We start from the raw sequence: 57,671 nt of genomic DNA, 5'->3' as shown, positions 1-57,671 counted from the left end.
CGATCACGACGGAATAGATCAACCCAAGGAGAGAACGATGCTGTTTGCCTTCCTCTGCACCGACAAGCCCGGCCATCTCAACGTCCGGATGGAAACCCGTCCGGTCCATCTCGAACATCTCAACAAGCTGAATGCCGACGGCACGCTGAAGTTTGCCGGTCCTTTCCTGGACGATGAAGGCAAGCCGAATGGCAGCCTGGTCGTGGTTGAAGCCGCCGATATGGCGGCTGCCCGCACGCTTGCCGAGGCCGATCCCTATTACCTCGCCGGCCTGTTCGAGACGGTCGATGTGAAGCCGTGGAACTGGACGATCAACAAGCCTGCGGAGTGAGATAACCATGGCCTATTGGCTCTATAAATCCGAACCGGATGTCTGGTCTTGGGAGCAGCAGAAGGCCAAGGGAAAAGCTGGCGAGGAATGGACCGGCGTGCGCAACTATCAGGCCCGCAACAACATGCGGGCCATGAAGATTGGCGACAAGGGGTTCTTCTATCACTCGAACGAGGGGCTGGAGATCGTCGGCATCGTCGAAGTCTGCGCGCTGTCGCATCCGGATTCCTCGGCCAAGGGCGATCCGAAGTGGGACTGCGTCGATATTCGCGCCGTCGAGGACGTGCCGAAGCCGATCACACTGAAGGATATCAAAGCCAATCCGCAGTTCGAAAAGATGGCGCTGGTCACCTCGATGCGGCTTTCGGTGCAGCCGGTGACGGAAGAGGAATATCTCGAGATCTGCCGGTTGGGTGGTGTCAAGAACCCGCCCCGCTCGCCGGACTGACGCGTCCTTGAAAACCGACCCTGCGACCTTCATCCTCGCCAACACGGATGTGACCGCGCCGCCGCATGTTCCGGAGATCCGGCTTCATCTGGCGACCGAGGCGCATGACCTCTGGCTGAAGACCGAGGAAGAGTTGCAGGCAATCGGTCTGCCGCCGCCGTTCTGGGCCTTTGCCTGGGCCGGCGGGCAGGGGCTCGCCCGCTATATTCTCGATCATCCCGATACAGTTGCCGGCAAGCGGGTGCTGGATTTCGCATCGGGATCCGGGCTGGTGGCGATTGCGGCAAAACAGGCTGCTGCAGCCCACGTGCTCGCCGCCGATATCGATCCCTGGACGGAAGCGGCGGTGAGGCTCAACGCTGCAGAGAACGACGTCTCTATATCCTTCACGTCGCAAGATCTGATCGGGCGAGAGATCGAGGCGGATGTGCTGCTCGCCGGCGACGTGTTCTACGATCGCGGCATGGCCGATCTGTTGATACCGTGGTTTACCCGGTTATCGGAAGCGGGAAAGGTCGTTCTGGTCGGTGATCCCGGCAGGAGCTACTGCCCCAAGGATCGGCTTACCGAGATGGCCGTCTACCAGGTACCCGTCACCCGGGCACTTGAAGACAGCGAGGTCAAAAAGACGACCGTGTGGCAGTTCGCCTGAGACGACTATCGGCCGCCGCGAATGACGCAGACGCCGGCTTCAAACGAGCAGGATTTGTTCGAGGCCACCGCGTTGCCGCCCATCTCCTGCGCCACATCGATCACCTTGGCTTTCGGGGCGAGTGCCACACTGCGGCGTTCCTGCTGCGGCCAGTAGATATCGTCGCGCACAAGATAGGTCCCATTGCCCGGGACCGAGTATGCCTGGATCGAACCTGCATAAGTATCAATCCCGCGCGTGAAGGATGACGAGCCCCGATCAAAGCGACCCGATGCGTAAGTACGGGTCATCCGGTTGATCTCGGCAGGACGGTTGCGTCGTCCGTCACCCTGGCGATCCCAGCGATTGTTTTCGACGAACTGGTGGCGATGGCCTCTGTCGTATCCACGGTCGGCATAGCCCTGATGGTGATGCCTGCGATCTGCCGCAGAAGCGACCGATGCGAAGGCTACGAGCGCTGCTGCGGCGATGACAAGGGGCTTGATCCGGTGACTGATCATGACGAACTCCGCGACACACAGGTTAACGAAACATTAACATGGAGCGAAAGCGGGTTTCTGGCAAGAAACCAATTGTTCGGGTTTGCCAGATATCGTGCCGCGATCTGGAAAACCCGAGACCTTGAGAAAAACACAATCGATTAAATTCTCGATCGTTTAGAATTGTTCTTGTCGTTGGGGAATTCCAAGATTAAACCACGCGAATGATGCAATGCACATTTTCTCGGCAGCGTGCATTGCCAAGGGCTCCCGCTCTTTGACGCATTACGACGCCGCGAGGTTCTGATGGCGAATGTGACTAACAACCGGCCTCTGTCGCCGCATCTCTCAATCTACAAGCCAATCCCCACAATGGTCATGTCGATCGTTCACCGTATCACCGGTGGCGCTCTGTATTTCGGCACGATCCTTGTCGCGTGGTGGCTGATCGCTGCAGCAAGCGGCCCGGCTTACTACGACTGGGCCAACTGGGCGCTCGGCAGCATTCCCGGCAAGCTGGTTCTTCTCGGCTATACATGGGCGCTGATCCACCACATGCTCGGCGGCTTCCGCCACTTCATGTGGGACTTGGGCCGTGGCTTCGAGAAGGAATTTTCGACCAAGCTCGCCATCGCCAACATCATCGCATCGCTCTGTCTGACCGTGCTGGTCTGGGTGGTCGGCTTCATCGTTCGCTAAGGAACAGCTTCCATGGATATGCGCACCCCGCTCGGTAAGGTCCGCGGACTGGGCTCCGCCAAAGACGGTACCGAACATTTCTGGCGCCAGCGGATGACCGCCGTCGCCAACGTGCCGTTGATGACCTTTTTCGTGATCTTCATGATCATTTATGCCGGCAAGCCGTTTGCCGAAGTGGTCGAGGCGCTGTCGAACCCGTTCGTCGCTGTTGTCATGGGCCTTGTCGTGATCTCGGGCATCATCCACATGAAGCTCGGCATGCAGGTCATCATCGAGGACTACGTGCACAGCGAGTTCGCGAAGGTCCTGTTCGTCATGCTCAACACATTCTTCTCGATCCTGATCGCCGGGCTTTGTCTGTTCGCCGTTCTGAAGATCGCTTTCGTAGGATAATCCGTCATGGCATCCGTCACCCCCATCGCTCCAGGCGCCTCTCAGACCGGCAAGGCCTATACCTATGTCGACCATTCCTACGACGTGATCGTCGTGGGTGCCGGCGGTGCAGGATTGCGCGCCACGCTCGGCATGGCCGAACAGGGCTTCAAGACGGCCTGCATCACCAAGGTCTTCCCGACCCGTTCGCACACGGTCGCAGCGCAGGGCGGCATTGCCGCCTCGCTGCAGAACATGACACCCGATTCGTGGCAGTGGCATCTCTATGACACCGTCAAGGGTTCCGACTGGCTTGGCGACGTTGACGCCATGCAGTACATGGTCATGGAAGCACCCAAGGCCGTTTACGAACTCGAACATTACGGCGTGCCTTTCTCGCGCAACGAAGAAGGCAAGATCTACCAGCGCCCGTTCGGCGGCCACATGCAGAACTTCGGTGCAGGCCCGCCGGTGCAGCGCACCTGCGCTGCCGCTGACCGCACCGGCCACGCCATCCTGCACACGCTCTACGGCCAGTCGCTGAAGCACAACGCGGAATTCTTCATCGAGTATTTCGCGCTCGACCTGATCATGTCGGATGATGGTCGCTGCACAGGCGTCGTTGCCTGGAACCTCGACGACGGCACGATCCATCGCTTTACCGCCAAGATGGTGGTTCTGGCGACCGGCGGTTACGGCCGCGCCTATTTCTCGGCAACCTCCGCCCATACCTGCACCGGCGACGGCGGCGGCATGGTGGCGCGTGCCGGCATGCCTCTTCAGGACATGGAATTCGTCCAGTTCCACCCGACCGGCATCTATGGTTCGGGCTGTCTCATCACCGAGGGTGCACGCGGCGAAGGCGGCTACCTCGTGAATTCCGAGGGCGAGCGCTTCATGGAGCGCTATGCGCCCTCCGCGAAGGATCTGGCCTCGCGTGACGTGGTCTCGCGTTGCATGACGCTTGAAATCCGCGAAGGTCGCGGCGTCGGCAAGAACAAGGATCACATCTTCCTGCATCTCGACCATCTCGATCCGGCCGTGCTGCACGAACGCCTTCCCGGCATTTCAGAAAGCGCCAAGATCTTTGCGGGCGTCGACGTGACGCGCGAGCCGATCCCGGTTCTGCCGACGGTGCATTACAACATGGGCGGCATCCCGACCAATTACTGGGGCGAGGTGCTGAATGCCGACAGCAACAACCCGGAACGCATCCTGCCCGGCCTTATGGCCGTCGGTGAAGCGGGTTGCGCCTCGGTGCACGGTGCCAACCGTCTCGGCTCCAACTCGCTGATCGATCTCGTCGTGTTCGGCCGTGCTGCCGCCATCCGCGCCGGCCAGGTGATCGACCGCGTCGGACCAATCCCGGCATTGAACACGGCCGCCTGCGACAAGATCATGGACCGCTTCGACAGCCTGCGCCACGCCAGCGGCTCCACGCCGACGGCGATCCTGCGCGACAAGATGCAGCGCACCATGCAGGATGATGCCGCCGTGTTCCGCACACAGGAGTCGCTGGAATCCGGTTGCAAGCGCATGTCGGCAATTTGGGGCGAAATGCGCGACGTGAAGGTCACCGACCATTCGATGATCTGGAACTCGGATCTCGTCGAAACGCTCGAACTGCATAACCTGATGGCGAACGCGATCACCACGGTCTACGGCGCCGAAGCGCGCAAGGAAAGCCGCGGTTCTCACGCACGCGAGGACTATACGGACGGCGCGTTTTCCGGCCGCGACGACGTGACCTGGCGCAAGCATACGCTTGCCTGGGTCAACGACGCGGGCGACGTGAAGCTCGACTATCGCCCGGTCCACACGGACCTGATCGCCGACGGCATCGATCCTTACAAGATCGAGCCGAAAGCGCGCGTGTATTGATCTGAGGAAACTGGAACATGGTTGAACTCGCTCTGCCCAAGAATTCCCAGATGACCGAAGGCAAGGTCTGGCCGAAGCCGGATGGTGCCACGAACGTCCGGGAATACCGCGTCTACCGCTGGAGCCCGGATGACGGCCAGAACCCGCGCATCGATACGTTCTACATCGATATCGACGACTGCGGCCCGATGGTTCTCGATGGTCTTCTCTACATCAAGAACAATATCGACCCGACGCTGACACTGCGCCGTTCGTGCCGCGAAGGCATTTGCGGTTCCTGCGCCATGAACATCGACGGCACCAACACGCTTGCCTGCACCAAGGGCATGGACGACGTGAAGGGAACGGTCAAAGTCTATCCGCTGCCGCATATGCCTGTGGTCAAGGACCTGGTTCCGGATCTCACGAACTTCTACGCCCAGCACCGCTCGATCGAGCCCTGGCTGAAGACCGTCTCGCCGACGCCTGCCAAGGAGTGGAAGCAGAGCCACGACGACCGCCAGAAGCTCGACGGTCTCTACGAGTGCATTCTCTGCGCCTGCTGCTCGGCATCCTGTCCCAGCTACTGGTGGAACGGCGACCGCTATCTCGGTCCGGCTGTTCTGCTTCAGGCCTATCGCTGGCTGATCGACTCCAGAGACGAAGCCAAGGGCGAACGCCTCGACAATCTCGAGGATCCGTTCCGGCTCTATCGCTGCCACACGATCATGAACTGCGCGCAGACCTGCCCGAAGGGTCTGAACCCTGCCAAGGCGATTGCCGAAATCAAGAAGATGATGGTCGAGCGCCGCGTCTAGTAAAACCTTACAGTATCCCGACCCTGCAGACGCACGGTCGGGATTTTTCGATTAAAACAGCTCGCGTAATCGTGACAGTTGTCGTGCCTTCGCCAAATAGCGCCGGTATGACTTGATTAACTAAGTCCTTTTACGGTAATTCCGTCTCAATTGAATGGATCAGTTCCATGCAGAGATGCGGCTGAAAGCAGGAGTTTTGTGATGCAGTTCAGATATGTGGCGACAGGCGTTGTTCTTGCGCTGGCTCTTGCCGGTTGCCAGCGGACGTCCAATACCTCCTCTTATGCTGATCTGCCAGCACAGCCCTCCCGGCCCGCGCCGCTTCAGGCACAGCCTGTTCAGGGTGTGCAGGGCGGCCAGCTTCCACCTCCGGGTGGTGCAGCCCAATATCCGACGGCGCCTCAGGGTGGCCAGCAGATGGCATCCGTCGATCCGAATGCTGCGGCGCCTGCCAATGCTCTCGATATTACCAAGCAGCAGATGGTCGGCAACTGGCGCGTTGCCAATGGCGGCTCGTCCTGCGACATGTTCCTGACGCTCACCAATCTCGGCAGCGGATCGCGCGGCGGCACCCGTGGCTGCTCCGGCGAACTGACGACGATGGGTTCGTGGGAAGTGTCGGGCAAGATGGTTCAGTTCAAGAACCGCGCCGGCGACGTCATCGGCCGCGTCTACAAGAGCGGCGATACCCGTTTCGACGGCACCACCAATTCGGGCCAGCCTCTCGGTCTCAGCCGGTAAACGGTCTGCGGAGGCGGCAGGGTGGAGCCGATCCCGGACTACACATCGAGCGTCGGTGAAGAGCTGAAGGCACTGGCGGCGTCCGGGGTGCTGACTCCGGACACTGCGCAGATGCAGGTGGCCGCCAAGCTCGACCACATTCTCAAATGCTTCAGAGACACGAAGCCAGCCAAGAAGACGAGTGCTCTCGGCTGGCTGTTTGCCCGCGGTGGCGGCAAGCCGCGGGAAATCCGCGGGCTCTATGTGCATGGCAGCGTCGGTCGCGGCAAGACCATGCTGATGGACATGTTCTTCAAGAAGGCATCCATCGCAAAAAAGCGGCGTCTGCACTTTCACGAATTCATGGCCGACGTGCATGGACGTATCCACGAGCACCGTCAAAAGCTGAAACGCGGCGAGACGAAACAGGCAGATCCGGTGCCGCCGATCGCTGCGGCCCTATTCGCAGAAGCGGAACTTCTCTGCTTTGACGAATTCTCGGTGACCGATATCACCGATGCGATGATCCTTGCACGTCTGTTCACGGAATTGTTCGGCCTTGGATGCGTTCTCGTCGCGACATCGAACGTAGCCCCCGACGATCTCTACAGGGATGGCCTCAACCGCGGTCTGTTCACGCCGTTCATCGCGCTGCTCGGCCGCTACGTGGATGTCGTCACGCTGGACTCGCCAACCGACTACCGGATGCAGAAGCTGGCGAGCCTGCCCGTCTATGTGACGCCTCTCAGCCCCCAAGCGGATCTGGCGATCGAGAACACCTGGCATCAGGTGATCGACGGCGAGAAGGCGAGCCCCGTCGAGTTGCCGATGAAAGGTCGCACCATCAAGGTGCCGCTGGCGTCCGGCCGGGCTGCACGGTTCAGCTTCTCGGACTTGTGTGAAAAACCGCTAGGCGCGTCGGACTATCTGGCGATCGCCGATCGCTTTGACGCTGTCTTCATCGAGCACGTCCCGCAGCTCGGACCCGAAAAGCGCAACGCAACCAAGCGCTTCATCAATCTCGTCGATGCGTTCTACGACCATTCGGTCAGACTCTACGTCTCGGCCGCGAGCGAACCGGATCAGCTTTTGTTGGAGAAGCGCGGCACCGAGGGGTTCGAGTTCGATCGAACAATTTCCCGTCTCTGGGAGATGCGGAGCGCCGATTACCTCGCTCTGCACAACGCAAAGCGTCAAGAAGCCTGACACTTTCATGACAGAAGTTCTTACGTTTACGTAAGGTAATTGGTATCTAACCGATTGAAAAATATCACTCCGAAATAATCGATTGCGATTTTTCCGATATGGCGCTATCGGTGGCGCCGCACGTGAACCTGCTATGACTTGACGCAGGTAAAGTCTTGAGAGGAAGCTTTTCGATGGCGCGCAAGAAAATTGCACTTATTGGTTCGGGCATGATCGGTGGCACGCTGGCACATCTTGCCAGCCTGAAGGAGCTGGGCGACATCGTCCTCTTCGACATTGCTGACGGCATCCCGCAGGGCAAGGGCCTCGATATTGCCCAGTCCGGTCCCGTCGAAGGCTTCAACGCCAAGCTTTCCGGTGCCAGCAACTATTCCGCCATCGAAGGCGCTGATGTCTGCATCGTCACTGCCGGCGTTGCCCGCAAGCCCGGCATGAGCCGCGACGATCTGCTCGGCATCAACCTGAAGGTGATGGAACAGGTCGGCGCCGGTATCAAGAAATACGCCCCGAACGCATTCGTCATCTGCATCACCAACCCGCTCGACGCGATGGTCTGGGCGCTGCAGAAGTTCTCCGGCCTGCCGAAGAACATGGTCGTCGGCATGGCCGGCGTGCTCGACTCGGCTCGTTTCCGCCTGTTCCTGTCGGAAGAGTTCAACGTTTCCGTCCAGGACGTCACGGCCTTCGTTCTCGGCGGCCACGGCGACACGATGGTGCCGCTCGCCCGCTACTCGACCGTTGGCGGCGTTCCGCTCACCGATCTCGTCAAGATGGGCTGGGTCACTGCCGAGCGTCTCGAAGAAATCATCCAGCGCACCCGTGACGGTGGCGCTGAAATCGTCGGCCTGCTGAAGACCGGTTCTGCCTACTACGCTCCGGCTGCTTCGGCGATCGAGATGGCCGAATCCTTCCTCAAGGACAAGAAGCGCGTTCTGCCTGCCGCTGCTTACCTGTCCGGCCAGTACGGCGTGAAGGACATGTATGTCGGCGTTCCCACGATCATCGGTGCCGGTGGTATCGAGCGGATCATCGAAGTCGAATTCAACAAAGACGAAGAAGCTGCCTTCGCGAAGTCGGTCGGCGCTGTTTCGGCTCTCTGCGAAGCCTGCATCAATATCGCGCCTGCGCTGAAGTAATCGCCTTCGGGCGCACGGATTTAAGGATACGTCGATGAACATTCATGAATATCAGGCCAAGGCCCTCCTGAAGGGTTATGGCGCACCGGTTGCGGAAGGTGTTGCAATCTTCTCCGCAGAAGAAGCCGAAGCTGCTGCAAAGCAGCTGCCGGGTCCGCTTTACGTGGTCAAGAGCCAGATCCACGCAGGTGGCCGCGGCAAGGGCAAGTTCAAGGAACTCGGACCGGAAGCCAAGGGCGGCGTTCGCCTGGCTTTCTCGATCGATGAAGCTAAGAGCCATGCCAAGGAAATGTTCGGCAACACGCTGGTAACTGCGCAGACCGGTGATGCCGGCAAGCAGGTCAACCGCCTCTATATCGAAGATGGCGCAGACATTGCCCGCGAACTCTATTGCTCGCTGCTCGTCGACCGCTCGGTCGGCCGCGTTGCCTTCGTCGTTTCGACCGAAGGCGGCATGGACATCGAAGCTGTCGCTCACGACACGCCCGAGAAGATCCACACGATCGCGATCGATCCGGAAGCCGGCGTGACTGAAGCAGACATCGCTGCGATCTCTTCGGCGCTTGAACTGTCGGGTGCTGCTGCGGAAGATGCAAAGTCGCTGTTCCCGCTGCTCTACAAGGCCTTCAACGAGAAGGACATGGCGCTCCTCGAGATCAACCCGCTGATCGTCATGAAGGACGATCACCTGCGCGTTCTCGATGCCAAGATGTCCTTCGACGGCAACGCGATCTTCCGCCATGACGACGTCAAGGCGCTGCGCGACGAGTCGGAAGAAGACGCCAAGGAAATCGAAGCCTCCAAGTGGGACCTCGCTTACGTGGCGCTCGACGGCAACATCGGCTGCATGGTCAACGGTGCCGGTCTCGCCATGGCGACCATGGACATCATCAAGCTTTACGGCAAAGAGCCTGCAAACTTCTGCGACGTTGGCGGTGGCGCCGGCAAGGAGAAGGTCGCTGCAGCCTTCAAGATCATCACGGCTGACCCGAAGGTCGAGGGCATCCTCGTCAACATCTTCGGCGGCATCATGAAGTGCGACGTCATCGCCGAAGGCGTTGTCGCAGCGGTTCAGGAAGTCGGCCTCAAGGTTCCGCTCGTCGTGCGCCTCGAAGGCACCAATGTCGAGCTGGGCAAGAAGATCCTCAACGAATCGGGTCTTGCGATCACGGCTGCTGACGATCTCGACGATGCTGCCAAGAAGATCGTCGCGGCGATCAAAGCCTAATTTGGGGACCTGATAATGTCTATTCTCGTTAACAAGAATACCAAGGTCCTGGTTCAGGGCCTGACCGGCAAGACCGGAACGTTCCACACCGAACAGGCGCTTGCCTACTACGGCACGCAGATGGTCGGCGGTATCCATCCGAAGAAGGGTGGCGAAACCTGGACCGGTTCGAAGGGCGAAAGCCTGCCGATCTATGCGACCGTCGCCGAAGCCAAGGAAAAGACCGGCGCCGATGCGTCCGTGATCTACGTTCCGCCGGCCGGTGCAGCTGACGCGATCATCGAGGCGATCGAAGCCGAGATCCCGTTCATCACCTGCATCACCGAAGGCATTCCGGTCATGGACATGGTTCGCGTCAAGGCTCGCCTCGACCGTTCCAACTCGCGCCTGCTCGGCCCGAACTGCCCGGGCGTTCTCACGCCGGAAGAATGCAAGATCGGCATCATGCCGGGCTCGATCTTCCGCAAGGGTTCGGTCGGTATCGTCTCGCGCTCCGGCACGCTGACTTACGAAGCCGTGTTCCAGACGTCCAACGAAGGCCTCGGTCAGACGACGGCTGTCGGCATCGGCGGCGATCCGGTCAAGGGCACCGAGTTCATCGACATCCTGGAAATGTTCCTCGCAGACGAAGCCACGCAGTCGATCATCATGATCGGCGAAATCGGCGGCTCGGCTGAAGAAGAAGCGGCACAGTTCCTGATCGACGAAGCCAAGAAGGGCCGCAAGAAGCCGATGGCAGGCTTCATCGCCGGCCGGACCGCTCCGAAGGGCCGCACCATGGGCCATGCCGGTGCTGTCGTTTCCGGCGGCAAGGGCGATGCGGAATCCAAGATCGCTGCCATGGAAGCAGCCGGTATCAAGGTTTCGCCTTCGCCGGCACGTCTCGGCACGACGCTGGTTGAAGTCCTCAAGGGCTAACGCCACATAAAGGTCACCCATCGCCGATAGATAGACGGCGATGGACCAGACATCAAATGACCCGCGGGTTGCTGCATGCGACCTGCGGGTAAGTCGCTCCAGGGTAGGTCTACCCGAGGTAGGTTTACTAAAGAGCGGCGCCGCTCGCAGCGGTATCGAGCCATACGTCAGAGAATGCGGTTTCCGGTCAATTCATCCGGTGCCGATCAGGTCAGGAGGCGGGCGCGGCGCCCGCGGGAAGCAATGGCACGGCAAGAAGCCAACGAACAGTTCCTCATCACGTCTTTCCTCGATGGTGCGAACGCTGCCTATATCGAGCAGCTCTATGGGCGCTACGAAAGTGATCCAACGTCGCTTTCCGAGGAATGGCAGGCCTTCTTCAAGGCGCTGGCAGACAGCCCCGAAGATGTCAGGAAGGCCGCGCAGGGCGCCTCCTGGAAACGTTCGAACTGGCCGATCCCCGCCAATGGCGATCTGATCTCGGCACTCGACGGCAACTGGCCGATCGTCGAAAAGGCGATCGAGACCAAGGTCAAGGCGAAGGCGGAAGCATCCGCTGCAGTGACCGGCCAGCCGGTGCAGCAGACCGACGTTCTGCAGGCGACCCGCGACAGCGTTCGCGCCATCATGATGATCCGTGCCTACCGCATGCGCGGCCATCTGCACGCCAAGCTCGATCCGCTCGGGATCGCGAGCCCGGTCGACGATTACAACGAGCTGTCGCCGAAGTCCTACGGCTTCGAAGAGAGCGATTACGATCGCAAGATCTTCATCGACAACGTTCTCGGCCTTGAATACGCGTCCGTTCGCGAAATGATCGAGATCCTCGAGCGCACCTATTGCTCGACCATCGGCGTCGAATTCATGCACATGTCCAACCCCGAGGAAAAGGGCTGGATCCAGGAGCGTATCGAAGGTCCCGCCAAGGGCGTCACGTTCACGCCTGAAGGCAAGAAGGCGATCCTTTCGAAGCTGGTCGAAGCCGAAGGCTACGAGCAGTTCCTCGACGTGCGCTTCAAGGGCACCAAGCGTTTCGGCCTGGATGGCGGTGAATCGCTCATCCCGGCGCTGGAGCAGATCATCAAGCGCGGGGGTCAGGAAGGCCTCGAGGAAGTCATCCTCGGCATGGCCCACCGCGGTCGTCTGAACGTCTTGACCAACGTCCTCGGCAAGCCGCATCGCGCCGTGTTCCACGAGTTCAAGGGCGGTTCGTTCAAGCCCGACGAAGTCGAGGGTTCGGGCGACGTGAAATACCATCTGGGTGCCTCGTCGGACCGCGAGTTCGACGGCAACAAGGTTCACCTGTCGCTGACCGCCAACCCGTCTCACCTGGAAATCGTCAACCCTGTCGTCATGGGCAAGGCCCGCGCCAAGCAGGACATGCTGACCAAGGTCTGGGACAAGGACAACATCATTCCGCTGTCCGAGCGCGCCAAGGTTCTGCCGCTGCTGCTGCACGGCGATGCAGCCTTTGCCGGCCAGGGCGTGACGGCTGAAATTCTCGGCCTGTCGGGTCTGCGCGGCCACCGCGTGGCCGGCACGATGCATGTCATCATCAACAACCAGATCGGCTTTACCACCAATCCTGGCTTCTCGCGTTCGTCGCCTTATCCGTCTGATGTTGCCAAGATGATCGAGGCGCCGATCTTCCACGTCAACGGTGACGATCCGGAAGCGGTCGTTTACGCGGCCAAGATCGCCATCGAATACCGGATGAAGTTCCACAAGCCGGTCGTGGTCGACATGTTCTGCTACCGCCGCTTCGGCCATAACGAAGGCGACGAGCCTGCGTTCACGCAGCCGAAGATGTACAAGGTCATCCGCGCGCACAAGGCCGTGGCGGAGATCTATGCCGAACGTCTGATCGGCGAAGGTGTCATCACCGAAGGCGAATTCGAGAAGATGAAGGCCGACTGGCGCGCCAATCTCGAAACAGAGTTCGAGGCCGGCCAGAGCTACAAGCCCAACAAGGCCGACTGGCTTGACGGCCAGTGGTCGGGTCTTCGCTCCGCCGACAATGCGGACGAGCAGCGCCGCGGCAAGACCGCGATGCCGATCAAGGATCTGAGAGAGATCGGCCGCAAGCTGTCGACCATTCCGGAAGGCTTCAACGCCCACCGTACGATCAAGCGTTTCATGGATAACCGTGCGCAGATGATCGAGACCGGTGAAGGGATCGACTGGGCCATGGCGGAAGCGCTGGCGTTTGGATCGCTCACCGTCGAAGGGACGAAGATCCGTCTTTCGGGTCAGGATTGCGAACGCGGCACGTTCTCCCAGCGTCACTCGGTTCTATACGATCAGGAAACCGAAGAGCGCTACATCCCGCTTTCCAACCTTCAGGCTGGCCAGGGCAAGTACGAAGTCATCAACTCGATGCTGTCGGAAGAAGCGGTGCTCGGGTTCGAATACGGCTACTCGCTGGCGCGTCCAAACGCGCTGACGCTCTGGGAAGCCCAGTTCGGTGACTTCGCCAACGGCGCGCAGGTCGTGTTCGACCAGTTCATTTCATCGGGCGAACGCAAGTGGCTGCGCATGTCGGGTCTCGTCTGCCTTCTGCCGCACGGCTACGAAGGGCAGGGTCCGGAGCACTCCTCCGCTCGCCTGGAACGCTGGCTGCAGATGTGCGCCGAAGACAACATGCAGGTCGCAAACGTCACGACGCCATCAAACTACTTCCACATCCTGCGCCGTCAGGTGAAGCGCGACTTCCGCAAGCCGCTGATCCTGATGACGCCGAAGTCGCTGCTGCGCCACAAGCGCGCAACCTCGACGCTGGCGGAAATGGCGGGCGAAAGCTCGTTCCACCGCCTGCTGTGGGACGACGCGGAGATGATCAAGGACGGTCCGATCAAGCTGCAGAAGGATGCGAAGATCCGTCGCGTCGTGATGTGTTCGGGCAAGGTCTATTACGATCTGCTGGAAGAGCGCGAAAAGCGCGGCATCGACGACATCTATCTGCTGCGCATCGAACAGCTCTATCCGTTCCCGGCCAAGGCGCTCATCAACGAGCTCAGCCGCTTCCGCAATGCGGAAATGGTCTGGTGCCAGGAAGAGCCGAAGAACATGGGTTCGTGGTCGTTCATCGATCCGTATCTCGAATGGGTTCTGGCGCATATCGATGCCAAGTATCAGCGCGTCCGGTATACCGGCCGTCCGGCGGCAGCATCGCCTGCAACCGGCCTGATGTCCAAGCATCTGGCACAGCTGGAAGCCTTCCTCGAAGACGCTCTCGGCGGCTGATTTATCAGCCGTCTCCACCAATTGCTCCGAAACGATATCTGACAAACACGGAAAATAGATCATGGCCACCGAAATCCGCGTCCCTACCCTCGGCGAGTCCGTTAGCGAGGCAACCGTCGGCACCTGGTTCAAGAAGGTCGGCGACACGGTCAAGGCCGATGAGCCGCTGGTCGAACTGGAAACCGACAAGGTTACTGTCGAAGTCCCAGCTCCAGCCTCCGGCGTTCTGACAGAGATCGTCGCCCAGAACGGCGAGACCGTCGGCCTCGACGCACTGCTCGGCCAGATCTCGGCCGGCGGTGCTGGTGCCGGCACTGCCGCACCGGCTGCACAGCCGGCGGAAGCCGCTCCGGCAAAGGCTGCCGAACCCGCAGCTGCTGCCCCGGCACCTGCTGCCGCCGCAGCGCCTGCCGGTGGCTCGTCCATGCCGCCAGCACCGGCTGCCGCCAAGGTTGCTGCCGACAACAACATCTCCACCTCGGATGTCGACGGTTCCGGCAAGCGCGGTCAGGTGCTCAAGGGCGATGTGATCGCTGCCATTTCCAAGGGCCCGGCTGCTCCGGCTTCGGTTCCGGCAGCTCCGCGCCCGGTTTCGTCGGCTGACGATGCATCGCGCGAAGAGCGCGTGAAGATGACGCGTCTGCGCCAGACGATCGCCAAGCGCCTCAAGGATGCGCAGAACACCGCCGCCATGCTCACCACCTATAACGAGGTGGACATGAAGGCTGTGATGGACCTTCGCAACCGATACAAGGACGTTTTCGAGAAGAAGCACGGCGTGAAGCTGGGCTTCATGGGCTTCTTCACCAAGGCGGTCACGCACGCGCTGAAGGAACTGCCGGCCGTCAACGCCGAGATCGACGGCACTGACCTGATCTACAAGAACTACTGCCACGTCGGCATGGCCGTCGGCACCGACAAGGGCCTCGTCGTTCCTGTCATCCGCGATGCCGACCAGCGCTCGATCGCCGGTGTCGAAAAGGAACTCGGCCGTCTCGCCAAGGCCGCCCGCGATGGTACGCTGTCGATGGCAGACATGCAGGGCGGTACGTTCACCATCACCAATGGCGGCGTTTACGGTTCGCTGATGTCGTCGCCGATCCTCAACGCGCCGCAGTCGGGTATCCTCGGCATGCACAAGATCCAGGAGCGTCCGGTTGCGATCGGCGGCCAGGTCGTGATCCGTCCGATGATGTATCTGGCACTGTCCTACGATCACCGTATCGTCGATGGCAAGGAAGCGGTCACCTTCCTGGTTCGCGTCAAGGAAAGCCTGGAAGATCCGGAACGTCTGGTTCTCGATCTGTAATTTGCGGAGAGCATAATGGACGCCGCTTCAGCCAATGCGACCTATCTTCTGGTACTTCTGTGCCTGAGCGTCGTCCTGCTTCTCGTGCATATTCTGCTGCAGGGAAATTTCGCCACCAAGGATCGCGGCACGGCATGGAATGCCGGTCCGCGTGACGGCGACAACGAACCCAAGAGCGTGATGGCCGGTCGTACGGCCCGCGCTTCGCGAAACTACCAGGAAACCTATCCTGCCTTTGTCGGACTTCTCCTGGCGATGATCCTCACGGGTGACTCGTCGGGCTTCGGTCTGTTCGGGGCTGCGGTCTGGCTGGTGGCGCGGATCGTCTACATTCCACTTTATCTCAAGGGCATTCCGTATGTCCGCTCGCTTGTATGGCTGGTCAGCCTCGTCGGCCTCGCGCTGATGATGATCGCACTGTTCGTGTGACCGCCTCCTGCTCAATCAAAAGGATAGTCTGATGGCTTATGATGTTGTCGTAATCGGATCCGGCCCGGGCGGCTATGTCTGCGCAATCAAGGCGGCGCAGCTCGGCCTCAAGGTCGCTGTCGTCGAAAAGCGCTCCACCTACGGCGGTACCTGCCTCAACATCGGCTGCATTCCCTCCAAGGCGCTGCTGCATGCTTCGGAAATGTTTGCGCATGTGGCGCATGGCGTGGAAGAACTCGGCGTCGAGGTCCCTGCACCCACGCTGAACCTTTCGAAGATGATGGCCCACAAGGATGCGACGGTAAAGTCGAACACCGACGGCGTTGCCTTCCTGTTCAAGAAGAACAAGATCGACGGCTTCATCGGCACCGGCAAGATCGTCTCGGCCGGCAAGGTTTCGGTCACCGGTGAAGACGGCAAGATCCAGGAAATCGAGACGAAGAACATCGTCATCGCCACCGGCTCCGACATCGCCGGCATCCCGGGCGTCAATGTCGACATCGACGAGAAGGTCATCGTCTCCTCGACGGGCGGTCTTACGCTCGACAAGGTCCCGGCCAACATGATCGTTGTCGGCGGCGGTGTCATCGGCATGGAGCTCGGTTCGGTCTGGTCGCGTCTCGGCGCCAAGGTCACCGTGATCGAATATCTCGACAAGCTGCTCGGCTCGATGGACGCGGACGTTTCCAAGCAGTTCCAGCGCATGATGGCCAAGCAGGGCATGGACATCCGCACCGAAGCCAAGGTTACCGGCGTCGAGAAGACTGAAACCGGCGCCAAGGTCACCTATGAGCCGGTCAAGGGTGGCGATGCCGTCAGCCTCGAAGCCGATGTCGTGCTGATCTCCACCGGCCGCAAGCCATACACAGCAGGCCTTGGCCTCGAAGAAGCAGGCGTTGCGCTCGACAATCGCGGTCGCGTCGAAATCGACGGCGGCTACAAGACCAATGTTGCCGGCATTTACGCGATCGGCGACGTGGTGAAGGGCCCGATGCTGGCCCACAAGGCTGAAGACGAGGGCGTCGCTCTCGCAGAAATCCTCTCCGGCCAGCACGGTCACGTGAACTACGACGTCATTCCGTCTGTCGTTTACACCCAGCCGGAAGTGGCATCGGTCGGCCGCACGGAAGAAGAGTTGAAGGCTGCAGGCATCGCCTACAAGGTCGGCAAGTTCCCGTTCACGGCGAACGGTCGCGCCCGCGCGATGCTCGCCACCGACGGCTTCGTCAAGATCCTCGCCGACAAGGAAACCGATCGCGTTCTCGGCGGCCACATCGTCAGCTTCGGCGCCGGCGACATGATCCACGAGATTGCCGTACTGATGGAATTCAGCGGTTCGTCCGAAGATCTCGGCCGCACCTGCCACGCTCACCCGACCCTGTCGGAAGCCGTGAAGGAAGCCGCACTCGCGACCTTTGCCAAGCCGATCCATATGTGATCGGCGACAATATCGCATCGGAAAACCGGCCCCGTAACAGGGCCGGTTTTTTTGTGTCCGGTTGACGGGTGTACGTCCCTCGCCAGAGGGCTCAGTTCACAGCGGTGACTGTAAAACCCTGCTTGCGCAACAGCTCGACGAGACCGTCAACGCCCGGCAGGTGCAGTGCGCCGACGGCGATGAAGGTGCTGCCTTCGTTAAGGATAGGGGATGCGCGCTCGGCCATCAGCAGGTTGCGCTTGCGCACCACCAGTTCCTCGAATTCGGCATAGCCGCTATCATCGTCCTCGCCCTCAGGCACGACGGTCTTCAGGAAGGGGATGGTCATGCCCATGTCGCCGGACAGATAGAGCCCGGTCATCGTCTCGAACACGTCGTCCAGCTTGGGACCGAGCTTGATCGCCTCGATCAGCGACTTCATGTGGATATCGACCGGAATGGCAGCCAACGTCGAAAGCTGCTCGGCAAAGGTCTCAAGCCCCTTCACCGACTTGCCGGCTTTCGCCGCATCCAGCGCCAGCTGCTTGTCGAGGAAAGGGGTGTTCTGGGTCTTGCGGGCCATCTCGCAGGCGGGCATCGAGACGAGGCCCATCAGCAGCCAGGGCTTCATTCTTGAGACGGCAGCGAGCGGCACGCCGCGCTGTTTCAGGGCATCGCTGAGAAGTGCGAGATCATCCTTCGTCAGCAGGCTCTCGATCGAGGTGCCATCGGTAAACATCGTCAGCTCCGGCTTGGACAGCATGCCGGCCATTGCCTTCTGCTCGTCGAGCACTTCGTCCGACTCGACGACGATAGTCTTTGCATCCGCGCGCGCGGCATCTGCGCCCTCAGGCATTTTCAGAACGCGTGGATCGGTCACATGCATGGTGCCGAGAAGGTAGGACGGGGGGAGGCCGGCTTTCTCGATTTTCCAGAAGATGCCGCGGCCGTTGGGGATTTTTTCGCCCTCTGCGACAACCTGCCGATAGGCGGCCGGATCGTTGGCCTTCATCTCCGCGATCAGGTCCCGCCCGGTGCAGGCCGCCGTTTCTGCGCGGGCGGCAAGCGATGTGATCACGAGACAGACCGAGGCCAGCAGCAGAACGTGCAGGGCGGCAAGCAACCAAAGCGCCGCCGTCTGGGCGCGTTGAAGGATTGTGCCGGCGAAAATGCTGCGGATCATGTCATCAGTCCCAATTGTTGGGATCACCCTAGCGGCACGGCTCGAACAGCTGCTTAACCGATGTGGTTAAGGATGGGTTCATGCCCTTGGGTGGGCGCGGTCGTAGACTTCGAGCAGTCTCGACGTATCGACGCCCGTATAGACCTGCGTGGTGGAAAGGCTGGCATGTCCCAGCAGTTCCTGGATCGTGCGCAGATCGCCGCCTCCGGCGAGAAGATGGGTCGCAAACGAATGGCGCAGCGCATGCGGCGTGGCGCTGTCCGGCAGGTTGAACGCGCTTCTGAGCTTCTGCATCTCGCGCTGGATGATCGCCGGCTGAAGCGTCTTGCCGCGCGCACCGCGGAACATCGGGGCATCGGCGGCGAGGTGGTAGGGGCAGAGTTTCCTATAGGTCTCGACCGCTTCGAGGATGACCGGAAGCAGCGGCACGATGCGCATTTTGCCGCCTTTGCCGAGAATGCGAAGGGAGGTTGCGCCTGCGTCGACATCGGCGGGCGTCAGGCCCAGCGCTTCGGAAATGCGCAGGCCGCAGCCGTAGAGCAGCGTCAGGATGGCTGCATCCCGTGCCGCGATCCACGGCTCCTCGTGTAGTTGCGCCTCTGAGGTGACGATGTTCAGAGCCTGGGTGTCAGTCAGCGGCTTTGGCAGCGATTTCGGCTGGCGCGGGGCACGGATGGCACCGGCTGCTGCGGCGTTCACCAGTCCCTTGCGCTCCAGATACCGCAGGAACGACCGCAGTCCCGCGAGGTGACGGCCGAGCGAACGCGCACCGGAGCCTTCGCGGCGACGTGCAGCCAGAAAACTTCTCAAGTCTGCCGGACGCAGCGTATGGATATCGGCAATCGTCGGCGGTCCGGCGAGGTGCGTGGTCAGAAAAGTCAGGAATTGCCGCGTGTCGCGCTCATAGGCGTCGAGCGTGTTGGGCGAGAGCCGGCGCTCGCCACTCAGGCTTTCCAGCCATTCGCGGCGCCTCTCGAGGAGATCGGGGGCAGCGATAATGAGCAGTTCGTTCATGAGGGCGACGTTGATTTCCGTGGCATGCCGCCCCAGATTGCTCCCAGCAACGTTACGGAATCCCTAAAGGCGCAGTAACTCTGCCATTGTAATATCATGCGGGCCTGCTTCAGTGGGGACCCGCTTCAAGGAGTTTTAATGGACCGCCGTGATTCCATGACGAGCTTCGGCCAGGTCGCCGAAGCCATCGCACGCGTATCTCAAGGGCGTCCGGGCCACATCGTCGATACGCTCATCGCCGAGCGGGGCAAGCGGATCGTCGGCAGTCCGTTCTGGCCGGTCATGCGTCCGTTTCTCTACACGCTGCTGCGCTACGGCCGGGCGATCGAGTTCGCCGACGACATTGCGCCGAAGTCCGGCTACCAGTGTTTCGAATATCTGAGCGCGCATCTGAAGCTGAAGCTTTCGGTCAAAAACGAGGAGCGGATCCCCGAAAAGGGCGGTTTCATCCTCGTCAGCAACCATCCGACCGGCATTGCCGACGGCGTCGCCGTGTTCGACCTGTTGAAGTCGCGCCGTCCGGACCTGATGGTGTTTGCCAACCGCGATGCGGTGCGGGTCAATCCGCGTTTTGCCGAAATGATCATTCCCGTCGAATGGCGCGACGATCACAAGAGCAAGCTCAAGACCCGCGAGACGCTGGTTCTCACCAACAAGGCGGTCGAGGAGGGCAAGGTGATGATCCTGTTCCCATCCGGGCGCATCGCCTATTGGGAAAATGGTCGGCTGAACGAGCGTCCGTGGAAGACCTCGGCCGTCGGACTTGCTCGCAAATACAATCTGCCGATCCTGCCTGTCCACATGACGGCACGCAATTCCGGGCTGTTCTACTGGCTTGCCAAATGGTCGACCGAGCTGCGCGACATGACGGTGTTCCATGAGCTCCTCAACAAGAAGGGCAACCAGTTCGATTTCACCATCGGGCACATGATCCAACCGGACCAGCTGGAGGGTGACGTCGTCGAGGTCACCAAGGCGCTGGAGCGGCATACGGTTTTCGGTCTCGCAGCCGACGGCGATGCGCAGTTTGTGCCACAATCAGTAGTCCTCGAGGAAGCGCTCCAGGCCCCGGTTCAGGCGTAGATACTGCTGGCGATCGAGCTCTTTGATCGCCCGCTCTTCGGTCGCAGACACTGCCGATGTCGCAGGCTGTTGCCTCGGCCGCGCGGGCGCCGTCGGCGTCATCTTCTGCGGCTTCGGTTTTTGTCTCAGTTTCTCTTTCTCTTTCTCTTCCTCTTCCGTCAGCGTCGGCATGGAGAGTGCAAACAGCAGCCGGTGCTTGTGGATGCGCGACGCGGAATTCGTCATGTGACCTGAGCCCCTGACCTTCCTCCAGATTTTGGTAGAGTCCGTCACATCAAGGAGACGGACGAATGAAGCGTTCACGGTTCACGGAAGAACAGATCATCGGGATATTGAAGGAGCAGGAGGCGGGCGCGAAGACGGCGGACGTCTGCCGCAAGCACGGCATCTCGGACGCAACCTTCTACAAATACAAGGCGAAGTATGGCGGCATGGACGTGTCCGATGCGCGCAAGCTGAAGGCGCTTGAGGACGAGAATGCCAAGCTGAAGAAACTGCTCGCCGAAGCCATGCTGGACAATGCGATCCTGAAGGATGTCGCTGCAAAAAAATGGTGACGCCCGATGTGAAGCGGGATGCGGTGGCTCATGTCTGTGCGCAGCATGGGGTGAGCCAGCGTCGGGCGTGCGAGGTTCTGTCGGTGGATCGGTCGAGCATGCGATATCGCAGCGTGCGGCCTGACGATGCGGCCATTCGTGAGGCGATGAAGAAGGTGGCATCTGAACGACGCCGCTTCGGTTATCGCCGTATCCACGTCATGCTCGACCGGCAGGGGATCGTCATGAACCTGAAGAAGCTTCGGCGTCTTTATCGGGAGGAGAAGCTGACGGTGCGCAAGCGCGGCGGCCGGAAGCGAGCCTTGGGGACAAGGCGTCCTCTGGCTCTGCCCTCGCGTCCCAATGAGCGCTGGAGCCTGGACTTCGTCAGCGATGCCTTCACCGACGGTCGCCGCTTTCGGGTCCTGGCCGTCGTTGACGACTTCACCCGCGAATGCCTATGCCTGGTCGCCGATACATCCCTGTCAGGCGCAAGGCTTGCCCGTGAACTGGATAGTCTCATCGCCAGACGCGGAAAACCGAGGACGATTGTCTCGGACAACGGGACGGAGATGACCAGCATGGCCATCCTCAAATGGTGCCAGGAGAGCAAGGTCGAATGGCATTACATCGCCCCCGGCAAGCCGATGCAAAACGGCTTCGTCGAAAGCTTCAACGGCAGCTTCCGCGACGAGTGCCTGAACGAGACGCTGTTCTCGTCGCTCGCTCAGGCCCGCGCCGCAATCACTGCATGGAAGGAGGATTACAACAGAAACAGACCGCACTCGTCGCTGGGCAATATCACCCCCAGCGAATTCGCAATGAAAATGGCCATGGAAAAACAGGCCGCATGAGGCCAGATTAAAAATCCAAGACTCTCCCGAAAACTGGAGGGAGATTGGGTCTCAGGTCACATGCCGAGGCTCGATATCGTGACACCGGAGGTCACCGGGTTGAGCTCGATCTTCGGATCGATATTTCCCTTCAGCGTGGTCGAGAATTCCAGCGTATCGGCCATGGTGATCACGTCGGTGCCGCTCGGGGCTTTGAGATTGCCTTTCTCGTTGAGCCATACGAATGTCTCGAGCGTTTCCTTCAAGCCGATCCGTCCGACGATCGGGTAGATGAGGTTGCCGCTTCTCGCTTTCGGGGCACAGTATAGGTCGTTGACCTCAGTCGCCAGCTTCGCGAATTCATCGGTGACACGAAAGCTGCGGTTGTTCTGGCGGGACAGATCGACGCTGCTGCCCAGTCCGAGACTGCGGGTGCCGTTCGAGAACGGGTTGAGCAGGCCCAACGAAAACCCGTGGCTGTCCATTTCCGTCATGTTGAGCTGAAAGTCGTACGCGATGAACGACTTGGCATAGCGGTCGAAATAGAGACTGATGTCCGGGCTGTAGCGGCGTGTGAAAGCATCGGCATAGGTTACCGTCCCGGCTAGAAGCTCTGCAGAGAGCTGCTTCTCCGCCGGGGATCCGTATTCGCACAGTAGCTCCGTGGCGATCTCGCGGATGGCATCGCGCGCCTCGCAGCGCACCTTGGCGACAATCTGGTAGGTCGTATCCGGCTTGGAGAAATCCTCTGGCAGAGGATGAATATTGCAGCCGGCCAGCAGAATAGCAGGCACGACAAGCGTCGTCATCGACTTGCAGAACATCCGTAGCCCCCACTCCGGTTAGGACTCTACCTATAGTTAATTTTTATTTACGATACAACCTAAATTTCACGCCGCGATGTGTGTCGTCAACGGCGGGAGCGCCAAACAGCGGTTCCCTTTCGTTCCGGTTTTGGGCATGGTCCCGCCATGGACACAGATTCGTCCGACCTGTTCGGTCCGCTCCTCGATAAGCCCGTCGCGGCCGTCGTGCCGGTCCTGGTGCCTTTGCCGGTGCCGGGTCCGTATAGCTATGCCGTGCCCGAGGGACTGACTGTTGTGCCCGGTTCGGTCGTGCAGGTGCCGGTCGGCCCACGCCAGATGATCGGCGTCGTGTGGGATGGCGCAGACGACAGCACGCTCGACCCGAAGAAGCTTCGACCGATCACGCTCGCTTTCGATTGCCCGCCGCTCTCCAAGGAGATGCGCGATTTCGTCGACTGGGTCTCGGCCTACACGCTGTCGCCGCCGGGTTTCGTGGCCCGCATGGCGATCCGGGCGCCGGCAGCGCTCGATCCGGAACCAATGGTGGAGGGTCTGCGCTTTGTGGGCGGCGAGCCGGCGCGATTGACACCGGCCAGAACCCGGGTGCTGGACCTTGCGAAAGAGCAGGAAGCGCCCTGGACCCGCAGCGGCCTTGCGCATGCGGCCGGCGTTTCCCTGAGCGTCGTTGACGGATTGATCAAGCAGGGTGTGTTCGACACGATTTTCCTGCCGCCGCCGCCTGTCGTGGCACGGCCTGACCCGGATTATACTGCGCCCCGCATCGAGGGACCTCAAAAGGGAGCGGCCGAAGAGATCGTCGCTTCGGTTAGCGCCGGCGGGTTTGCCGCCTCGCTGATCGATGGCGTCACCGGGTCCGGCAAGACGGAAGTCTATTTCGAGGCGATTGCCCAGGCGGTCCGACAAGACAAGCAGGTTCTGATCCTGTTGCCGGAAATCGCACTCACGTCGAGCTTTCTCGATCGGTTCGAGCAGCGGTTCGGGGCAAAGCCTGCCGAATGGCATTCGGATCTTTCCCCCCGTATCCGCGAAAAGGTCTGGCGCGGCGTCGTGACGGGCGAGGTGAGGGTTGTTGCCGGGGCCCGTTCGGCTCTGTTCCTACCATTCGAGGACTTGGGACTGATCGTCATCGACGAAGAACACGACCCTGCCTACAAGCAGGAGGACCGCGTCTTCTACAATGCCCGCGACATGGCGGTGGTCCGGGCTCGCATCGGCGATTTCCCGATCGTGCTTGTGTCGGCAACGCCATCCGTGGAAAGCCAGGTCAACGGGTTGTCTGGGCGCTATACTACGGTCCACCTGCCGACCCGCTTTGGCGATGCGGCGCTGCCGGACCTGCATCTGGTGGACATGCGCCGGCATCCGCCGGAACGCGGCGGGTTCCTCTCGCCGATTCTCCTGCGCGGTATGAAGAAGGCGCTTGAGCGCGGCGAGCAGTCGCTGCTGTTTCTCAACCGTCGCGGCTATGCGCCGCTGACGCTCTGCCGGGTCTGCGGCCATCGCTTCCAGTGCCCGCAATGTTCGAGCTGGCTGGTGGAGCATCGCTTCAGAAACCAGATCCAGTGCCATCAGTGCGGCTATCACGAACATACGCCAGAAGCCTGCCCGGAATGCGGAACGTTCGATCACCTCGTCGCCTGCGGGCCGGGCGTGGAGCGTATCGCGGAAGAGGTGGAGAAGCATTTCCCGGAAGCGCGCACGATTGTCATGTCGTCGGACCTGCTCGGCGGCGTCAAGCGGCTGCGGATGGAGCTCGATGCGATCGCCAAGGGCGATGTGGATATCGTGATCGGCACTCAGCTGGTGGCGAAGGGTCATAACTTTCCGCTGATGACGCTGGTCGGCATCGTAGATGCGGATCTCGGCCTGTCGAACGGCGACCCGCGGGCGGCCGAGAGGACGTTCCAGTTGCTCAGCCAGGTAACGGGCCGCGCCGGGCGAACAGGGTTGAAGAGCCATGGCCTGATCCAGACGTTCCAGCCGCAGCATCCCGTCATGCAGGCAATCGTCTCAGGCGATGCGGGCGCGTTCTACGAGCGTGAGATCGCAGAGCGCGAAAAGGCGATCCTGCCGCCGTTCGGGCGGCTTGCGTCGCTGATCGTCTCGGCCGATACGCGCGCCGATGCGGAAACCCATGCACGGGGATTGCGCGCGGCCGCACCAAGGGTGACCGGGATTTCCGTGCTTGGTCCAGCTGAAGCGCCGCTCGCGCTGGTACGCGGCCGCCATCGATTCCGGCTTTTGGTGCACGGACGGCGCAATTCCGACATGCAGGCTTTCCTGAAGGCGATGATGTCTGCCGGCCCGAAGGTCCGTGGTACGGTGCAGATCCAGCTCGATATCGATCCTCAGAGTTTTCTCTGATCCTATCTTTGCGAGTTGTTTACCGCTTTCGATAAAATCGCCGCACAAGAACGATTCGAGGATTCCATGGAACTGTATTTCCCCACCGAGACCGGCGAGCAGCTGGCGTTTGTCTGCGCTGCCGCGACGGCTCTCATCGGGCTCCTCATCCTCCTGTTTCCCGGCCCCTGCCTGCGGCTTTCGGCGTTCCGTGTCGGCGATGTCCGGCCGGAGGGTTACGGATCGGTGCGGGCCGCCGGCGCTCAGTATGTCGGCCTCGGCGTCGTGCCGATCATCTTTGCCCAGGACTGGTTCTATATGGTGCTCGGCATCGTGCTTGGTCTGGGGGCATTCGGAAGGCTGGTCTCGTTTGCTTTCGATCGTGGCGCAACTGTGAAAAACACGCTGATTTTCCTACTACAAGTTGTCCTTTCAGCCGGCCCGCTCGCCTATGTCTTCGGCTATCTCTGAGCTTTCCAATCAAGAGCGTTCATCTCAGACGCGGTCAATTCCAGCGGTGTCCGACATAAAAACGACTCAAGCTCTAGTCCCAGGGGCGTTTTCCCGCCTCTCCCGTGTTGCGAGTCCCTACATCCTATGCTAGACGGACCGCGAAAGTCGGAAAGGGTGGGGTGGAGGCCCCGCTGGTTCTGATTAAAAATCAAATATTTTCAAGGTCTTGCTGATCCTCTAAAAAAGGGCGCAGCGCTTGGATGGCAATTCAGGGAAACTGTGCCCGTGGCTGACACGTCCCCGCTTATTTCCGGTGTCGCAGAGCGTTACGCTTCTTCGCTTTTTGAGCTCGCGCTCGAAACCGGTTCCATCGATAAAGTCAGCGCCGATCTCGATCGGTTTCAGGCGTTGCTGGATGAGAGCGAAGACCTTCGGCGTCTGGTTGCAAGCCCGGTGTTTTCCGCCCACGATCAGCAGAACGCGGTGACAGCCGTTGCCGAAAAGGCTGGCATCACAGGTGCTGTTCTCAACTTCATCAAGGTCGTTGCCGGCAACCGCCGTCTGTTTGCTCTGCCGGGCATGATCCGTAGCTTCCGTCAAATCGCTGCCGAGCATCGTGGCGAGGTTACCGCAGAGGTAACGTCTGCCCACGCGCTCACCCCAGCGCAGGAAACTGAACTTAAGTCGGCGCTGAAGGGCGTCACCGGCAAGGATGTGACAATCGCCGTTACGATCGATCCGTCGATCCTCGGTGGCCTGATCGTCAAGGTCGGGTCGCGTCAGATCGATACGTCCCTTCGCACCAAACTTTCCACCCTTAAGCTTGCATTGAAAGAGGTCGGCTGATGGATATCCGTGCAGCGGAAATTTCCGCAATTCTCAAGGACCAGATCAAGAACTTCGGCCAGGAAGCCGAAGTCTCTGAAGTCGGCCAGGTTCTGTCCGTCGGTGACGGTATCGCTCGCGTTTACGGCCTCGACAATGTCCAGGCTGGTGAAATGGTCGAGTTCCCGGGCGGTGTCCGCGGTATGGCGCTGAACCTCGAATCCGACAATGTCGGCGTGGTTATCTTCGGCTCCGACCGTAACATCAAGGAAGGCGACACCGTCAAGCGGACCGGCGCCATCGTTGACGTTCCTGTCGGTCCGGAACTGCTCGGCCGCGTCGTTGACGCGCTCGGCAACCCGATCGACGGCAAGGGCCCGATCAACGCGACCCGCCGTTCGCGCGTCGACGTCAAGGCTCCAGGCATCATTCCACGCAAGTCGGTTCATGAGCCGATGTCGACCGGCCTCAAGGCCATCGATGCTCTGATCCCGGTTGGCCGCGGCCAGCGCGAGCTCGTCATCGGCGACCGTCAGACCGGCAAGACCGCGATCATTCTCGACGCGTTCCTGAACCAGAAGGCCATTCACGAGAACGGCCCGGAAAACGACAAGCTGTTCTGCGTGTACGTGGCCATCGGCCAGAAGCGCTCGACGGTTGCCCAGTTCGTCAAGGTTCTTGAAGAACGCGGCGCACTGCCTTACTCGATCATCGTCGCTGCGACGGCATCCGACGCTGCACCGATGCAGTATCTTGCTCCGTTCGCCGGTTGCGCGATGGGCGAGTACTTCCGCGACAACGGTCAGCACGCGCTGATCGCTTATGACGACCTTTCCAAGCAGGCCGTTGCATATCGTCAGATGTCCCTGTTGCTGCGTCGTCCTCCGGGCCGCGAAGCTTACCCCGGCGACGTCTTCTATCTGCACTCGCGTCTTCTCGAGCGCGCTGCCAAGCTCTCCGACGAGCGTGGCGCCGGTTCGCTGACGGCTCTGCCTGTCATCGAAACCCAGGGTAACGACGTTTCGGCGTTTATTCCGACCAACGTGATCTCGATCACCGATGGCCAGATCTTCCTTGAAACCGACCTGTTCTACCAGGGTATCCGTCCGGCCGTGAACGTCGGTCTGTCGGTGTCCCGCGTTGGCTCGGCCGCGCAGATCAAGGCGATGAAGCAGGTTGCTGGCTCGATCAAGGGCGAGCTTGCCCAGTATCGTGAAATGGCTGCGTTCGCGCAGTTCGGCTCCGACCTCGACGCCTCGACCCAGCGCCTGCTGAACCGCGGTGCACGCCTGACCGAACTTCTGAAGCAGCCGCAGTTCTCGCCGCTGAAGACCGAAGAACAGGTTGCGGTGATCTTTGCGGGCGTCAACGGCTACCTCGACAAGATCGCGGTTTCCGATGTCGGCAAGTTCGAGCAGGGTCTGCTTTCCTACCTTCGTTCCGAAGGCAAGGCGGTTCTCGAAACGATCCGCAGCGAGAAGCAGGTTTCCGACGACACGAAGGCAAAGCTCAAGGCAGCTCTCGACAGCTACGCCAAGTCTTTCGCCTAAAACGGATCTAGATCGAGGACCGATAACGGATGCCTTCACTTAAGGATCTGAAAAACCGGATCGCCTCCGTCAAGGCGACGCAGAAGATCACCAGGGCGATGAAAATGGTCGCCGCTGCGAAACTGCGCCGTGCACAGGAGGCGGCCGAGGCTGCCCGTCCTTATGCGGAGCGTATGACCAAGGTATTGGCCAGCCTCACGGCTGCCAATGCCGGCAATGCCGAAGCACCGCTTCTCTTGTCCGGGACAGGCAAGGATCAGGTTCATCTCCTGATCGTTGCGACCGGCGAGCGTGGTCTGGCGGGGGGCTTCAACTCCTCGATCGTCCGTCTGGCACGCGAGCATGCACTGAAGCTGATTGCACAGGGCAAGACGGTCAAGATCCTGACCGTCGGCCGCAAGGGCAACGACGTGCTTCGCCGTACGTTCAAGGACAACATCGTCCACTACGTGACCTTCCGCGAAGTCAAGCAGCTTGGTTTCGTCCAGGCCGACGAAGTGGCCCACAAGGTGCTCGAGCTGTTCAACGCCGGCGAATTCGACGTTGCGACGCTTTTCTTTGCGCGCTTCCAGTCGGTTATCGCGCAGGTGGCAACTGCCCAGCAGATCATCCCCGCAAAGTTCGACGTCAGGGATGCAGCACAGCCGGATGCCGGTTCTGCCGCACTTTACGAATACGAGCCGAGCGAACAGGAAATCCTGGAAGACCTGCTGCCGAAGAACATCGCAGTGCAGATCTTCCGTGCACTTCTTGAAAACAACGCTTCCTTCTATGGCGCGCAGATGTCTGCAATGGACAACGCGACGCGCAATGCCGGTGACATGATCAACAAGCTGACGCTCTCCTACAACCGTCAGCGCCAGGCACAGATCACCAAGGAACTCATCGAAATCATTTCGGGCGCGGAAGCGCTCTGAGGTAAAGAAAGAGGGTAATAATCATGGCTACCGCAACGGGCACGTCCCTCGGCAAAGTGACCCAGGTTATCGGCGCTGTCGTCGACGTGGCGTTCGACGGCGAACTGCCGGCGATCCTCAACGCGCTTGAAACAGAGAACAACGGCAACCGCCTCGTTCTCGAAGTCGCGCAGCATCTTGGTGAAAACCAGGTTCGCACCATCGCCATGGACTCGACCGAAGGTCTTGTTCGCGGTCAGCGCGTTACCGATACCGGCGCTCCGATCACCGTTCCGGTTGGTCCTGAGACGCTCGGCCGCATCATGAACGTCATCGGCGAGCCGGTCGACGAAGCTGGTCCGCTGATCACGTCGGGCAAGCGCTCCATCCACCAGGAAGCACCGTCCTACGTCGAGCAGTCGACCGAAGGCCAGATCCTGGTAACCGGCATCAAGGTCGTCGATCTGCTGGCTCCCTATTCCAAGGGCGGTAAGGTCGGCCTGTTCGGCGGCGCCGGCGTTGGCAAGACCGTTCTCATCATGGAACTGATCAACAACGTCGCCAAGGCGCACGGTGGTTACTCGGTATTTGCTGGCGTGGGTGAACGTACCCGCGAAGGCAACGACCTTTACCACGAAATGATCGAATCCGGCGTGAACAAGCATGGCGGCGGCGAAGGCTCGAAGGCAGCTCTCGTTTACGGCCAGATGAACGAACCTCCGGGTGCGCGCGCTCGCGTCGCTCTGACGGGTCTGACCATCGCTGAAGACTTCCGCGACAAAGGCCAGGACGTTCTGTTCTTCGTGGACAACATCTTCCGCTTTACCCAGGCAGGTTCCGAAGTGTCGGCTCTTCTCGGCCGTATTCCTTCGGCCGTTGGTTATCAGCCGACGCTTGCGACCGACATGGGTCAGATGCAGGAACGCATCACCACCACGACCAAGGGTTCGATCACCTCGGTTCAGGCCATCTACGTTCCCGCCGACGACTTGACCGACCCGGCTCCTGCAACCTCGTTCGCCCACTTGGACGCAACGACGGTTCTGTCGCGCTCTATCGCTGAAAAGGGTATCTACCCGGCTGTGGATCCGCTCGACTCGACCTCGCGCATGCTCGACCCGCTGGTTGTCGGCGAAGAGCACTACGAGATCGCTCGTAAGGTTCAGACGACGCTTCAGCGCTACAAGGCTCTGCAGGACATCATCGCCATCCTCGGCATGGACGAACTGTCCGAAGAGGACAAGATGACCGTTCAGCGCGCCCGCAAGATCGAGCGCTTCCTGTCGCAGCCATTCTTCGTCGCCGAAGTCTTCACCGGTGCGCCGGGCAAGCTGGTTGCTCTCGAAGACACGATCAAGGGCTTCAAGGGCCTCGTTGCCGGCGAATACGATCACCTGCCGGAAGCTGCCTTCTACATGGTCGGCTCGATCGAAGAAGCGATTGAAAAGGCCAAGAAGCTTTCCGAAGCTGCTTGATCCTATAAGACGGCGCGCGGGACATGATCCGGCGCGCCATTCCTGCTTGAAACACTCGAGGGAAGTGGACCTTAATGGCCGACGCTTTCAAATTTGAACTGGTATCGCCCGAGCGCCTGCTCGTTTCGGAGAATGTCTCCGAAGTGGTGATCCCGGCAACGCTTGGCGAAATGACGGTGCTTGCCAACCATGCGCCGACGATGACGACGATCAAGCCGGGCGTCGTGTCCGTGAAGCTTGCCTCGGGTCAGGTCACCAAATACGTCGTTTTCGGTGGCTTTGCCGATATCGTTCAGGACAGCTGTACGCTGCTCGCGGAATCCGCTGTGCCGGTCACCGAACTGAACCAGGACACGCTGCAGAAGCGCATCGATGCCACGCAGGCTGCCATCGACAACGCCAACAGCGACGAGCACAAGACCAAGCTCGAACAGTTCCTCTCCGAACTGACGCATCTGAACGGTATCGTCGTTCCGGCCTGATTTTTCAGAGTTCGATATAATTTACGAAGGGCGGTCCATCGGGCCGCCTTTCGCGTTTTAGCGCTTTCGGTGCCTATGGGTTTCCGAGCAGGTGCTGGTGGAGACGTGCGGCGCCCGGGGTGAGCGAGCGGTAGCGCGGCATGCCGAGATAGTAGCCATAGCCCGTATCGAGCTGGGCCGTGCCAAGTTCCACCAGTGTTCCGGACGCGAGCTCCTCGGCAATCAATCCTCTGCTGCCAAGCGTTACGCCCTCGCCGCGCAGGGCGGCATCTATCGCCAGTGAGTAGGTTGAGAAGGACAGGCGCGGCTTGATCGCAGCCTTCGGTGGCTTCGGCAACCGCGCGAACCATTGCCTTAGCGAAATCCAGTGGGCGTTGGCCCGCTCGTAATCGATCAGGTCCAACTGGGTCATGGCGTCTGCTGTCAGCGAGGCTGCATCGAGCCCCCGTCTTTCCACATAGGCGGGGGAGGCGACGGGGACGAGGCTTTCCCGGATCAACAAAGTGAGGTTCCACCGCGGGTGTTCGCCGGCGGCATAGAGGATGACGAGGTCGTTGGCCTCAGATGCCAGTTCCGACGGCACGTCGGTTGTCAGTAAACGCACGGAGACCGATGGGCTTTCATTGTCGAAATCCTTCAGGCGCTTGCCGAGCCACAGATGGGACACCGAGCTGCTGGCGGCGATCGAGATGGTTTCGCGGCCACCGCCCCGGAACGGCTCCAGACTTTCCTCCAGATATTCCAACGTAGCGCGCACCCTCTGGGCAAGCCGGTCTCCCTCTGGCGTCAGCGCTAGATTGCGTCCGCGGCGGGTGAAAAGCTTAGCGCCGAGCTGTTCTTCCAGCCCCTGGATACGACGGCTGACGGCGGCCTGGGTGATGTGGAGCTCACGGCCCGCGCGGGAGAAATTCATGAACCGGCATGCGGCATCGAAGACACGGAAGGCTTCGAGCGGAATTCTGTCCAGCATTTCACGCTCCATGATCTCAAGTCATCAGTAAGCCCGAAAAACCGATGGATTTGAAGAGTTCAAATTGTGATGCACACTGTCGCCACGTGATCTTGTCCGGGGTGTCTCCATCATGCAGTTCTCGACTTCGTCAGTTCCAGACATCCGCTTCGGCACGGGGCTATTCCGCGATCTCGCCTCCGCTGTCAGAGGATTCGAGGACGTGGCGATCGCAACCGTTGTCATGGACGGGTTCCTGGCATCGAGCGGGCTCGCCGCAGCACTTGCGGATGAGTTGGTCACCGCCGGGATCGAGCCGCGACTTTATTGTGATTTCTCGGGCGAGCCCAAACTCACGCATCTTCGCGCTGCAAGCGAACTCGCCCGCGGTTCCGATCTCGTCATCGGCATCGGTGGTGGATCGGCGCTGGATATCGCTAAGATCGCGGCCTGCTGCGCCGCGTCCGGCGAGGACCCGATGCATTATGCGCTGGCGGCTAATCCGCTTCCAAGCAACCCTCTGAAGAAAATCATGGTGCCGACGACGGCGGGAACCGGCTCGGAAACATCAGCGACCAATATCTTTGCCGGGCCGGAAGGCAAGAAGCTGTGGATCTGGGGAGGGGAGACCAAGGCGGATCTCGTCATCCTCGACCCGGAGCTCACCATTTCGCTTCCGCCGCACCTGACGGCGTGGTGCGGCATGGATGCCTTTATTCACGCTTTCGAGGCGGCAACGAACCGCAACACCCATGCCGGCGCGAAACTCTATGCCCATGAGGCCATGCGGCTGGTGGGAGGTTCGCTGGAAACGGCCGTCAAGGCTCCAGGCAATCTCGATGCGCGCGGCAAGGTGCTGCTCGGCTCCTGCTATGCCGGTATTGCGATCGACAATTGCGGTACGGCTGTCGCCCACAATATCAGTCACGCACTGGCCGGGCTTGCGCCGGTTCATCACGGGCTTGCAACGGCGCTCGGTTTCGAGGCGACGCTTTCGTGGCTGTGCGATGCCGGTACGCCGGACTTGAATGACTCGGCCCATGTGCTGGGTCTTGCCGATGTGCAGGCGCTGCCCGGGTTCGTTACCGATCTCATGGATCGCTGCGGGGTACAGCGCGCGCTGCCGAGGGCATTCGACGCCTTTTCAGCGTCAGACCTCGCCGCCGAAATGCGGGCGGCGGAAAACCAGCCGATGCGCCGCTCGACCGTGCGCGAGGTATCCGACGCCGATATCGATGCCTTCGCGAACACGATCATGGCGCTGCCGAAGACGCTTTAGGAACAGGGATACTCTGATGACCACGACCTATACCCGCGATTACTGGGAAAGCGCGCTTTCCACGCTCAAGCTTGAAGGCCGCCTCTTCATCGAGGGCGACTACCGCCCGGCACTATCAGGCGAGACGTTCACCCGTCCGCGTCCGATGGACGGCAAGCCGGGGACGCCGCTTGCGCGCGGGGTTGGCGCGGATATCGATGCGGCTGTGCTATCTGCCCGCGCCGCCTTCGAGAGCGGTGTGTGGCGAAAACGAGAGCCGCTCGAGAAAAAGAAGATCATGCTGCGTTGGGCAGACCTCATTCGAGCCCACGCCGAAGAGCTTGCGGTGCTCGAAACGCTCGATGTCGGCAAGCCGGTTCTGGCGTCGCTCAATGTCGATGTCCGCCTCTGCGCCGATGGCATCCAGTATTACGGCGAAATGATCGACAAGCAGTATGATGAGGTCGCACCCACCGGGCCGAATGCCCGGGCACTGGTGCGAAAGGTGCCGCTCGGCGTGATCGGGGTCATCACGCCTTGGAACTACCCGATGATCATCGATGCCTGGAAGCTCGGTCCCGCAATCGCGGCCGGCAATAGCGTCGTCCTCAAACCGGCCGAACAATCGTCTCTCTCGGCGCTCCGGCTTGCGGCACTGGCGGTGGAGGCCGGTCTTCCCCCCGGCGTGTTCAATGTCGTCACCGGCTACGGCGAAGAGGCGGGTAAGCCGCTGGCGCTGCATATGGATGTGGACATGATCGCGTTCACCGGTTCGACCGAAGTCGGCAAGCTGATCATGGGGTATGCTGCCCAATCCAACGTCAAGCGGGTGGCACTGGAGCTCGGCGGCAAGTCGCCCATCGTGGTGTTCGAGGATGCGGACCTTGATGCCGCCGCCTCGGCTGCCGCCTGGGGATGCTTCTACAATGCCGGCGAAACCTGCCATGCCTCGACCCGGCTTCTGGTGCAGCGCTCGGTTCAGGAGAAGCTGATTGCCAAGATCGAGGCGGTGACGGCAAGCGACATCGCGCTCGCGCATCCGTTCGAGCCTTCCTCCCAGATCGGCGCCCTGATCGACGAAGCGCATATGGAAAAAGTACTCGGCATGATCGCTGCCGGCGAGACGGAGGGTGCCAAACGTGTCTTCGGAGCCGAGCGGGTGCTTTCCGAAACGGGGGGCTTCTACATCTCGCCCGGCGTCTTTATCGACATGACCAACGACATGAGCCTGGCGCGGCAGGAAATATTCGGCCCGGTGCTTGCCGTCATCCCCTTCGATACGGAGGAGGAGGCGCTGCGGCTTGCCAATGATACGATCTATGGTCTGGCTGGCGCGGTGTTTACCAAAGACATGGACCGCGCCCACCGCGTTTCGGAAGCGATCCATGCGGGCACCGTGTGGATCAACACCTATGACATGGCGAATTTCTCGACGCCGTTCGGTGGGTTCAAGCAATCCGGTTTCGGACGCGACCGTTCGGTGCATGCGATCGACAAATACTGCGACTACAAGACCATCTGGCAGCAGTTCGGGTAGGAAGACCCCCTCTGGCCTGCCGGCCATCTCCCCCACAAGGGGGAGATACAGCGCGGCACTCGCTCACTTGGAATTGATCCTCGAGGGTGCCGCGGGGCTAAAGCCCTCCCACTCGTGGGGAGGGTGGGGAGGGGTCTTCGTCAGTCCGGAACATCAGCGGAGGAAAGCCATGAGCCGTATCGCATCGATCGAGATCACCCATCATCGCCTGCCGCTCGATCCAGCCTTCAAGGCGAGCTGGGATGGCAGGGCGCGGCGGCATTTCGACGCCACCATCGTGCGCGTCAAGGACGACGAGGGCCGGGAGGGGATCGGGTCGGGCGACCTGATGAAGGGTTTCGAGGGGCACGAGGACCTCTTCATCGGCCAGGATCCACGCCATCTGGAGCGGCATTACGAGGTGCTCTCGCATATCAACTTCCACTATGGCCGCTGCTGGCCGCTGGATCTGGCGCTGTGGGATCTGTCGGGCAAGATCAATGGAGAGCCCGTCTGGCGCATGCTCGGAGGGCGGTCGGACAAGGTGCGCCTCTACGCATCCTCGGGCGTGCTGCGCGATCCACAGGCGATGGCGGATCAGGCGGAGCGTTACGTCGAGGAGGGGTTTCCGGCCATGAAGGTGCGCTTCTCGTCGTCTGCCGGCGGTCGTTCCGGCTGGCGGGATGACATCAAGGCGCTGGGAGCGATCCGTGCCCGCGTCGGCGATCGGATGGAACTGATGGTCGACTGCAATCAGGGCTGGCGCATGCCCTGGGATACGACACTGCCATGGACGTTCAAGGATGCACTTGCGGTTGCGAAGGAACTGGAAAGGCTCGACATCTACTGGATGGAAGAACCGCTGTTCCGGTCCGACCGCAAGGGCATGCGAGCGTTGAAGGAGGCGACGTCGGTGAGGATCGCGGGCGGCGAGATGACCCGCGAGCTCTCGGAGTTCCGCGATATCATCGAGGAGCGTGCGTTTGACGTGATCCAGCCGGATGTTGCGCTGGTGGGCGGCATTACCGGTTGCCGGCGGCTCGTCTATCAGGCGCGGGAGGCGGGGGTGACGTTTACGCCGCACAGCTGGACCAACGGAATCGGCGTGCTCGCCAACGCGCATCTGACTGCCGGCGTGGGGGATGCGCCTTTCCTCGAATACCCTTACGACAATCCGGAATGGAGCGGGGCGCGGCGGGATTATCCAATGGCTTCGCCGCTGAAGCACAGTCACGGCTGGCTGGAACTGGGCGATGCGCCGGGTCTCGGCATCGTGCTGGACGAGGATCGTCTCGCGGCAACCCGGATTGCCTGATCCCGGGCCGTCTGCACCCTGAGTTCGCAGAGCCTGCGGTCTACCAGCGTCGACCAACGAAGAGGTGATTGACGACGCCGAAATCTCCTGCGCATTCGATTTCTTTTGCCGCTATAAGTTGCCGGCAGAGTGATTTGATAGGATGTGGCGCCGGAAGTTCCGGCAATTCAGAGCCATATCGTGTGGGAGCGGGCTTTGATCGACAAGCTGGAATTCTTCATTGCGCTGGCACGGGAAGGCCATTTCGGTCGCGCGGCCGAGGAATGCGGCATTGCCCAGCCTTCCCTGTCGGCGGCGATCCGGCACCTCGAAGACAGTCTCGGCGTCCAGCTCGTGGTGCGCGGGTCGCGCTATCAGGGCCTGACGCCCGAGGGACAGCGCGTGCTGGAATGGGCAAAACGCATTGTGGGCGATGCCCGCACGATGCGCGAGGAAATGCGCGCCGCCCGCAAGGGTCTTGCGGGCCACATCCGTCTTGCCGTCATCCCGACGGCGCTTGCCATGGTGCCCAGCCTGACTGGACCCTTCCAGACCCGGTATCCGGATGTAACGTTTTCGGTCGTGTCCCGCACATCGCTGCAGATCCTGACACAGCTCGACAACTTCGAGATCGATGCGGGCATTACCTATCTCCACAACGAGCCGCTCGGTCGTGTCGTCAGCATTCCGCTCTATTCAGAAAGCTACAATCTTGTCACGGCCGACGGCACGCCGCTTTCCGACCGTAAACAGGTGACCTGGACCGAAATGGCCGGGTTGCAGCTCTGCCTTTTGACGCCGGATATGCAGAACCGCCGGATTATAAGCCAGCACCTCGCGGAAGCCGGCGTGACGGCGAGGCCGATGCTTGAATCCAATTCGATGGTCACGCTGCTGGCGCATGTCGGTACCGGTCGCTGGGCCAGCATCATGCCGCAGAACGTGGCCGAGTCCTTCGGTTTCTCGCAGAATATCCGCACCATTCCGATCGTGGAGCCGCATGTCAGCCATACGGTTGGTCTTGTCGCTCCGCATCGCGAACCCAATACGCCACTGGTTTCAGCGCTGCTCCACGAGGCGCGCCTGCTCGGAAAGTCCTGATGTCCACGTTGAATGATGAACACAAGGGCGGCATCGCGCCGACCGTTTCGCTGGCTGAAACGTCCTATCGCGATGGGCTCGTCAAGGAAACGAGCCGGTTCGTACCCGAAGAGGTGCCGATCGCCTTTTCCTACGGTGGCTCAACCCAGGCGGTGATGATGGGCACGCCTGCCGATCTTGAGGACTTCGCGGCCGGTTTCACGCTGACGGAAGGCATCATTGCTTCCATCGCCGAGATTGAAGGGATCGAGGTGCTCCAGGAGGGCGACGGTCTCGATGTTCAGGTCACGCTTGCCGAAGACAAGGAAGATGCTCTGCGCGCCAGACGACGCCATATGGCAGGACCCGTCGGCTGCGGCCTTTGCGGCATCGAATCGATCGAGCAGGCGATGCGTCCGGTGCCTGATGTCTCCGGTGTCGACATGCTTCTGTCAGCCGCTGACATTGCGCGTGCCAGCAACGCGCTCAATTCCGCCCAGCCGTTGCATGCCCAGACTCGCGCGGTTCACGGAGCCGGTTTCTACGTCCTCGGCGAGGGACTGGTTGCGGTGCGCGAGGATGTCGGTCGGCACAATGCGCTCGACAAGCTTGCGGGCGCCGTGATGCGCGCAGGCCGCACGGGCGCCGAAGGCGTCGTCGTCGTTACCAGCCGCATCTCGGTAGAAATGGTGCAGAAGGCCGCCATTCTCGGTGCCCCAGTCTTGATCGCCATATCGGCGCCGACCGCACTGGCCATCCGCACGGCGGGCGCCGCAGGCATGACCCTTGTCGCACTCTCACGCGGCGAGGATTTCGAGATCTTCACGCATCCGCACCGGATCCGTTTCGAGTAAGCCGAGGTTGCCTGAACGCCGCCCCGGCTGCTCTTGAGGGTGTGTCTCAGAAATCTTCCCAGCCACCGGCGGTTTTCAGATGGCCTTGAACCATGCGCAGCGGCGCCACGTTGGCTGCTGCCGGCGTATAGTTCGACTCCGGCCTGCGGACCTGTGAGGTGACGGAGCCGATATCGAATTGGCTGAGCAGAGCCTTCAGGCTATCGGCCTCGTTGGCCAGTGAATAGCTGGCGGCGGTGGTTTCTTCCACCATCGCGGCGTTCTTCTGGGTCGCCTGGTCCATGTGATTGACCGCGCTGCTGATCTCTCGCAGGCTGGTTGCCTGTTCGCGGGATGCCTCGACGATCGCGCCGACATTTTCATGGATGCTTGCCACCTGCACGAGGATTTCCTGCAGTGATCGGCCGGTACGCCCGACCAGTTCGACACCGCTGGAGACCTGATGTGCCGAGGTGTTGATCAGAGTCTTGATTTCCTTGGCGGCCTTGGCCGAACGCTGAGCGAGTTCGCGCACTTCCTGAGCAACCACGGCAAATCCCTTGCCCGCTTCACCCGCGCGCGCCGCCTCGACACCGGCGTTCAGGGCTAGGAGGTTGGTCTGGAAGGCGATGTCGTCGATTACACCGATAATGTTGTTGATCTCGTTCGACGATGCGGCGATCTCGTCCATCGCCGAAATGGCACTGCGCACGACAAGGCCGGATTGCTCGGCATTTTCCTTGGTGGCCCTGACCTGCTTGCCGGCCTCGTCGGCGCGGCTGCTGGAATCGGTGACGGTGCGCGTCACTTCCTCAAGGGCTGCTGCGGCCTGCTCAAGTGCGGCTGCCGCCTGCTCGGTGCGCTTTGCGAGCTCTCCAGATGCGTCACGGACTTCGGTTGAAGCCGCGGCAATACCGGCTGCATTCTGCGCCACGGTGCGCATGGCATCGGTCAGCTTGGCGGCGACCTCGTTGAAGTCGCTTCGGGTGGTTTCCATGCTCGGCACGAAGGGCGTATCGAGTGACTGGTCAAGCTTGCCGTCCGCGAGATTGCGCAGGCCTTTGCTCAGCATGCCGATTGCGTTCATGCGCGGCGTCACGTCGGTTGCAAACTTGACGACCTTCGTGACCTTGCCGTTGAGATCGCGGATCGGGTTATAGGCGGCCTGGATCCAGATCTCGCGGCCACCCCTTCCGTAGCGGACAAACTCGTCGGCAATGAACTCGCCTTCCGACAGCTTCTTCCAGAATTCCGCATAGGCAGGTGACGCCGCATAGCCAGGCTCGCAGAACATCCGGTGGTGGCGTCCCTTGATCTCGGCCAGATCGTAGCCGACAGCGTTGCAGAGATTTTCGTTGGCGTCGAGGATTTCGCCCTGTGGTGTGAATTCGATGACGGCCTGCGACCGGCTTATTGCCGAAAGCTTGCTCGCGTCGTCGGCTGCCTTCAGCTTCGTGGCCGTGATATCGGTCGCGAACTTGATGACCTTGTATGGTTTGCCGTTGCGCATGACCGGGTTGTAGGAGGCCTGGATCCAGATTTCCCCGCCTGATTTGGTTATACGCTTGTACTCCCGCGCCTCGAACTTGCCGGCAGCGAGGTCTTTCCAAAAAGAGCGGTATTCGTCGGACGCAACGAAAGCGGGCTCGCAGAAAATGCGGTGATGCTTGCCTTTTATTTCTGCGAGCGTGTACCCCAGCGCCTGGCAGAAATTCTCGTTGGCATCCAGGATGGTGCCGGTCAGATCAAATTCAATAACGGCCTGCGAACGCGATATGGCGTCGAAGATCCGCGCCACATCCCCGGCTTTACCCAATCCCAGCATGATTATCCCCTTGCCGCGCCGCGTCGGACACTTGGCTGCGTACTTTTGACGCCTTTTCCCAACAGCGGGATGGTCGTCGCCCCGGGATAATATTAGAAAGCATAAATATTAAAAAGTGATGGATGAAACCTGATTGTGAGCAAGTATTACGAAGCAAACGACAAAGGCCGCATGACTTAGTCATGCGGCCTTTGTTCAAATCGCGGGGATGGTTTAGGCAGCGAGTTCTTCTACTTCGGTGCCCTTGAACATCTTTGACAGGTTGAGGAAGCAGATCATGCCGTTTTCGTTGGCGATGATGCCTTCCGAGAATGACTTGTCGAACGAAGCGGAGACTTCCGGAACCGGCTGAACCGTGTTTGCGGGAATGGTCAGGATGTCGGACACGCGATCGACCAGCATGCCGATGACCATGTTATGCACCTCGGCGACGACTATCGCGCTCCGCTCGTTGGCGACAGTGCTCTTCATGCCCAGCTTGAAGGCCAGATCGATGATCGGGATGACGGATCCGCGCAGGTTCATGACGCCGATGACGTCGGCCGGTGCATGCGGGAGCGGTGTCGACGGGGCCCAACCGCGGATTTCGCGGATGGTGGTGGTCTTCACGCAGAACTCCTGATCGTGAAGGCGGAAGGCGATGATCTCAAGCGTATCGCCACTGTAAGTCTTCGAGTTGATCGTCGCGGACATCAAAGTTCTTCCCGGTTCGTGCAGGCCTTTACGGCGACAGCGGCAGGTCCGGTTCAAGGCTTTCAGCTGGCGCTGCTGACCTTTCCGCAACGGTGCTGCAAACCGTATGGCAAGTTTCAATTCGCTAACTGTATGCGAAGAGTATTTCGCAATTCTAAACTTGCTCACCAGTTCGCTAATGTTCTGGCATGTCTCCGCAGGCAGGGCAGCTCTTGCTGCGCCCGGTTGCCGGCCACGTTCGGGGCAGTCGGATGTTTCCCGTCTGGTGGGCTGTGGGTGGCTCTACGTCACCTGGTCAGTATTCTTTTTCGTAGAATACGCCTGCGGTGCCGCCTTCGCTGCCGGCGCCGGCCTTCAGCTTGACGCCACGCCCGACATCCAGATTGATGGTGGCCTGAGCGCCGTTCTGGCCGCCCTGCTCGACCTGGAAGTAGGTGCGCTTGTTGATGTAGCGCCCCACCGATACCGTCGTCTGGCCCGTATCGTCTGTGCTGATGTCGAGGTCATCGACGCCGAGGTTGCTGCGCAGCTTTTCGAGCAGCGACGTCGAGCCCCCGCCGGCAAGCTGGGTCACGGCATCGGCCAGCTGTGCAATCTGCAGCGGCGACAGACGCGACATCGACTGGTTGAAGATCAGTCGTGCCAGAACCTCGTCCTGCGGCAGGGCAGGGGCGGAGGAGAAGGAAATCGTCGGATCGTTGGCAACGCCGGTAATGTTCACCGTGATCGTCGTCTGGCCGGAGCTCGTGTTTGCTTCCATGTCGAGGATCGGTACCAGACCGCCGCCGAAGGTGATCTTGCCTTCGGTAAAGTCCAGCCGCTTTGACAGGATGACAATACGGCCTCTACGCATGTCGAAGCCACCGGAAATGACAGGGGTGACTGCGTCGCCCCTGATCGTCAGGTCGCCGCCGAGCTCGGCGTCGATACCGCGGCCTCGCACGAAGATACCGTTCGGTGCCAGGATCTGCAGGTCGAGTGCAATCGGCTCGCTGGCACCCTTTGCGCTTTTCGGCCGGATTTCCTCCATCTGGCGCACAACGTCGCGTGGGGCGTTGCGGTGGCGGATATCGATCGATGACAGTGATGACGGAAGCCGGGCCGGCACGGTGATTGCAGCCTTGGTCAGCGACACCTTGCCCTTCAGCGCCGGGCCCGACAGCAGCGGGCCGTTGATCGTGAGATCTCCGTCAGCGGTGACCGCAAACAGGTTTCCGTCCGCATAGCTCGCCTTGTTGAGGACGATGCGCAGATCGGCCGGAAAGCCCTCGGTCGTCTCTACAGAGCCTGTCACGGCGACGGTGCCGCCGCTTGCAAGCGTTCCGCCCAGCCGCTCGATCGTGGCGCGGGTGCCGTCGAGCCGAACGTTGAGAGCGAGATTGTTGATGGCGAGATTGCGCCTGGCATCGACGAACTTCGCCCCTGAGGAGGTGACGCTGCCCGAGAGAAGCGGTGCCTTGGCCGTTCCGCGAATGCCGAGATCGACATTGCCGGTGCCTGTCAGCACGAAGCCCTGGGCGGCAAGTTGGCCCGCGAGTATGGAAAACGGAAAGCGCCCATCGAATTCAAGGTTCAGCGCCTTGTCGCCTTCGAGCGAGACAGCGCCGCCACCGGTGAGCGAAATACCGCCGCCGCCGGTAAGACCGAGGTCGACGGTTACGCGCGTACCCTCATAGGTACCCTTGGCAGTCACATCCACCGAAGCAACGCCTGCGGATGTCGACTGGCTGACGGAGGCGTTCGCCCAACGCAGATCGTAACGAACGGCCGGCGCCTGGGGACTTCCGGTTGCCACCACGGTCCCGGAGATCGCGCCTTTTGCGCCGAGGCCCGGTACGAAGGCATTCGCGAGACTGGCCGGGACAGATCTGGCCCTGGCATTGATGTCGAGCGCCGGCGCGCCGTCGGCGTTGAGGATCACGCGTCCGTCGGCGGTCAGTTCCAGACCATCGGATCCCGTGAGACGGGTGCGGTCTAGTGTGACTGTACGGTCGGCGAAGCTTCCGGCAGCCTGGAGTCGAAAGGGTGTGATGCCAGCGTCGCGCATCTGGCGAAGCTGTGCATCACTCCATTCCAAATCATATTTGATCGCCGGGGCAGAGGTCGTGCCCGTTGCATTGATCGTGCCGGAAATGACGCCGGCTGCATTGATCGAAGGTACGAACGTGTTGATCAGGCTGGCCGGCAGGGACGTGATCTTGGCGGAAAGATCAAGCGCCGTGCCGGCGGTCCCGTTCAGAGACAGACGGCCGTTGCCTGTGGCAATGGTAAAGTCGGTAAACCGCGCGTTGCCGTTCTCGACAACGATCCGGGTTGGGGCAGCGAGGCGTACGGGGATCTTGCGCGGAGTCGCATTGAAGCTGTTGATCTCGACAGCAAGCCCGTCCGCGGTCTGGATCGCGCCGGCACCCTCGAGTGGCGCATTGTCGTAGGTCGCGGACAGCTTGAAGTCCGTCGTCGTACCACCGTGGGTGATACCCAACTGCATGTTATCGATGACGTTGGTGCCGCTGCCGATGCGCGCCGCACTGATCGAACCGGCAGCCGCAATCGCCTTTAGGTCCGGTATCGTCAGGTCGACCTTGGGTTGGGCGATCTCGATAGCACCTCGCTTCAGCAAGGAACCTTCGGCCTTCACGACAGCGCTCGCCTTGCCGTCGACATTGGCAAAGGTCGCCGAACCGCGAAGGTCGCCTTGCGCCTGCTGGGCTGCGAGTGCGGCCATAAGTGCCACATCGGGGAAGTTGAAGGTGACTTCGCCGGTGGGAAGGAATTCCGGCGAGAAGGTCAGTGCGCCGTTCAGGCGGTTCGGGCCGATTTCGGCGACGATATTGGGGGCAGACGTCTGGCCGTTCGCCGACTGCACATCGGCATTGATGCGGATCGGCTGGCTGTCCAGAGTGCCCTTGGCGACGATCGTGCCCTGCGGCGCCTGTGGATTGGCGGTGCCATTGATCGTGAAGCTCAGATCTTCGAGCTTGCGGCCGACGAGCCTTGCCTCGGCGGAGTTGACGACGGCCTTGACGGCCAGTGCCGTGGTGGGGCCGCTGGTCGTGATGTCAAAGCCTGCGGCGCCTTCGGCATCCGGCAGCCAGCGCTTGATGTCCGGAAGGCGTCCGGCAAGGTGGCTGACCAGCGTGCCGTTTTCATAGAGCACGTTGCCGCGGGCTTCGAGTGCGTTCGATTTCAGCGTGACGTTTTCCAGGCTGATGCGGTTTGCCGAGGAGGCGTCGACATAGCCTTCGGCGGCAATTGCGCCTTCAAACTTCGGTGCCAGCGACGGCGGCAGGACCGAGGCATTGGTCGAAATGCGGAAATTGCCGGTGACTGTCTGCTTCGACGTATCGAATGCGCCGCTGACCGTACCGCTGATGCCGGCGCTTTCGAGCGTCGCTGCATCCAGGCCGATGGCCGGTGGTGCCAGCCGAAGTGGCGCGTCGAGCGTCAGCGGCCCGCGGATCACACGGTTGAGGTCGGGATTGACGAAGCTCATCTGACCAATCGTGAGGCGGCTGCGGATGCTGCCGGCCCGCTGGATCAGGTCGAGATCCTCGCTTTCAGCCTGTAGCCTCACCTGGCCGAACCGGCCTTGCGGAAGCTCTGCGGAATTCAGCGCTGCCGTCGCATTGAAACGGGCAGAGGCTGCGGCGCCGGTCAGGGTGAAATTGATCGTATCAATGGAGAAGCGGCTCTCCTGGCCGTTGATCGGCCACGCGATCGAGACCGGGCCCTTGGTGCCGGAAACGCCGGCCGTCAGGCTGTTGTCGCCGTTCGGGTCCCATGCGCCCTTGGCGGTAATCTTCACGGCGCCGGAGGTGAGGTCGCCGCGCTGGATGTCGACGCGACCCGAAGGCGCGTAGATGGCGGCGACGTTGATGTCCGTTGTACCTTCGACCAGCGACCGGAAGGCTGGCGGCATCAGCGTTGCAAGCTGGCCGCCACCGATGATTTCCACGCGGTGGGCGCCGTTGTCGACCAGGACATGTTTGCCGTCCACGGAGATGACAGGTGCGCCATCGACATTGCCGACAAGACGGCCGGCCCAGTTCGAGAGAGGTCCTTCGCCATCCAGCCCCAATGCGACGGCAGGAGCGCCGGGAAGGCGCAACAGGCGGGCGAGCAGCCCGCCCTGCGGTTCGGAGACCGAGGCCTTCAGCTGCAGGCGGTTTTCCGACGGTGCGTAGACGATATCGGCGGATGCCTTCGCATCCATCTCGTCCTTGCGGGTTGCTTCCAGCTTGAGCGAGATGTTGGGGCCGGTCGCATCGATCGAGCCCTTCACCGACAGCGCAAAATCGCGTCCGGAGAGGGCCTGCGACAGGTTGATATCCGGCAGATCTATCTGCGCGACCCGAATGCCGACCGGCAGCGGCGAGCCGGACGACTTTGTCGTGCTCTGCGTCGTTATGGTCGCATCCGGCTGCGGCGGACGAATGAAGTTCACGGTCGTTGCGGAAACCCGGTCTGCGCGGAAGACGCCGGAGACCAGCGCCGATGGCGACCAGTCGACCTCGATGCCGCCGATTTCGGCATAGGCACCGTCCTTGTCCGACAGCGTCAGGCTGTCGATGCGCAGATCACCCGACAGCAGACCTTCCGGTCGAGAGAAACTGACCTTGCGGTCCGGGGTGGACACCAGCGCCGAGATCCGCTCTGCCGCAATGTTTCCGCCGAACGGCGTCAATGCAACGAACAGGACGACGCCGAGCGCCATGACGAAAAGGACCCCGACCGCGGCAATCGCGGCCTTGAAGACCCATCTCAGCAGGCGAACGAAAAGCGTCATGCTGGCAACTTTACCTTTCAGAATGCCTGGCCAATGCCGGCATAAATTCCATACTGGCTACCGTCGTCATAGCGTCGCAACGGAAGCGCGACGTCCAGCCTGATCGGCCCGAAAGGAGTGGCGTAACGCAACCCGATCCCCGCTCCAGCTCTTATATCAGAAAAATCAGGCACGATTTCGGTCGAAACCGTACCGACGTCGAGAAACGGTACGATGCCGATGCTATCTGACACTTTTACGCGCATTTCAAAAGAGGCCACAGTGTAGGATCGTCCGCCCAGCGCTTCGTCATCGCCGTTATAAGGCGAAATTTCGCGATAGGAATAGCCGCGCACCGATCCGCCGCCGCCGGCATAAAAGCGCCTGGTGGCTGGGATGTCCTGCAGCTCGTCGGCGCCGACCAGCGTCCCCGCACTCAGCTTGCCTGCAAACACGACCCGATCCTCTGCACCCAAACCGAGATACCCGGAAATCGAGCCCTCGAAAGACGAGAAAATGCTTTGATTGAAGAACTCATAACTAGGCTTGGCGGAAAGCGTTGCGCGGTAACCTCCGGTTGGGTCCAGTTTGTTGTCACGCGCGTCGCGTTCGAAGCCGACAGGTACGCTGAACGTCAGGTACTCATTCTTTCCGAAGGCATCGTCGGCGAGAATATACGCGACTTCGCCGCCGGCGGTGAGCTTGTCGGTGTCGTTGAGTTCGTAGGAAAAGCCGGCCGAATAGGCGATCGACTGCGCGTCGTAGATATCGTCTGGATTTTCGCTCTTGGCTTCCAGGCGCGATTCGAACGTTGCCTCAGGCACGGGAAAGCCCGGCTTGGTAAAGACGATACCGGCGGAATAGTCGAATGTGGTGACGTCGGTCGTTGCGCCGATGCCGGAGACCTTGCCTTCCACGCGCAGCGATTCGGCCTGGCCAAACAGATTGCGATGCCCCCAGTAACCCGAGAGACCCGCTCCATCGAGCGAAGAGTATTCGGCACCAAAGCCGAAATACCGCTGCTTGCCGTCCGAAACCTCGATCATCAGCGGCAGCGATCCATCCGGCGCAAGGGCATCGGATTCCTGAATCGTGACGCTCGAAAACACGCCGAGCTCGCGCAGCCGGTCATTGGCCTTTTTCAGCTGCACCGGTGAATAGCGGCCGCCCTTGTCGAGGCGGGAATAGCGTTTGATGAAGGCTGGGTCGACCGTGCGCGAGCCTTTGACCGTGACCATGCCAAACGGTGCGATCGGGCCCGAGATGGCGCCAAGCACGACATCGACCGTGTTGGTGCGATGGTCGGCGGTTACCTGCCGTTCGGTCAGCTTGGCAAGCGGACGACCTTCTGCCTTGACGTCGACCAGCAGCTTTTCGCCGGCTTTCAGAATCACGCGCGAGCCGGCTTCGCCGCCAGGCTCCAGATCGTAGTCCGCGGGGTTACGACCGGCCGCATCCTTGTCGAACCGCACCGAGCCAAGTTTGAAAACCGGTCCGGGTTCGATCTGAACCGTCACGGGAACGGGTGATGAGTGGTCGAAGGTGGGGTTGGGTGGCAGCGCGTCGATATCCGTTCCGGCAACAGAGATACGGACGACCCCGCCATACCGGGCTTCTTCGTAGAGAACAGCAACCAGGCGGTCCCGGTCTTCGCGGGCCTTGATGACGATGCCGAGATCACCGGATACAGGCTCGTCCTTGTCGGCGATCAGCGATGCCGCGGTTTCCAGGCGATCCTTGAGTTTCTTGTCCGCATCACCGGCTTCCAGAGTCGCGTCGTAGCGGACCGGGTCGATCACCTCGACCTTGTCCTCGTCGTCGCCAAACAGTGTAATGCCGAAAAGCTTGAAAGCGTAGGCGCTCTCGATGAGCGCAGGCGAACAAAGAAGGGCGGCCGCAATCGCTGCGACGGAACCGGTCCTCCGGTAATTCATCTTCTTCCGCCCGCTGCTTACGTTCTGCATACGCTAACTTATTGCCGACTTATCACCGCCCCGGCCATCATGACCAGCTCCTGGTCTTGTGTAGCCGCAAATTGTTTAACGGGGTACCCCCGTCTCGTCGATAAGTATGTCTTCATAAATGAAAAAGCCCTGGAGCATGCTCCAGGGCCACAGTCTTGCGGTGCTCGTCGAGCGCCGCTCCGATTAGTAACGGCGCGGGCAATCGTCGATGTAGCGACGGCCGTAGCGATCGCGATAATAGCACTGGCCCGGCTGTTCCGACACGTTGCCGATGACCGCACCGGAAACGCCGCCGATGGCTGCGCCAACGGCTGCGCCGCGGACGTTACCGGTGACTGCGCCGCCAATGATGGCGCCGGATGCAGCGCCGATACCGGCACCCTTTTCAGTCGCGGTGCAGCTCGCGAGAGATGCGCCGAGCACGAGAAGCATCAAAGCCTTTTTCATGAATTCCTCCTGAGTAGTTCCTGCCGGTTGATTGTGTCCGGCGAAACCCTTGCAGGTGCGCACGCCGGGCTTTTGTGCATCCGATGAACAATAGGCCGGCTCTTCAAATAGTCCATATAAGCAAGACACATTCTGATCTCATTCTTCGATGGCTGTGGCAAAAATCCGCTTTCAGTCAGGTTTCGCCGGTATGAAATGGGGATTGATCGGCTGGCCGACTTGGGGAATGATGAGAAGGTGGGGGAAGTCGCATCACGCCAGATCGAGCCGATTGTTCGGAAAGTCTTTCGTCTTTTCGGGGTCGCCTGACTCGTAACGATTTTGGCAGATTTCAATGGTAGTTTCGCTTCATTGGAATTGTTCCAAAAAATCGGACTTTTCGCCGCAGGTCGGGGCAAATTGACCTATTCGGGCTTGACGCATGGCGAAACCGGACCCAAAACCGGGGTAGGTTCTGGAGTGTGACATGGATTTCGAGGCATTTTTCAAAAGCGAACTGGACGGACTTCATTCGGAAGGCCGCTACCGCGTGTTCGCCGATCTCGAGCGGCATCGCGGAAGTTTTCCGCGCGCGACGCGTCATACGCCCGAGGGACCGAGGGAGGTTACCGTCTGGTGTTCCAACGATTATCTCGGCATGGGCCAGAACCCGGCCGTGATCGAGGCCATGCACGAGGCCATTGATCACTGTGGCGCGGGTGCGGGAGGCACCCGGAATATTTCTGGCACCACCCACTACCATGTTCTTCTGGAGCAGGAGCTCGCGGACCTTCACGGCAAGGAATCCTCGCTCGTGTTCACGTCCGGATATATCTCCAACTGGGCGACGCTGGGTACGCTTGGCCAGAAGATCCCCGGTCTGATCATTTTTTCCGACGCGTTGAACCATGCCTCGATGATCGAGGGCATCCGCTATGCCAAATGCGACCGGGTGATCTGGAAGCATAACGATCTGAACGATCTGGAAGCAAAGCTTGCGGCAGCCGATCCGAAGGCGCCCAAGATGATCGCGTTCGAGAGCGTCTACTCGATGGACGGCGATATCTCGCCGATCAAGGAGATCTGCGATCTCGCCGACAAATACGGTGCGATGACCTATCTCGACGAAGTTCATGCGGTCGGCATGTACGGCCCGCGCGGCGGCGGCATTGCCGAACGCGAAGGCCTCATGGACCGTCTGACGATCATCGAAGGTACGCTTGGCAAGGCTTTCGGCGTCATGGGCGGCTATATCGCAGCATCGACGGCGCTGTGCGACTTCATCCGTTCGTTCGCATCCGGTTTCATCTTCACCACGGCTTTGCCACCGACACTTGCTGCCGGCGCGATCGCATCGATCCGCCACCTCAAGGCAAGCCCGTTCGAGCGCGTGCGTCACCAGGATCGCGTCAAGAAGCTGCGGATGATGCTTGATCAGCAGGGCATCCCGCATATGCACAACCCAAGCCATATCGTGCCTGTCATGGTCGGCGATGCGGCCAAGTGCAAGTGGATCTCCGACATCCTTCTCGACACCTGCGACGTCTATGTCCAGCCGATCAACTATCCGACGGTTGCGAAAAAGACCGAGCGCCTGCGCATCACACCGACGCCGCTGCATACGGATGCGGATCTGGAACATCTGGTCAGCTCGCTGCATCAGCTGTGGTCGCGCTGCGCATTGGCACGCCAAGTCGCCTGACACGACGTTTGCCTCATCCCCGTGCGTGTCACGGGGATGCCGGGCGCTCCAAGTCGCCCCGTCTTCACATCACGCAATGAACTTGTCTGATCACGCGGCCGTCCCGCCGTAGCCGATGGCTTTGGGCGCTTAGGCGGCCATTTCCCGTTTGTCGATGATTTCGTCGGCACGGCGGCGTGCTTCAGCGTCTGCTGCAAACACGGCATCCATCGTTGTGGCAGCGTGACCCATCATCGCGTCCATCACGTCTTCGACCACATCCGCCATGGTGAGGAAGCCGATCCTGCCGGCGCAGAAGGCACGAAATGCCATCTCTTCCGCGGCATTCATGATCGCGCCCTGCGCGCCGCCGCGCTCCAGCGCAGTGCGGGCGAGCCTGAGTGCCGGAAACCGAACCTCGTCCGGCGCCTCGAAATCCAGCCGTGCGAGCTTGGCGAAATCGAGCCTCTCTACATTCAGCTTCGGCCGTTCGGGATAGGTCAGCGCATAGCCGATGGCGGTGCGCATATCCGGACTGCCGAGCTGTGCAATGACTGATCCATCCTGGTAACCCACCATGGAATGAATGATGGATTGCGGATGCACGATCACCTCGATCTGGTCGGGCCTGATATCAAACAGGTGCTTCGCCTCGATGATTTCAAGCGCCTTGTTGAACATCGAGGCGCTGCCGATCGAGATCTTCAGTCCCATGGACCAGTTGGGATGGGCGCGGGCAACCTCTGCCGTGACGCCGGCCATCTCCTCGCGGCTCCATGTCCGGAACGGTCCGCCGGACGCGGTCAGAACGATGCGTTCGACTGCATGGTGCTGGTCTTCTTCCAGCGACTGGAAGATCGCGCTGTGCTCACTGTCGACCGGGATCAGCCGACCGCCGCCCTCGGCCACCGCCCGAACGAAGAGTTCGCCGGCGGAAACCAGGCACTCCTTGTTGGCAAGGGCGATGTCTGCTCCGCGCTCCGCAGCAGCAAGCGTCGGCGCAAGGCCGGCAGTCCCGACGATTGCCGCCATCACCAGGTCGGATGGTCGTGCACCCGCTTCGATCAGCGCCGCGCGTCCTGCCGCGACCTCGATCCCGGTGCCTGACAGTGCCGATTTCAGCGCGTCGTAATGGGCATCATCGGCGGTTACGGCCAGCGCTGCACCGCAGGCTATCGCCTGCTCGGCCAGCAATGTGACATTGGCGTTGCCGGTAATTGCCACGACATCGAATGCGTCGCGCCCGCCAAGCTGGCTCACGACATCGAGCGTGTTGACGCCGATCGAGCCGGTGGAACCAAGAATGCTGATGCGACGCTTGCCGGTTTCGGCCATGGTATGTCCTGTCTTTACGGTGACCGCTGGTCTAAAATAGAAAGCGGCGGCTCACAAGTGTAAGCGCTCAACTCCGAACTTTCGAAGAACCCGATAGGTCATGACGGATATGCAGACGATCGAGACCCAGACGATCGAAACCCAGTGTGTCATCGCCGGGGCAGGGCCGGCGGGCCTGATGCTGGGCTTTCTTCTGGCGCGGGCCGGCGTCGATGTGGTCGTGCTCGAAAAGCACGCGGATTTCCTGCGCGATTTCCGTGGCGATACCATCCATCCCTCGACGCTGGAAGTGATCACAGAGCTCGGCCTGATCAATGACTTTCTGGCACTGCCGCATACAAGGGCGCCAAAGCTTTCCGCGCAGATGGGCGGCGAGACGATCACCATGGCGGATTTCTCCCGTCTCCCGGTCAAGAACCGTTTCATCGCCTTCATGCCGCAATGGGATTTTTTGAATTTCATGGCAAGGCAGGCGCAAAGCTATCCCAATTTCAAGCTGATCATGGATGCCAAGGTAACCGGGCTCATCGAGGAGAAGGACGCAATTGCCGGCCTCTGCGTCGAAACGCCGGATGGTCCGCTGACCATCCGCTCGCAACTCGTCGTCGGGGCCGATGGCCGCAATTCCATCATCCGGGACAAGGCCGGCCTCACCGTCGAAAGCTTCGGAGAGCCGAGCGAAGTCCTGTGGATGAAGCTTTCCAAGCAGAAGGATGACCCGAACGAGGTGATGGGGCATGCCGGTCCAAGCCAGGGTCTGGTGCTGATCGACCGGGGTGACTACTGGCAATGCGGCTATGTGGTCCGTCGCACGACCTATGCAGACATCCGCGAAAAAGGCATCGAGGCTTTTCGTCAGCGAGTGGTGGACGTTTCGCCGCTTCCGGCCGCGCGGATGGCGGAGATCTCCTCCTTCGACGACGTCAGCCTTTTGACCGTACGGATCGACCGGCTGACACAATGGTGGCGCAGCGGCCTGATCTGCATCGGCGATGCGGCGCATGCGATGTCGCCGATCGGCGGCGTTGGCGTCAACCTTGCCATCCAGGATGCGGTGGCGACGGCAAACATTCTGGCAAAGCCGCTGCGCGAAAACAGGCTCTCGGATGCGGATCTCGCGGCCGTGGAAAAGCGCCGCAGCTTTCCGACGCGCGCCACGCAGAAACTGCAGCTGATGATGCGCTCGAGCCGCCGCAGCGATGAGGTCGATGCGCAAAAACGCAAAGGCCCGCCAGCTTTTATCCGCGGCATCGCCCGCTTTCCGCTTCTCGCCCATCTCTCGGGACGACTGATGGGCCTCGGCTTCCGTATGGAGCATGTCCGCAAGACCTGAACCGTTTGCCTTGGGTTTTCAGATCGACGAGGTCGGCGCAGCGGGTAAAGCGCAACTTTGAGGCGCCTCAAAATGCCACCAGTATTCCTGCCCGCAACCTTTCCAGGTATCTCCCGTTGTGAAAGGGGTCCACGAACGGGGTGATGCGATGCTGATGTTCGGACGAATGCTGACGATGGCTGCAGCGATACTGGGCGGCCTCTTTTTCTCTCAGGCGCCCGAGTTTGCCCAGCAATACCGCCAGCGCATCGGCGGCGCGTTCGATGAGCTGAAGGTGATGATCACCCAGTTCGACACCCAGGCCAACCACCACGGTCTTGGCCGGCAAGAAGCGCTCAACGTCTATTCGAGCTCGCCGGAAACCTTCCTGCGCGACCAAGGCGACACGATGCGCGGCATCTTTCAGCGTTACGAGACTTTGCTGACGCAGCAGGATGAACTGATCAAGGCCTCGCTGCCGATCAAGCCGTTCGTGGTGATGCGCAACGCCGACCCCATGACATTCACCAACACATGGCGCGACTATGTGCCGGCCGTGCCGATCGACGCCGCAGGCCTCACCTGGGCCGGCGGTGGCTTCTTCGCCGGCTGGGTCGCCGCCGGCATTCTCGGTTTCGTGCTCAAGGGGGCGACCCGCCCATTTCGCACAAACCGCGGCAGCAAGCAGGCCACGCCGCAAGTATAGACGAGGAGGGTGCGGAATTGGTGATCCCGAATGGACGGCGAAATCTCCGAGAACGTAATCCCGGGAACACGGAATATTCGTAGGCAGAAACGCGACATCCTTCCGAAAGTTCGCGTTCTCAGCTACGGGAGCGGGCCTTCTGTAAATGATCGGCGTGGCGCAGTATGTAGACATCGTGCACTGGTATAAGAGTTTGGCCTGCTGGCGCCACACGTTGGCCAAGTACCCGCTTTCTATAGGTATCGACCTCAAGTCAATCTCGTACATTGGCGCCGATCTACTACATCGCCAGGTCCTCTTTTCCACACGACAGTCACCAGCCCCGCTCAAGTATTGCCCGCTAAATTAGCTCTACTTGCGGATCGGGCGAGCATAGCCATGGCTGAATGGGACAACGTCGTCACCATCGAGTTGCGGGAGGAAACCAAGACCTTTGTGCGTATCAAAAGCACGAAGGAGGCGGCGAAGTATTTGATCGAAGCGTGGCCGGGTTCCCGGTACGCAGCTTACCATGATGCCGTGGTCGCCTGCGCCGGAGCATTGAGGGGCCTCACGAACGAAAGACGCGTTGTCGAAGTGCTGTGTAAGGCGGCTTCGTCGTCCAACCTGATCGCTTACGACAGCATCGATGCTTTCGAGGCAGAGATGATCAGCGCAATCAGAATGGCCTTGGACACCGATCTTCAATCTTGTCTCGAGGCAACGTTAAATAAATTCGAGCTAAACAGTATAAATTTCGTCGAGGTCGGGATTTAGTTGATCCGCTGTTTGATGAATTTTGCAGGCGCTCTATTGTGTGTTGAAAGAGCCATGCGAAAATTCAAGCCTGGCCAAAATCGAGACGTTGAGCATGGCCGCAGCAAAGCAGTTACGATGGCTTGGGTCGAAGCAAATCCTTTGCAACTACGAGTTCTCGCCGCGGTTCTGAGTTTGCGTATTTCGACGGTAGCGGATGGTTGTGGTGCTGAGCAGTTCTTACTGTGCAGCACCACATCACGTCGCGGGTAACGGTTGAGCGAACTCGGCCGTAATCAGCCAGCGAATGATCGGGTTGTGGGAACGCGGGAACGCGGACGTCCCATAAGTCCTGCAAATAATGGTGATCCCAATTGGATTCGAACCAATGGCCTCAAGATTAGGAATCTTGCGCTCTATCCTGCTGAGCTATGGGACCACTCGGCAAAACCCATACAAAAGGTGATGCGTTTAGCCAAGTGTTTTTCTGCGGGTTATGGTGACAGGCGCTGCTCCGTGAGCTTGACCCAGTAGGAGATGCCGTAGGCGAGGGCTTCGTCGTCGAAGTCGTAGTTGGGGTTGTGCAGCGCTGCCGTATCGCCGTTGCCGATGAAGATGAAGGCGCCGGGGCGGCGTTTGAGCATGAAGGCGAAGTCCTCGCCGGCCATGGTCGGTTCGACGTTGGCATCCACATTGGCGGCGCCGACGATCGATGAGGCGACGCCGATTGCGTGGTCGGTCTCGCTGTCGTGGTTGGAGGTGACAGGGCATTTGCGCTCATAGTCGATCGACCAGCCGGCGCCGTGGGCGCTTGCCAAGCCTTCGACGATCTGGCGGATGCGGTTTTCGGCGAGATCGCGGGTGTCCTCGTTCAGCGTGCGCACGGTGCCCATGATGATCGCGTTGTCGGGGATGATATTGTGTGTCGTTCCGGCATCGAAGCGGGTCACTGATATCACCACCGACTGGACGGGGTCCGCATTGCGGGCGGCGATTGCCTGCAGGCTGCCCACCAGCTGCGAGCCGATGAAGATCGGGTCGATCGTCTTGTGAGGCTGGGCCGCGTGGCCGCCGCGACCCTTGATGGTGATGGTGAAGCGGTCGGGTGCGGCCATGATGCCGCCCTTGCGGATGGCAAACTGGCCGACCGGAATGCCCGGCATATTGTGCATGCCGTAGACTTCGTCGATGCCGAAGCGCTCCATCATGCCGTCTTCGATCATCGCCAGCGCGCCGGCGCCGCCTTCTTCGGCGGGCTGGAAGATCAGCGCCACGGAGCCTTCGAAATTGCGGGTTTCGGCAAGGTATTTTGCAGCACCCAGCAGCATGGACGTGTGCCCGTCATGGCCGCAGGCATGCATCTTGCCAGGGGTTTTCGAGGCCCAGGTCTTTCCCGTGAGTTCGGTCAGCGGCAGCGCGTCCATGTCGGCGCGCAGACCGATCGTGCGTCCACTGCTCCCTGCGCCTGAGCCCGCGGCGCCCTTGCCCCTGATGATGCCGACAACGCCGGTGCGGCCGATGCCGGTCGCGACCTCGTCGACGCCGAATTCCTTCAGCTTAGCGGCTACGAAGGCTGCGGTCTCAACGACGTCATAGAGGATTTCGGGGGTCTGATGGAGGTGTCGGCGCCATTCGCTGACTTCGCCTTGAAGTTCGGCGGCTCGGTTCAAGATGGGCATTCGGATTTCCTGTCGCTGCTGCTGTTCATAAGGTTGTGACCCATCCTCCCGAAGGGAGTGTGCCTCGCCTGATTGACGTAATCAATCATCTTTGCCATTGCTTGGCCACAGTGGCCACATATGCGCCAAACGTTTCGGGCCTTCATTCCCGGCTCCAGCGACGAGGAACGCTCTTGTCATTCTTGCATCTGAAATCCGCGACCGCCGTTCGGGTGGTCTCCGCCATTGCGGCACTAGGCCTCCTCGTTTCCGCCGGCAGCGCTGCGGCCAATCCGCGGCTGATCGTCGATGTGAAGAGCGGGCGGGTCATCGCCCATCAGGATGCGTTCCTGAAATGGTATCCGGCTTCGCTGACCAAGCTGATGACGGCCTATGTCACCTTCAAGGCGATCAAAAGCGGCCGTCTTTCGCTCGAAACCCAGGTGGTGATGAGCAAGAAGGCGACGGACCAGCCGGCCAGCAAGATGTATTTCAAACCGGGCACGCGGCTGACGCTCGACAATGCGATGAAGATCCTTCTCGTCAAGTCTGCCAACGATATCGCCGTGGCCGTCGCCGAAACGGTGGGTGGCTCGCTCGACCAGTTCGTGGAAATGATGAATTCCGAAGCGCAGGGGCTCGGCATGGCATCGAGCCATTTCATCAATCCGCATGGCTTGCCGGGCAAGGGCCAGTTTACCACGGCGCGCGATCTCGCCGTGCTGACGCTGGCGCTGAAGCGGGAATTTCCGCAGTACCAGAGCTATTTCTCGCTGGAAGGCATCGATACCGGCAAGAAGCAGTATCCGAACTTCAACACGCTGATCGGCCGCTTTGATGGGGCCGACGGCATGAAGACCGGTTTCATCTGCGCCGCCGGCTTCAACCAGATCGGCTCGGCCACCCGCAACGGCCGCACGGTGATTTCGGTCGTGCTCGGGTCCGACAGTCTCGCCGGCCGGGCGGATGATACTGCGAACCTTCTGCAGCAGGGGCTCACCTCCCAGGCAAACGAAGGCGTGCCGCTCGCCTCGCTGCCGCCCTATGGAAACACGGCCGAGGTGAATGATGTCAGCGCCGAGATCTGCAATCCGAAGGCTGCCAAAGTCCGCAGTGAAAATCGCGACGATGCCGGGCGAACCGTTCTGCATTCGCCCTTTATCCACGAGATGACGCGGCCACCGCAATATGCGGTGACAAGCCTCATCCTCGGCGGCGAAGACGTGCCGGATGCCAATACGGGCACAAAGTCCGTGCCGATCCCGCAGCCGCGCCCAGCCAATCTCTAAAGAGCGGGCTGAACTTTAAGGTACTAAAACATGTCCTTTAGCGGTCGCATTCCGGTTTCCATCCTCACCGGCTTTCTGGGGGCGGGCAAGTCCACGCTTCTCAACCGGATCCTGAAGGATCCGGCCGCCAGCAACACGGCCGTCATCATCAACGAATTCGGCGATGTGAGCATCGACAATTTCCTGGTCGAAAGCTCCGGCGATGCGCTGCTTGAACTTTCCAACGGCTGCCTGTGCTGCACCGTGCGCGGAGAGCTGATCGATACGCTCGCCACGCTGATGGACGGCGTGCAGACCGGGCGGCTGAAGCCGATCCACCGGGTGGTCATCGAAACGACAGGCCTTGCCGATCCGGCGCCGGTCATGCAGTCGGTCATGGGAAACCCGGTCATCGCGCAGAATTTCGAGCTCGACGGCGTCGTCACCGTTGTCGATGCGGTCAACGGTATCTCGACGCTCGATCGTCATCCGGAAGCGGTCAAGCAGGCTGCGGTCGCCGACCGGCTGGTTCTCTCCAAGCTTTCCATGTCCACACCGGAGGAGAGCGACGCGCTGCGGGCCCGGCTGCGCGCGCTCAACCCGCGGGCACCCATCGTCGATGGCGATGACGAAAGCACCGGTGCCGCCGCGATCCTCGTCAACGGGCTCTACGATCCGGAAACAAAGATCACCGATGTCGGCCGCTGGCTGCGGGAAGAAGTGGCGCACGATCACGCGCATGAGGCTCATGGGCATGGGCACGATGGGCACGGGCACGGGCACGACCATCACGACCATAAGCACGATCCTCATGATCACGGCCACCATCATCACGATGTAAACCGGCACGGCGCCAACATTCGCTCCTTCTCGATCGTCCACGACAAGCCGATCGAGCCGATGGCGCTCAGCATGTTCGTGGATCTGCTGCGCTCGGCGCATGGCGAAAAGCTTCTGCGCATGAAGGCGATCGTGGCGATGTCCGATAATCTCGAGCGTCCGCTGGTGCTGCACGGCGTGCAGAGCATTTTCCATCCGCCGGAACGGCTGGCGAAATGGCCTGAAGGCTCCGATCGTCTGACGCGCATGGTGCTGATCACCCAGGATCTGCCGGAGGCGTTCGTGCAGGATCTTTTCGCGGCCTTCACGGGCAAGCCGCAGATCGATCGTCCGGATCGTGCGGCGCTCGAAGACAATCCGCTGGCCGTGCCGGGCATGCAGTTCTAAGGCTGCATCGCCAGTTCCAATTTTCGATTTGATGCTGTTGCGCAATCAACCCTTGCGGATCACGAACCTGTGGCCCGTCTCGGTCCGCTCGGACGAGAGCAGGACGTGGCCGTCCTGGCTGCAGAAATGCGGGATATCGATGCCTGCAAGCGGATCGGTGGTTTCCAGGGTAAGAGACGCGCCCGTCTCCATGGACTTCAGACGCTTGCGGGTCTTCAGCACGGGCAGGGGGCATTTCAGCCCGCGAAGATCATAGGTCTCTCCGAGGGCTTCCCCAGGCACTGGCGTCAGTCCTTGGACCAGAACTTCCAGGCGGGCTTCTTGGCGGTCTCGGTCACCGGCTGTGTTGCCGTATAGGCAAGCGGGTTCTGTTCCGGCACA

The 57,671-nt window shown here is 60.7% G+C and carries 52 protein-coding genes and 1 tRNA gene (2 of these 53 running past the window's edge); 37 read left to right on the top strand and 16 right to left on the bottom strand.

All coding sequences use genetic code 11. The features are described from left to right. The 4 genes in view from J3A65_RS16440 to J3A65_RS16425 are tightly spaced (at most 20 nt apart) and all read left to right on the top strand, a layout consistent with a single transcriptional unit that may run on beyond the window. Positions 1-17, top strand: the 3' portion of a protein-coding gene (locus tag J3A65_RS16440) for an NAD(P)H-dependent glycerol-3-phosphate dehydrogenase (RefSeq protein ID WP_209903568.1). 970 nt of this gene lie to the left of the window's left edge; only the last 17 of its 987 coding nucleotides appear in the window; its start codon lies off the left edge, out of view; the stop codon is at positions 15-17. Positions 18-37: 20 nt separating this feature from the next. Next, positions 38-331 carry a YciI-like protein gene (locus J3A65_RS16435; RefSeq protein WP_062462464.1) on the top strand — a complete coding sequence of 98 codons (294 nt, stop codon included), beginning with the start codon at positions 38-40 and terminating at the stop codon, positions 329-331. A 7-nt stretch (positions 332-338) separates the two neighbouring features. Next, complete coding sequence (locus J3A65_RS16430) at positions 339-779, top strand: EVE domain-containing protein (RefSeq protein ID WP_062462467.1); 441 nt, start codon at positions 339-341, stop codon at positions 777-779. A 7-nt stretch (positions 780-786) separates the two neighbouring features. Further along, positions 787-1,431 (top strand): methyltransferase, encoded by a 645-nt coding sequence (locus tag J3A65_RS16425; RefSeq protein ID WP_209902316.1) that lies wholly within the window; start codon positions 787-789, stop codon positions 1,429-1,431. 5 nt (positions 1,432-1,436) lie between these two features. Here the strand turns inward: J3A65_RS16425 and J3A65_RS16420 are convergent, their stop codons facing one another. Beyond that, on the bottom strand, positions 1,437-1,931 hold the full coding sequence (locus tag J3A65_RS16420) for a hypothetical protein (protein WP_209902314.1): 495 nt from the start codon (positions 1,929-1,931) through the stop codon (positions 1,437-1,439). Positions 1,932-2,216: 285 nt separating this feature from the next. Between J3A65_RS16420 and sdhC the strand changes: the two genes are divergently transcribed. From sdhC to lpdA, 13 genes are all read left to right on the top strand, one after another. Next, complete coding sequence (gene sdhC, locus J3A65_RS16415; protein WP_062462475.1) at positions 2,217-2,609, top strand: succinate dehydrogenase, cytochrome b556 subunit; 393 nt, start codon at positions 2,217-2,219, stop codon at positions 2,607-2,609. Positions 2,610-2,621: 12 nt separating this feature from the next. Continuing rightward, positions 2,622-3,002, top strand: a complete 381-nt coding sequence (gene sdhD / locus J3A65_RS16410; protein ID WP_062462477.1) for a succinate dehydrogenase, hydrophobic membrane anchor protein — start codon at positions 2,622-2,624, stop codon at positions 3,000-3,002. Between the two features lie 6 nt (positions 3,003-3,008). Beyond that, positions 3,009-4,862, top strand: coding sequence for a succinate dehydrogenase flavoprotein subunit (gene sdhA, locus J3A65_RS16405; RefSeq protein ID WP_209902311.1), 1,854 nt, complete (start codon positions 3,009-3,011; stop codon positions 4,860-4,862). Positions 4,863-4,879: 17 nt separating this feature from the next. After that, complete coding sequence (locus J3A65_RS16400) at positions 4,880-5,659, top strand: succinate dehydrogenase iron-sulfur subunit (protein ID WP_062462483.1); 780 nt, start codon at positions 4,880-4,882, stop codon at positions 5,657-5,659. 201 nt (positions 5,660-5,860) lie between these two features. Continuing rightward, complete coding sequence (locus J3A65_RS16395) at positions 5,861-6,400, top strand: protease inhibitor Inh/omp19 family protein (RefSeq protein WP_062581681.1); 540 nt, start codon at positions 5,861-5,863, stop codon at positions 6,398-6,400. A gap of 21 nt (positions 6,401-6,421) precedes the next feature. Continuing rightward, positions 6,422-7,585, top strand: a complete 1,164-nt coding sequence (zapE, locus tag J3A65_RS16390; RefSeq protein WP_062462489.1) for a cell division protein ZapE — start codon at positions 6,422-6,424, stop codon at positions 7,583-7,585. A gap of 173 nt (positions 7,586-7,758) precedes the next feature. Further along, entirely contained in the window at positions 7,759-8,721 is a 963-nt protein-coding gene (gene mdh, locus J3A65_RS16385; protein WP_209902309.1) for a malate dehydrogenase, read from the top strand. Between the two features lie 34 nt (positions 8,722-8,755). Continuing rightward, a complete protein-coding gene (gene sucC, locus J3A65_RS16380; RefSeq protein ID WP_062581685.1) occupies positions 8,756-9,949 on the top strand; it encodes an ADP-forming succinate--CoA ligase subunit beta in 1,194 nt (397 codons plus the stop codon). A gap of 15 nt (positions 9,950-9,964) precedes the next feature. After that, positions 9,965-10,867 (top strand): succinate--CoA ligase subunit alpha, encoded by a 903-nt coding sequence (gene sucD / locus J3A65_RS16375; protein ID WP_174197137.1) that lies wholly within the window; start codon positions 9,965-9,967, stop codon positions 10,865-10,867. Between the two features lie 243 nt (positions 10,868-11,110). Continuing rightward, entirely contained in the window at positions 11,111-14,110 is a 3,000-nt protein-coding gene (locus J3A65_RS16370) for a 2-oxoglutarate dehydrogenase E1 component (protein ID WP_062581691.1), read from the top strand. 61 nt (positions 14,111-14,171) lie between these two features. Continuing rightward, on the top strand, positions 14,172-15,419 hold the full coding sequence (gene odhB, locus J3A65_RS16365) for a 2-oxoglutarate dehydrogenase complex dihydrolipoyllysine-residue succinyltransferase (RefSeq protein ID WP_209902307.1): 1,248 nt from the start codon (positions 14,172-14,174) through the stop codon (positions 15,417-15,419). 15 nt (positions 15,420-15,434) lie between these two features. Next, positions 15,435-15,848 carry an MAPEG family protein gene (locus J3A65_RS16360; protein ID WP_209902305.1) on the top strand — a complete coding sequence of 138 codons (414 nt, stop codon included), beginning with the start codon at positions 15,435-15,437 and terminating at the stop codon, positions 15,846-15,848. Between the two features lie 31 nt (positions 15,849-15,879). Further along, positions 15,880-17,286: a dihydrolipoyl dehydrogenase gene (gene lpdA, locus J3A65_RS16355; protein WP_209902303.1), complete on the top strand. Its 1,407-nt coding sequence runs from the start codon at positions 15,880-15,882 to the stop codon at positions 17,284-17,286. A 91-nt stretch (positions 17,287-17,377) separates the two neighbouring features. On the opposite strand, the gene J3A65_RS16350 is transcribed toward lpdA, so the two are convergent. Then, positions 17,378-18,448, bottom strand: coding sequence for a TraB/GumN family protein (locus tag J3A65_RS16350; RefSeq protein WP_209902301.1), 1,071 nt, complete (start codon positions 18,446-18,448; stop codon positions 17,378-17,380). A gap of 78 nt (positions 18,449-18,526) precedes the next feature. Beyond that, complete coding sequence (locus tag J3A65_RS16345; RefSeq protein ID WP_192085728.1) at positions 18,527-19,462, bottom strand: tyrosine recombinase XerC; 936 nt, start codon at positions 19,460-19,462, stop codon at positions 18,527-18,529. Between the two features lie 138 nt (positions 19,463-19,600). Between J3A65_RS16345 and J3A65_RS16340 the strand changes: the two genes are divergently transcribed. After that, complete coding sequence (locus J3A65_RS16340) at positions 19,601-20,545, top strand: 1-acyl-sn-glycerol-3-phosphate acyltransferase (RefSeq protein ID WP_192085730.1); 945 nt, start codon at positions 19,601-19,603, stop codon at positions 20,543-20,545. Here the strand turns inward: J3A65_RS16340 and J3A65_RS16335 are convergent. Further along, the gene (locus J3A65_RS16335) at positions 20,501-20,770 is read right to left on the bottom strand and encodes a hypothetical protein (RefSeq protein ID WP_209902298.1); all 270 of its coding nucleotides are present in this window, start codon (positions 20,768-20,770) and stop codon (positions 20,501-20,503) included. The two genes, J3A65_RS16340 and J3A65_RS16335, sit on opposite strands and share 45 nt — an antisense overlap. Before the next feature lie 65 nt (positions 20,771-20,835). Here J3A65_RS16335 and J3A65_RS16330 point away from each other — a divergent pair. Beyond that, positions 20,836-21,935, top strand: a protein-coding gene (locus tag J3A65_RS16330) for an IS3 family transposase (RefSeq protein WP_209899056.1) whose coding sequence is annotated in 2 segments (ribosomal slippage) — positions 20,836-21,088 and positions 21,088-21,935 — 1,101 coding nt in all. Because the reading frame shifts where the segments join, the coding sequence is not laid out codon by codon here. Positions 21,936-21,991: 56 nt separating this feature from the next. On the opposite strand, the gene J3A65_RS16325 is transcribed toward J3A65_RS16330, so the two are convergent. Beyond that, on the bottom strand, positions 21,992-22,723 hold the full coding sequence (locus J3A65_RS16325) for a hypothetical protein (protein WP_209902295.1): 732 nt from the start codon (positions 22,721-22,723) through the stop codon (positions 21,992-21,994). 162 nt (positions 22,724-22,885) lie between these two features. Here J3A65_RS16325 and J3A65_RS16320 point away from each other — a divergent pair, with 162 nt between their 5' ends. The 7 genes from J3A65_RS16320 (at position 22,886) to J3A65_RS16290 (ending at position 30,765) form a co-directional block, all read left to right on the top strand. After that, a complete protein-coding gene (locus J3A65_RS16320) occupies positions 22,886-25,105 on the top strand; it encodes a primosomal protein N' (protein WP_209902293.1) in 2,220 nt (739 codons plus the stop codon). A gap of 66 nt (positions 25,106-25,171) precedes the next feature. Then, on the top strand, positions 25,172-25,555 hold the full coding sequence (locus J3A65_RS16315) for a hypothetical protein (RefSeq protein WP_062462528.1): 384 nt from the start codon (positions 25,172-25,174) through the stop codon (positions 25,553-25,555). Positions 25,556-25,816: 261 nt separating this feature from the next. Beyond that, entirely contained in the window at positions 25,817-26,383 is a 567-nt protein-coding gene (locus tag J3A65_RS16310; RefSeq protein ID WP_062581709.1) for a F0F1 ATP synthase subunit delta, read from the top strand. Next, positions 26,383-27,912: a F0F1 ATP synthase subunit alpha gene (gene atpA / locus J3A65_RS16305; RefSeq protein ID WP_174197129.1), complete on the top strand. Its 1,530-nt coding sequence runs from the start codon at positions 26,383-26,385 to the stop codon at positions 27,910-27,912. The genes J3A65_RS16310 and atpA overlap by 1 nt, the downstream gene beginning before the upstream one ends. A 29-nt stretch (positions 27,913-27,941) precedes the next feature. Further along, positions 27,942-28,829 (top strand): F0F1 ATP synthase subunit gamma, encoded by an 888-nt coding sequence (locus tag J3A65_RS16300; RefSeq protein ID WP_062581712.1) that lies wholly within the window; start codon positions 27,942-27,944, stop codon positions 28,827-28,829. A 23-nt stretch (positions 28,830-28,852) separates the two neighbouring features. Continuing rightward, on the top strand, positions 28,853-30,283 hold the full coding sequence (atpD, locus tag J3A65_RS16295; RefSeq protein ID WP_062581713.1) for a F0F1 ATP synthase subunit beta: 1,431 nt from the start codon (positions 28,853-28,855) through the stop codon (positions 30,281-30,283). A 74-nt stretch (positions 30,284-30,357) separates the two neighbouring features. Next, complete coding sequence (locus J3A65_RS16290) at positions 30,358-30,765, top strand: F0F1 ATP synthase subunit epsilon (protein ID WP_062462547.1); 408 nt, start codon at positions 30,358-30,360, stop codon at positions 30,763-30,765. A gap of 73 nt (positions 30,766-30,838) precedes the next feature. Here J3A65_RS16290 and J3A65_RS16285 read toward each other — a convergent pair whose 3' ends face one another. After that, positions 30,839-31,735: a LysR substrate-binding domain-containing protein gene (locus J3A65_RS16285; protein ID WP_209902290.1), complete on the bottom strand. Its 897-nt coding sequence runs from the start codon at positions 31,733-31,735 to the stop codon at positions 30,839-30,841. Positions 31,736-31,847: 112 nt separating this feature from the next. Between J3A65_RS16285 and J3A65_RS16280 the strand changes: the two genes are divergently transcribed. The 5 genes from J3A65_RS16280 (at position 31,848) to fdhD (ending at position 37,716) form a co-directional block, all read left to right on the top strand. Continuing rightward, positions 31,848-32,993 (top strand): iron-containing alcohol dehydrogenase, encoded by a 1,146-nt coding sequence (locus J3A65_RS16280; RefSeq protein ID WP_209902288.1) that lies wholly within the window; start codon positions 31,848-31,850, stop codon positions 32,991-32,993. A 16-nt stretch (positions 32,994-33,009) separates the two neighbouring features. Beyond that, positions 33,010-34,509: an aldehyde dehydrogenase family protein gene (locus J3A65_RS16275; protein WP_209902286.1), complete on the top strand. Its 1,500-nt coding sequence runs from the start codon at positions 33,010-33,012 to the stop codon at positions 34,507-34,509. Between the two features lie 169 nt (positions 34,510-34,678). Beyond that, positions 34,679-35,803, top strand: a complete 1,125-nt coding sequence (locus tag J3A65_RS16270) for a mandelate racemase/muconate lactonizing enzyme family protein (RefSeq protein WP_209902284.1) — start codon at positions 34,679-34,681, stop codon at positions 35,801-35,803. Positions 35,804-35,998: 195 nt separating this feature from the next. Then, on the top strand, positions 35,999-36,883 hold the full coding sequence (locus tag J3A65_RS16265; RefSeq protein WP_209902282.1) for a LysR family transcriptional regulator: 885 nt from the start codon (positions 35,999-36,001) through the stop codon (positions 36,881-36,883). After that, complete coding sequence (fdhD, locus tag J3A65_RS16260; RefSeq protein ID WP_209902280.1) at positions 36,883-37,716, top strand: formate dehydrogenase accessory sulfurtransferase FdhD; 834 nt, start codon at positions 36,883-36,885, stop codon at positions 37,714-37,716. Before J3A65_RS16265 ends, fdhD begins: the two co-directional genes overlap by 1 nt. 46 nt (positions 37,717-37,762) lie before the next feature. Here fdhD and J3A65_RS16255 read toward each other — a convergent pair whose 3' ends face one another. The 5 genes from J3A65_RS16255 to J3A65_RS16235 form a co-directional block, all read right to left on the bottom strand. Further along, entirely contained in the window at positions 37,763-39,520 is a 1,758-nt protein-coding gene (locus J3A65_RS16255; protein WP_209902278.1) for a PAS domain-containing methyl-accepting chemotaxis protein, read from the bottom strand. A gap of 213 nt (positions 39,521-39,733) precedes the next feature. Beyond that, the gene (locus tag J3A65_RS16250) at positions 39,734-40,213 is read right to left on the bottom strand and encodes a chemotaxis protein CheW (RefSeq protein ID WP_062462566.1); all 480 of its coding nucleotides are present in this window, start codon (positions 40,211-40,213) and stop codon (positions 39,734-39,736) included. 295 nt (positions 40,214-40,508) lie between these two features. Beyond that, positions 40,509-44,999: a translocation/assembly module TamB domain-containing protein gene (locus J3A65_RS16245; RefSeq protein ID WP_209902276.1), complete on the bottom strand. Its 4,491-nt coding sequence runs from the start codon at positions 44,997-44,999 to the stop codon at positions 40,509-40,511. Positions 45,000-45,016: 17 nt separating this feature from the next. Next, positions 45,017-46,912, bottom strand: a complete 1,896-nt coding sequence (locus J3A65_RS16240) for an autotransporter assembly complex family protein (RefSeq protein ID WP_245341566.1) — start codon at positions 46,910-46,912, stop codon at positions 45,017-45,019. Positions 46,913-47,125: 213 nt separating this feature from the next. Continuing rightward, positions 47,126-47,389, bottom strand: coding sequence for a glycine zipper domain-containing protein (locus J3A65_RS16235; protein WP_062462576.1), 264 nt, complete (start codon positions 47,387-47,389; stop codon positions 47,126-47,128). Between the two features lie 466 nt (positions 47,390-47,855). Between J3A65_RS16235 and hemA the strand changes: the two genes are divergently transcribed. Next, the gene (gene hemA / locus J3A65_RS16230) at positions 47,856-49,070 is read left to right on the top strand and encodes a 5-aminolevulinate synthase (protein ID WP_062581729.1); all 1,215 of its coding nucleotides are present in this window, start codon (positions 47,856-47,858) and stop codon (positions 49,068-49,070) included. A gap of 129 nt (positions 49,071-49,199) precedes the next feature. Here hemA and dxr read toward each other — a convergent pair whose 3' ends face one another. After that, positions 49,200-50,384 (bottom strand): 1-deoxy-D-xylulose-5-phosphate reductoisomerase, encoded by a 1,185-nt coding sequence (dxr, locus tag J3A65_RS16225; protein WP_209902272.1) that lies wholly within the window; start codon positions 50,382-50,384, stop codon positions 49,200-49,202. 109 nt (positions 50,385-50,493) lie between these two features. Between dxr and J3A65_RS16220 the strand changes: the two genes are divergently transcribed. The 3 genes from J3A65_RS16220 (at position 50,494) to J3A65_RS16210 (ending at position 53,158) form a co-directional block, all read left to right on the top strand. Then, positions 50,494-51,717 (top strand): FAD-dependent oxidoreductase, encoded by a 1,224-nt coding sequence (locus J3A65_RS16220; RefSeq protein ID WP_245341694.1) that lies wholly within the window; start codon positions 50,494-50,496, stop codon positions 51,715-51,717. A gap of 148 nt (positions 51,718-51,865) precedes the next feature. Next, positions 51,866-52,402, top strand: coding sequence for a DUF2937 family protein (locus J3A65_RS16215; RefSeq protein ID WP_209902267.1), 537 nt, complete (start codon positions 51,866-51,868; stop codon positions 52,400-52,402). 378 nt (positions 52,403-52,780) lie between these two features. Further along, positions 52,781-53,158 carry a DUF982 domain-containing protein gene (locus J3A65_RS16210; RefSeq protein ID WP_209902265.1) on the top strand — a complete coding sequence of 126 codons (378 nt, stop codon included), beginning with the start codon at positions 52,781-52,783 and terminating at the stop codon, positions 53,156-53,158. Positions 53,159-53,499: 341 nt separating this feature from the next. On the opposite strand, the gene J3A65_RS16205 is transcribed toward J3A65_RS16210, so the two are convergent. Further along, positions 53,500-53,576 (bottom strand) — tRNA-Arg (locus J3A65_RS16205). 55 nt (positions 53,577-53,631) lie between these two features. After that, complete coding sequence (locus tag J3A65_RS16200; protein WP_113166672.1) at positions 53,632-54,816, bottom strand: M20 aminoacylase family protein; 1,185 nt, start codon at positions 54,814-54,816, stop codon at positions 53,632-53,634. A gap of 182 nt (positions 54,817-54,998) precedes the next feature. On the opposite strand from J3A65_RS16200, the gene J3A65_RS16195 reads away from it, so the two are divergent. Next, positions 54,999-56,084, top strand: coding sequence for a D-alanyl-D-alanine carboxypeptidase family protein (locus J3A65_RS16195; protein ID WP_244476246.1), 1,086 nt, complete (start codon positions 54,999-55,001; stop codon positions 56,082-56,084). Positions 56,085-56,114: 30 nt separating this feature from the next. After that, positions 56,115-57,290 carry a GTP-binding protein gene (locus tag J3A65_RS16190; protein WP_209902263.1) on the top strand — a complete coding sequence of 392 codons (1,176 nt, stop codon included), beginning with the start codon at positions 56,115-56,117 and terminating at the stop codon, positions 57,288-57,290. Positions 57,291-57,335: 45 nt separating this feature from the next. Here the strand turns inward: J3A65_RS16190 and J3A65_RS16185 are convergent, their stop codons facing one another. After that, entirely contained in the window at positions 57,336-57,572 is a 237-nt protein-coding gene (locus J3A65_RS16185; RefSeq protein ID WP_062461809.1) for a sulfurtransferase TusA family protein, read from the bottom strand. A 5-nt stretch (positions 57,573-57,577) separates the two neighbouring features. Next, positions 57,578-57,671, bottom strand: partial view of a murein L,D-transpeptidase family protein gene (locus J3A65_RS16180; protein ID WP_209902260.1) — the 3' end only. It continues 1,265 nt past the right edge of the window; only the last 94 of its 1,359 coding nucleotides appear in the window; the start codon falls outside the window, past its right edge — the gene reads right to left on this strand; it ends in the stop codon at positions 57,578-57,580.

It is taken from the genome of Rhizobium sp. PvP014, assembly GCF_017876855.1.
Lineage (GTDB): Bacteria > Pseudomonadota > Alphaproteobacteria > Rhizobiales > Rhizobiaceae > Neorhizobium > Neorhizobium soli.
The sequence above is the reverse complement of the archived record's forward strand: the minus strand, read 5'-3'. Positions and strand labels throughout refer to the sequence as shown.

Bases quoted from the DNA above. Each gene is read 5' to 3' on its own strand.
- J3A65_RS16215 (WP_209902267.1), top strand. From the start codon at position 51,866: ATGCTGATGTTCGGACGAATGCTGACGATGGCTGCAGCGATACTGGGC.
- J3A65_RS16220 (WP_245341694.1), top strand. From the start codon at position 50,494: ATGCAGACGATCGAGACCCAGACGATCGAAACCCAGTGTGTCATCGCC.
- sucD (WP_174197137.1), top strand. From the start codon at position 9,965: ATGTCTATTCTCGTTAACAAGAATACCAAGGTCCTGGTTCAGGGCCTG.
- J3A65_RS16340 (WP_192085730.1), top strand. From the start codon at position 19,601: ATGGACCGCCGTGATTCCATGACGAGCTTCGGCCAGGTCGCCGAAGCC.
- J3A65_RS16350 (WP_209902301.1), bottom strand. From the start codon at position 18,448: ATGATCCGCAGCATTTTCGCCGGCACAATCCTTCAACGCGCCCAGACG.
- J3A65_RS16370 (WP_062581691.1), top strand. From the start codon at position 11,111: ATGGCACGGCAAGAAGCCAACGAACAGTTCCTCATCACGTCTTTCCTC.
- sdhD (WP_062462477.1), top strand. From the start codon at position 2,622: ATGGATATGCGCACCCCGCTCGGTAAGGTCCGCGGACTGGGCTCCGCC.
- atpD (WP_062581713.1), top strand. From the start codon at position 28,853: ATGGCTACCGCAACGGGCACGTCCCTCGGCAAAGTGACCCAGGTTATC.
- hemA (WP_062581729.1), top strand. From the start codon at position 47,856: ATGGATTTCGAGGCATTTTTCAAAAGCGAACTGGACGGACTTCATTCG.
- J3A65_RS16210 (WP_209902265.1), top strand. From the start codon at position 52,781: ATGGCTGAATGGGACAACGTCGTCACCATCGAGTTGCGGGAGGAAACC.
- J3A65_RS16395 (WP_062581681.1), top strand. From the start codon at position 5,861: ATGCAGTTCAGATATGTGGCGACAGGCGTTGTTCTTGCGCTGGCTCTT.
- dxr (WP_209902272.1), bottom strand. From the start codon at position 50,384: ATGGCCGAAACCGGCAAGCGTCGCATCAGCATTCTTGGTTCCACCGGC.
- odhB (WP_209902307.1), top strand. From the start codon at position 14,172: ATGGCCACCGAAATCCGCGTCCCTACCCTCGGCGAGTCCGTTAGCGAG.
- J3A65_RS16320 (WP_209902293.1), top strand. From the start codon at position 22,886: ATGGACACAGATTCGTCCGACCTGTTCGGTCCGCTCCTCGATAAGCCC.
- J3A65_RS16285 (WP_209902290.1), bottom strand. From the start codon at position 31,735: ATGCTGGACAGAATTCCGCTCGAAGCCTTCCGTGTCTTCGATGCCGCA.
- J3A65_RS16290 (WP_062462547.1), top strand. From the start codon at position 30,358: ATGGCCGACGCTTTCAAATTTGAACTGGTATCGCCCGAGCGCCTGCTC.
- J3A65_RS16190 (WP_209902263.1), top strand. From the start codon at position 56,115: ATGTCCTTTAGCGGTCGCATTCCGGTTTCCATCCTCACCGGCTTTCTG.
- J3A65_RS16315 (WP_062462528.1), top strand. From the start codon at position 25,172: ATGGAACTGTATTTCCCCACCGAGACCGGCGAGCAGCTGGCGTTTGTC.
- J3A65_RS16270 (WP_209902284.1), top strand. From the start codon at position 34,679: ATGAGCCGTATCGCATCGATCGAGATCACCCATCATCGCCTGCCGCTC.
- J3A65_RS16275 (WP_209902286.1), top strand. From the start codon at position 33,010: ATGACCACGACCTATACCCGCGATTACTGGGAAAGCGCGCTTTCCACG.
- J3A65_RS16420 (WP_209902314.1), bottom strand. From the start codon at position 1,931: ATGATCAGTCACCGGATCAAGCCCCTTGTCATCGCCGCAGCAGCGCTC.
- sucC (WP_062581685.1), top strand. From the start codon at position 8,756: ATGAACATTCATGAATATCAGGCCAAGGCCCTCCTGAAGGGTTATGGC.
- J3A65_RS16345 (WP_192085728.1), bottom strand. From the start codon at position 19,462: ATGAACGAACTGCTCATTATCGCTGCCCCCGATCTCCTCGAGAGGCGC.
- atpA (WP_174197129.1), top strand. From the start codon at position 26,383: ATGGATATCCGTGCAGCGGAAATTTCCGCAATTCTCAAGGACCAGATC.
- lpdA (WP_209902303.1), top strand. From the start codon at position 15,880: ATGGCTTATGATGTTGTCGTAATCGGATCCGGCCCGGGCGGCTATGTC.
- J3A65_RS16335 (WP_209902298.1), bottom strand. From the start codon at position 20,770: ATGACGAATTCCGCGTCGCGCATCCACAAGCACCGGCTGCTGTTTGCA.
- J3A65_RS16300 (WP_062581712.1), top strand. From the start codon at position 27,942: ATGCCTTCACTTAAGGATCTGAAAAACCGGATCGCCTCCGTCAAGGCG.
- J3A65_RS16360 (WP_209902305.1), top strand. From the start codon at position 15,435: ATGGACGCCGCTTCAGCCAATGCGACCTATCTTCTGGTACTTCTGTGC.
- J3A65_RS16250 (WP_062462566.1), bottom strand. From the start codon at position 40,213: ATGTCCGCGACGATCAACTCGAAGACTTACAGTGGCGATACGCTTGAG.
- J3A65_RS16400 (WP_062462483.1), top strand. From the start codon at position 4,880: ATGGTTGAACTCGCTCTGCCCAAGAATTCCCAGATGACCGAAGGCAAG.
- J3A65_RS16430 (WP_062462467.1), top strand. From the start codon at position 339: ATGGCCTATTGGCTCTATAAATCCGAACCGGATGTCTGGTCTTGGGAG.
- sdhA (WP_209902311.1), top strand. From the start codon at position 3,009: ATGGCATCCGTCACCCCCATCGCTCCAGGCGCCTCTCAGACCGGCAAG.
- J3A65_RS16255 (WP_209902278.1), bottom strand. From the start codon at position 39,520: ATGCTGGGATTGGGTAAAGCCGGGGATGTGGCGCGGATCTTCGACGCC.
- J3A65_RS16435 (WP_062462464.1), top strand. From the start codon at position 38: ATGCTGTTTGCCTTCCTCTGCACCGACAAGCCCGGCCATCTCAACGTC.
- J3A65_RS16280 (WP_209902288.1), top strand. From the start codon at position 31,848: ATGCAGTTCTCGACTTCGTCAGTTCCAGACATCCGCTTCGGCACGGGG.
- J3A65_RS16325 (WP_209902295.1), bottom strand. From the start codon at position 22,723: ATGACGACGCTTGTCGTGCCTGCTATTCTGCTGGCCGGCTGCAATATT.
- J3A65_RS16240 (WP_245341566.1), bottom strand. From the start codon at position 46,912: ATGAATTACCGGAGGACCGGTTCCGTCGCAGCGATTGCGGCCGCCCTT.
- J3A65_RS16245 (WP_209902276.1), bottom strand. From the start codon at position 44,999: ATGACGCTTTTCGTTCGCCTGCTGAGATGGGTCTTCAAGGCCGCGATT.
- fdhD (WP_209902280.1), top strand. From the start codon at position 36,883: ATGTCCACGTTGAATGATGAACACAAGGGCGGCATCGCGCCGACCGTT.
- J3A65_RS16235 (WP_062462576.1), bottom strand. From the start codon at position 47,389: ATGAAAAAGGCTTTGATGCTTCTCGTGCTCGGCGCATCTCTCGCGAGC.
- mdh (WP_209902309.1), top strand. From the start codon at position 7,759: ATGGCGCGCAAGAAAATTGCACTTATTGGTTCGGGCATGATCGGTGGC.
- sdhC (WP_062462475.1), top strand. From the start codon at position 2,217: ATGGCGAATGTGACTAACAACCGGCCTCTGTCGCCGCATCTCTCAATC.
- J3A65_RS16200 (WP_113166672.1), bottom strand. From the start codon at position 54,816: ATGCCCATCTTGAACCGAGCCGCCGAACTTCAAGGCGAAGTCAGCGAA.